We start from the raw sequence: 57,671 nt of genomic DNA, 5'->3' as shown, positions 1-57,671 counted from the left end.
TCCAATTTTATTCCAAGGGATGAACGTATTATCACCATTGAAGATTCGGCAGAGCTTCAGATCAAAAACATAGAGAATCTGGTAAGCCTGGAAACAAGAAATGCAAATACATCAGGCAGAGGAGAAATTTCCATTCGCGATCTGATCCGCTCTGCTCTTCGTATGCGCCCCGAAAGGATCGTAGTGGGAGAGGTACGCGGAGCAGAGGCACTTGATATGCTGCAGGCTATGAATACCGGACATGACGGTTCTCTTTCTACCGGCCATGCCAACTCCACCCGGGATATGTTAAGCCGACTGGAAACAATGGTGCTTCAGGGCAACGACGGACTGCCTCTTCCGGCTATCCGTCAGCAGATTTCCTCTGCGTTGGATATTATCATCCACTTATCCAGGCTGAGAGATAAATCCAGACGCACCATGGAGATCACAGAAGTCCTTGGATATGAAAACGGGGAGATTCAGCTGAATCCTCTGTTTGTTTTTAAAGAAACAGAGGGAAGCACACTGGAAAAAGTAGAGGGGCATCTGGTAAGAACCGGAAATCCTCTGAGAAATGACTATAAACTGAGACTTCAGGGAGTCAGCAGCAGAATATAGGGGAAGCCATGAAAAAAGAAAAGGTAAAAAAAGAGAAAGCAATAAAAGAAAAGCCTGTAAAAATGAAAAAGACAGGACAGGCAAAAGAAAAACATATAAAAGAGGCAAGAGCAAAAAATAAAAAACACAGAAAAAAATATGTGCCGGAAAAGGCGCTTTTCGGACATGCAGATGATTATTACGTGTACCGGATGAACTTTGTGGAAAAAGGTCTGGGGGCCCTGATGGGATTTGGAACAGGATTTTTTGTCTGCATGGTATTTTTCAGGAGTATTCTGTTTTCTGTTATTGCAGGAGGGCTTCTGGCTGTTCCGGGAATCGCAAAATACAGAAATTACCTGAAGGAAAAACGAATGCAGAATCTTCTGTTTCAGTTCCGGGATATGATGGAATCCTTATCCGCCTCCTATTCAGCAGGCAAAAATACACAGGGCGCTTTTCAGGACGCGTGTGCGGATCTGATTTCCATATATGGAGAAAAAGCAGATATTGTACATGAGCTGAAGCTCATGGTCAGCGGTTTGTATAATGGACAGAATATTGACGATATGCTGTCAAATTTTGCCCTGAGAAGTCATCTGGACGATATTGAAAGCTTTGCCACTATTTTTGAGGTGACAAACCGGTACGGAGGAAATCTGAAAAAGGTCGTGGGAGAGACAAGACAGATCATCAATGAAAAAATTGAGACAGAAATGGAAATACGAACCCTTCTCACTGCAAACAAAAACGACCTGAACATTATGATTCTGATGCCGGTTGTTCTGATGCTGATGCTTGGTGGAATGGGCGATATGTCCATTGTGCAGAACACTCCTGTCAATGTGGTGATCAAGCTGACAGCTCTTGCCCTGTTTGGAGGAGCCTATTATATGGGAAGAAAAATTGTTGATATTCGGATATAGGAGAAGAGAACGTGGAATTATTTCAGTTGATACTGCTGGCTGTCACCACACCCTTTGCTTTGATCTGGCTGTTTCTGGCAGCAGCAAAAGGGAAAAAATACAGACAGTATACAAACAGCGCTTTTGCCAGAGAATTTCAGATGAGCGATCTGTTCTGTGTGGGATTTTCTGTTATGGAGATTCTCCACATCAGCACAAAAAGCCGGAGAGCCCAGGCAAAGATCAAGGAGATCTCTGAGATCAAAGGCAAACAGTATGCAGAATATTATTATTTTATTCTGCTGGGAGCAAAAAGCACTTATATATTTACCATTTTGATATTTGTCTGTCTTCTGGCTGTGCTTGCTGCCAGCGTGGAGGCGTTGCTTCTGGGATTATTACTGGGAGGACTGGCAATCGCCTATCTGGATTTGTCTTTACAGGATAAGCTGACAGCCCGCAGACAGGAGCTGGTGCTTGACCTTCCTCAGGTGTTGTCAAAGCTGACGCTTCTGGTAAATTCCGGAATGGTACTTCGGGATGCTTGGAAGCGGGTGTCTGTTACAGGAGACAGAGCTCTCTATCAGGAAATGCAGAACACCAGCATGGAAATCGAAAACGGCATCATGGAAACAGACGCTTACCGGAATTTTGCAGAACGCTGCAATGTAAAGGAGATCAGGAAGTTTGCCTCTCTGGTCATCCAGAACCTGAAAAAAGGAAATGAGGAGCTTGCCTATTTTCTGAAAGACCTTTCCGATGAAATGTGGGAGGTAAAGAAAAATGAAGTAAAACAAAAGGGAGAAAAAGCCAATTCCAGACTTCTTCTTCCTATGATGCTGATTTTTATAGGAATCCTGATCATGATCCTGGTTCCGGTATTTCAGCAGATGGGATAATAAACGGCTAAGACCGGTTTATTATAAATGAGTACACAGACATAAGGAGGAAATAAGAGATGATGAGAAAAATGGATATGCTGTGGATCGGAGCAAAAAACCGTATTCATAATTTCTGGGAGGATTTTAAGACAGAGGAAAAAGGCGCGGCAGAGATCGTGGCGATTATTCTGATTATTGTGGTTGTGATTGCATTGGCAGTTGTTTTTAAGGATAAGATTTCAGAGTTACTGGATAAAGTAATGGGACAGGCAGATAGCTTTGTAGAGAGTGAATCAGGCCTCTGATTTTTAAATAATGAAAAAAAAGGACAATAACACCCAGCGTGGGGCTATTATGGTGGAAGCCGCCATTTATTTTCCTATTACCATTGCCGTTGTGATGGCAGTGATTTATTTTGGACTGTTTAAAATGCAGGAAAGTTATTTTTTCTTTCAGGTAGAGAGAGCAGCCATGGAGCTTGCCAGAGAGACTGCTTATCCGGGGTATGACCAGTTTTCCCCGGATAAGCCTATGGAAAATACAAGAGTGGATTTTGACTGGGAGGATGGCCCCACTGAATCACAGGTAAAAAATTATTACAGCTCCTATAAAGGCTCCGCCTCCAACATTTATCGCTGGGGGCTGGATAGTGAAGCAAAGCAGAGGGCTGCCGCTTATCAGGAAGCGCTGAAAAAGCACAGCGCTTTGTTTTCCATGGGAAAAACAGAAGCCTATGTAGGGATGGAAAATTCATTTCTCAGTAAATCAGTGCGGGCAGAGCTGCGCTATGTGATTCCCACGCCGGGAATCCTGCGGTTTGTGGGAGTCAGAGATGACATTACGATTTACGCGGCAGCCTACCAGCCGGTAATGAATACTACGGATTTTGTCCGGAACATTGATCTTGCCTGGGATATGGGCAGCTTTCTTTTAGAAAAGCTGGGAATGGAAGGGCAGGCTGAGAAGTTCAGTCAGGCCTTTGACGAGGTAAGTAATATTTTATTTTAGGAAACAGAAGGAGGAGGGAAGCAGATGCGGTTATTCTGCGGAAAACAGGGAGGGTCGATCTGTGTGTTTTTAACCCTGATCCTGGTACCGGTATTATTGTTCAGTGGGATTATTGTGGATGCTTCCCGCCTTTTTGCGTCAAAGACAGTTGTTTCAGGAGCCGGTGATCTGGCTATGAATGCAGCTCTTGCACAGTATGATAAAATGCTGAAGGATTCTTATGGACTGACCGCTATGGCAAAGGATCCCGGTTCGCCCCAGGAGCAGGAAGCCCTGAAGAAAATGTTCTGTGAATCAATCAGCGCCAGGTACCTGAAGCATGCAGACAGTGATGATCTCAGCTCTGTGATTCAGGTTTCCCTTGCAGAGAATGGCTTTGAGGCAAAAGGGGTATCGTCCTCTTCCCTTGCAGACGTGAATGTTCTGCGCCAGCAGATCGTGGAATATATGAAATTTCGCGGTCCTGTTTATATTGCTGACGATATTATAGAAAAATTAAAAAAACTGCCTTTTAAAAATGTAACGAAACAGAAAACATATGTGGACACAAAAACAGATTACGGACAGGCGGCGTCTGAACTCAGTGATCCAATGAAAAAGGCAAAAGAGTCCATTGATACACAGGCTGCTTCTATTGGACAGATTCAGAATTCTGACCCTGCGGGGATGGTGGCAGCATATCAGCAGAAGTCTGTGTTCTGGCTGGCGGCAAAATCTCTGCAGATGTATCTGAATGAAGAGATTACTGCAAATTTTCCGCCGGATACGCCCAATGAAATCTCTTATGAAATGATAGGAAATTATCTGGATGATTCTGCTGTTTTGACAGAAGGCGCTTCCGCATTTCCGGAAGATACCTACAGAAAGATGATAACACTTCTGGCTTTGGACAGCTGGATAAAGGCTCTTGAGCTTCAGCCGCAGACAGGAAAGATCATTACGGAGGAGAATGGCTTTTCCTCAGAGCAGATCAATGCCTATAACAACATTTCCAAAAATATAAAAAACAATATTGCTGTGATGAATCGAAGCCATGACCAGGCTGCAAAAGAATATCAGGATGGTATTAAAAGTCTGGAAAAGAATGCAGATACGATTATCAGCGCAGGAAATGAGGCGGTAAAGCAGCTGAAAAAGGTCAGGGATAAATGGAAGGATGTAAAAAAGAAAAGAGCATTATATGACGATGCCCGTACATCGCTTATAAATGCAGGGGAAAGTCCAGGCGAAGATGAGGAAGGAGAAAAGATACAAATCAATGAGGAGCAGCTGGAGAACCAGATTGCTCTGCTTGAAGCAAACACAGAAGCTGCAAAGGCATATAAAGAAAATATAAAAAAGTTAAAAACAATACCTGAGACATTGAAAAAACAGCAGGTCAGTGAGAATGAAGGAACATGGCTGGAGCTGAATCCGGCGTCGGAGGCAATCCAGGGATTCTGGACAAACCATAATATTCTGGGAGATGTGGGAGTTCCTGAGACTTCCGGATTACAGAATCCTCAGGCAGGCTTATTTTATCAGAGTTCACTTGAAAATATGAAGGATGAGTCAGCCGATACATCTGAGGAGGGGAAACAGCGAAAAGAACATCAGAAAGAAGCAAAAGAGAAGGAAAAGGTTGCCAATGAAGCAAAAGATAAAATCCTTAACGCTGTAGAGAACGAAAGAAATCTGAAAAAGGATGCAGAGGGATTTCCTGACAGATTCCCCAGCGGTCTGGCAAAGGTAAACGCCAGCGGGAATACAGATCAGAACCCCAATACAGATACTTCAGACGATAATGCGGCGGTGGATGCGGCAAAAGAAAATATGGGATGGCTGGACAGTCTCGCAGCCTGTCTGGACAGCCTTGCAGGCAACGTGCTGGAGCAGGCGTATCTGATGGAATACATATCAGAAATGTTTAACTGCATGACAACAGTTCCCGAAGATAAATCCCTCAGCGGAAGATCACTTTTGGAGGACCATGTGATCATAAATGGTGAGATTGAATACATTCTTTATGGAAATGCTTCCACTGCAACAAATAAATCCATTGCCTATTCCAGCCTTTATGCAGCCCGGCTTGCCATTGATATGCTGTATGTTTTTATGGATAAAGAGACAAATGCTGCTGCAAATGCCATTGCCGGCGCAGTCAGCAGCGCTTCCGGGCAGGCATGGCTGTACCCGATCATCAAATACGGCTATCTCTGCTGCAGCGCAATTACCCTGGCGGCACAGGACACAGCCAGTCTGACAAGTACGGACAAAAACATCAATGCAGTTCTTGTCTGGCCGGATGAAGATGTCTGCCGTATCAGGTTTACTTATAAGGATTACATGAAGCTGTTTCTTCTGATCTCCATGATGGACGATTCAGGAAAAAACAAGATGGTTGCCCGTGCAGGGGACTGCATTCAGCTGAATATCAGAGAGGAACTGAGCAGTAAATATACCATGGTGACATTAAAGGCAGAGGTGGATGCATCCACTACGTTTTTGCCAAAGGTGCCGGAGTTTCTGGGACAGTCAGCAAGTACGGACAATGGAAAAAGGCGGATCAAATACAGAAGTGTTCTGGCGTATTAACAGGAGAGGAAGATGAAAAAGGAAAGACAAAAAGGTTCCATAACCGTAGAGGCAACGCTTTTTATTCCCATATTTTTGTTTGCATTTATGAGTATTTACAGTCTGGTTTCTTTTGCAAGAGCGCAGCTTCTGATACAGTATGCGGCAGATCAGGCTGCCAGGGAGGTTGCCCAGTACAGCTATATTCTGGAAAAAACAGGTATTCTGAACGCATATCAGGGAACAGGACAGGAGGCGGCCGGTTTTGGCAGCAGCCTGAAAGAAATTCAGGAAAATCTGTCTCTGATCGATGACGCAGCACAGAAGCTTGCATCCGGACAGGGAACTGTGGATGATACGGTTGGCATGGGAAATGCAGGAAAAGACATATATGACAATATAGAGGGCTATGTGTCCAGTCCAAAGGAATTTATTAACGGAGTGCTCAGCTCTGTAAAATCTCAGAGCTGGGATGCACTGTCCTCCTATATGGTTGGGACAGTGGGAAAATCCTGCGTGCTTCAGCAGCTTTCCGTTGCCTCGGGAACCACAGATACGGATGCATATCTGGAAAGCCTTGGAGTTTCAAATCTCAGATATGATAACAGCTCCTGGTGCAGGGAAGGCTCCAGTGAGGTGAAAATTGTGGTGGATTACGATATAAAAAGCAGTTTTCCTTTTTTTGATCTGCCGCCCAGACATTACCGTGTGTGCGCGTCTACCAGAGTCTGGTCAGGAGCGTAAAAGGAGAGTCTTATGAAGTATTTAAAAGAACTGTTAAAAGAGAAAAAATATGTGCCTGTGATCATTGCGGTACTGGTGGTAACAGAGGCGTTTCTGTTTACATTTTACGGATATCACTGGCTGAAAACTGTGAGATATCTGATCCTGTCTGCCTTTCTTGTTGTTCTGGGATTTATAGATTCAAAAAGAACACTGATTCCCAATCAGCTTCTGATTATGATGCTTGTGGCAAGAGCCATGCTTCTGATCGGCGAGATCGGAGCAGAGCCCACATGGTGGAAGGAATGTCTGAAATCTGCATTTGGCGGCCTTGGTCTTGGTCTGGTGATTTTTCTGGCAGCCTGGTTTTTGTCAAGAAAGAGCATTGGAATGGGAGATGTAAAGCTTGCGGCTGTGATCGGCTGGTATCTGGGAGGCTCCCTGATCTGGTTTAATCTGGTGGTGTGTCTCAGCTTGTCTGCAATATTCAGTATCGTGCAGCTTTTGCGAAAAAAACTGACCATGAAGGATTCCATTCCGCTGGCGCCGTTTTTTTCAGTGGGAACCATCTTGATTTTGATAATTGGATTTTAGGGAGAGGTTATGAAAAAATTGATGATTGTTGCAGTGGCAGCTCTTCTGGGACTGTCATGGTGGACTACATTTTCATCTGCAGTACAAAAGCCTGCGGAATATCAGAGCTATCTGGCAGAAGCGCAGAAAAATGAGAAAAAGGGAATTTATTATGACGCGATCCTTAACTATCAGAAGGCTCTGGAATACCATCCGGAAAACATGGATATCTATCTGAAGATCGCAGAGGCTTACAAGAATCTGGGAGATGAAAACGGATTTATACAGGCCTGTACACAGGCTATGAATCTGGAGGGAGACGGTGAGCAGGCGGTTATGATCCTGGCAGATTATTATCTGGAAAAGGGACAGAAGGGAGACGCTATTGCGCTTTTGCAGGCCCAGATCCAGCAGCAGGAATCCAATGGTTCTCTCAGGGCAAAGCTGAACTCGCTTGCAGGAGGATTTGACTATATTGGAGAGGAGTATGATGAGATTTCCAATGCATGCGGCTCCTGTATGCTGGTAAAATCAGGAGAGGATCTCGGTATTACAGATCTTCAGGGGAACGTGGTGATCCGCGCTCAGTATGAACAGATGGGCATGTTTGGAGAAAATGGATTTGCGCCTGTTCAAAAGGACGGAACGTGGTATTACATAGACACAAATAATTATAAAAGGCGGCAGCCGGATGAGGAATATGAATTCCTGGGAGTCTGCAATCAGGGCGCTATCCCGGCAAAAAAAGACGGGAAATGGGGATATCTCAATGAGGATTTTCAGCCTGTAACTAAATTTGAATATGACGGCGCCACCCCGTTTTTAAATGGATTAGCAGCCTTGAAAAAAGGCGAAAAGTGGGCGATTATCAATACGGAACTTAAGGCAGTGACGGATTTTGGCTTTGATGAAATCGTATGTGACGACTGGGGATTCTGTTCCAGAAACGGAGTTGTTTTTGCCCGAATGGGAGAAAAATATTACCTGATCAACAGTGAAGGCGTACAGATCGGCGATGAATATGATGCGGTTTCTCCGTTTTTGTCATCCGGTCCGGCGGCTGTTATGCAGGCAGGCAAATGGGGCTTTGTCTCTTCCGAGGGAGAACAGGTTTTAAAGTGCATGTTTGAAAATGCTTCAGGATTTTCCGAGCTGGGATACGCTCCCGTATGCTCAGGCGGGAAATGGGGATTTATTAAGGAAAACGGAGATTTTGTGGTGGAACCTCAGTTTGAGGGAGCAAAAACTTTTAATAAAGAAGGGGCAGCTCCTGTAAAAGAAAATGGAAAATGGAAGCTGATCCAGCTTGATATTTATTAAAACAGGGGGAAGAACAGGATGGAATTTATCTATGATTTTGCAGACGGGCACACAGTATTCAGCTATGTTTCAAAGAAAAACGAAACGCTTGATACAGACACCTGGACTGTGATCAGCAGCGGGGCAGTCAGTAGAAATCTGCTTCCGGTTTTTATGAGAAAAGAGAATGACGGATACAGTTTTACCTATGACATAGCCGGAATGATCAATATGATGGCATGGAAAGACGGGCAGACAGTAAATGAACAGATGGAAACAGACAGAAGGATAGAAGCTGCTGTAAATGAAGTGATCAGAAAAGGGATTCCTCAGGGGGAAATACTGACAGAAAAGCAGTATATCTATGTGGAGATATCCACAGGAGAGATAAAGCTCATCTGTATTCCTGTGAGGGCGGATATGGGAGAAGATTTTCGCACCGAAACAGGGAAAAACTGTGGCAAGGCCTCCGCATCCCCTCTTCCTCTGATACCGCCGGAGCCAAGGGGAGACATGCCGGGAGATATTTTTATAGAGAAACCAGTAGAACGCAAAAGCCGTTGGTGGAAGAGAAAATCTTCTGAGGGAAAGAAAAAAAGAGAACAGGAAAATATTCTGATCCCTCCCATACCTGAGGAACCGGCTTATGACAGACCGGAAGTGAACCAAAGTAGTACAGAGTGGCAGGAGAGAGGATTTTCGGAACAAACAGGAAAGAATGATCCCAAAAAGGATGTGTGGAAAAAAACAGGGATCCAGGATGATTTTCCGTACAGAGATTTACGGAATGATTCAGAAACCCGGGATGCTGTTCCGGGCAGAACACCCTGGAATCAGCTGGAAAATACACTCTCCCGGAACAGTTTAGAAACTCTGAATCCCTGGGAGAAATCAGAAGCTGCAAACTCCCGGAGTATAGCAGAAGAGAATACCCCATGGAATCAGCCGGAAGCTGCAAATCCCCGGAGGGAACCAGAAGAGCAGAAGCCATGGACCCAGCCGGAAACTGGAAATCCCTGGAACAGTTCAGAAATTCAGAATCCTCTGGAACGTTCAGAAGGGTACGAACCATGGGAACAGAAAAGCAATCCACAAATTCCAGTTCCCGTACAGATACCTGATGAACCCGTACAGGCCCAGGATTTTTCTGATGATGACTCAGAAACTGTGCTTTTACGTGACGATGGAGACAGTGAAACCGTACTTTTAAGACAGCCTCAGAAAATTTCAGCAAAGCTTATCCGCATCAATACCCAGGAAGTTTTTTCCGTGACAACAGAAAACTGTAAAATTGGCAAAAGGGCATTAATGGCTGATATCTGCATCCGCAATAACCCAACCATCAGCAGAGAACATTGCGTGATCCGGTTCCGGGACGGCGACTACTATATTGAAGATATGGATTCCAGCAATTATACGTATCTGAACGGAATCCGCGTGATGCCCGGACATCCCAAAAAGCTTCAGGAAGAGGACCGGATCAGACTTTCTGATGAAGAGTTTATTTTCCGGAAGGGAGAGTGACATACAATGAAAGAGATAAAAAAGAAAAAATCAAAACCAGATCCCCAAATCCTGATTCCTGTGATCGTGGGAGCGGTCTGTGTGCTTATGGTCGCAGCTGTGATCATTTTTATGAATCCCGAAAATACAACGGCAGGACAGCTTCAGAAAAAGCTGGAGCTTGGGGATAAATATCTGGAATCCGGCGACTATGAAAAGGCGGAGCTTGCCTTTCAGGAAGCACTGAAAATTGATGAAAAATCACCGGATGCAACCATTAAACTGGCAGATACTTACAATAAAATGAAAAAGCCTGAAAAGGCTTTAAAGATGCTGGAACAGACAAACAAAAATCTGGAAAATATGTCTGTAGCCCAGTTAAATTCCAATCCGGACGGGTGGAAAAGCAAGATGGATATGTATGAAACGGTTTACAAGCAGACTGAACAGCTTTATCAGAACAGCGGAAACCAGATGCCGGCTGATACAGATACATCCGAAGATGTGATTAATATTTTTAACGATATACATATATACATCAATGATTACGTGACGCCTACCCCGAAGCCTTCTGAAAAGCCAGGCAAAAAAGAGGACAAAAAGGACACGACACCGGTTCCTGAACAGGAGGAAGAACCTACGGTAACACCGGAGGAAACACCTGCTCCTGAGATTACGGAAGCACCGGAAGAGAATCAGGAAGGAGAACCCACAGTGACTCCTGAAGTAAGCCCGGAAGCCACAGTTATGCCAGTTGATCCGGATGCAGAAATTACCCCTGAACCAATGACGGATCCTGCAGAGACTCCCATACCGGGAGGCTGGACAGTGGTTGTTGCACCCAACCAGACGCCAACTCCAAAGCCTGATATGAATGCAGAACCGGAGCCTCAGCCGGAATCGGATCCGGAGCTTCAGCCGGAGCCTGCTCCGGAATCTTCGCAGGATTCTTCAGAGGACACGGGAATCCCGCCGGCAGTCCCGGATTATCCGGAGGACATAGGCATTCCGCCGGCAGTTCCGGATGCCCCGGAAGAACCGGCAGTGCCTCCGACAGATCAGAACAATGCAGAGGCACCTTCAGAAAATCAGGACAGCCAGACAGAACAGGATGCGCTTACGCCGGATCAGATTCTGGATGCCTTTGCGGCTGAGCTTCTTGCAGCAAGTCCGAGGTCATCTCTCAGTACTCCGGCTTCTTATACCTACGGGGACGAATCCGGTATGGCGGTAGCCAGTGGAACACTTGGAGCAGAGAAGCGTGATTTTAACGGTGATGGAATGCAGGAACTTCTTGTAATCTCCATCAGAAACGGCCAGCTTGTTCTGGATACCTATACAGCAGCAGGCGGAGCAGCGTCCATGGTTTCTTCAGTTGCATTTGAGGAATGTTTTGGAAAGGCTGTGGAAGGAGTTACATACGGAGGAACACAGACCTGCTTTATCAGAGAAAACGGAGCAGGATTTGATATTGGAATGGCCGGCTATTATTTTGGAATGAACACAGGGGATGGAAATCCCGGCGCCAAAACAGTGGCAGCGCTTTATACCATGGGAGCAGACGGAAGTCTGAATATGTCAGCTTCTGCTTCACTGATAAACGGAACCATATCTTCTCCGCAGGAAGGCGGAAAGGACGGCTTTATCAGCGCTCTTTCCAGTGCGGGAATGAGCGGCTCCTGGGTTTCCGAAAGCGCAGACATGCTTGCGGGAATGGATCTTGCAAACAATCCGGTTCAGGATATGGCCGGCGTGCCAAATCCGCTTGGAGGCGGACTTGCAGGAAAAGAACCGGGAGTGCAGGACCTTGTTGTGGTAAACGCAGGAATGCAGCCGGGATCAGGAAGCATGAACTTCAGTGTCACAGACAATACTACATGTGGAAAATAAGGGAGAGGACAGAATGCTGAAGCACATATCAGACACCTATGAAATTATAGAAAAAATCGGCGCCGGAAACAGCGGAGAGGTTTATAAGGCTTATCATAAAAATCTGAAAAAATATGTTGTACTGAAAAAGATCCGGGCAGAGCTCAAGGATGTTCTGAACAATCGTGCAGAGGCGGATGTACTGAAAAATCTCCACCATCCCTGTCTGCCCCAGGTATTTGATTTTCTGGAGGCAGACGGAGATGTATATACCGTAATGGACTACATTCCAGGAAATTCCTTTAAGGAATATCTGGATGCAGGCACAGAATTTAAAGAAAAATCAGTGCTTATCTGGGCAAGACAGATCTGCGCCACCTTAAGCTATCTGCACAGTCAGAAGCCGCCCATCATTCACAGTGATCTGAAGCCGGGAAACATTATGCTGAAGCCTGATGGAAATATTTGCCTGATCGATTTTAATATATCGGCAAGCCTGGATGGAGATACTGCCTGGGTGACCGGATATACCAACGGATATGCGCCTCCGGAACAGATAGAGGCGCTGCGTTATAACCAGAATGAGCTGGATCATTCCCTCTGGAAGACTATTGACAGAAGAGCGGATATTTACAGCCTGGGAGCAGTTTTGTATCACCTGATGACAGGGAAAAAGCCTTCCCAGGATGAAAATGGATATGTGGAGGATATCCGCAGCCGGGGAATCCGCATCAACCAGGTGTTTGCCCATATTATTATGAAGTGTCTGGAGCCCAGACCGGAAAAACGTTACCAGTCAGCAGAGGCGCTTCTCAGCGACCTGAAGGACATTGAGAAAAAGGACAGACGGTACCGGGAGCTTTGTAAAAAGCAAAAAGGGATTTATATACTGGTGATTTTCTTTATGGCAGTCAGCGCTGTGCTTACAGTAAACGGATATTTCCGCAGAGATGTGGATCGTAGAAAGCAGTATGAGGAGCTTGTAAGACTGGAATCCCAGTGCGTGACATCAGGAGAATTTGAGAATTTTGAATCCTATTATCAGAAAGCGGCAGGCCTTATGCCGGAAAGACTGGAGGCATATTATCAGAAAGCTCTGGCTCTGAACCAGCAGAGACAGTATGGAGACAATATTAATTTTATTAACGAAAAGATTTTGTCAAACCCGGAGCTTGAAGTGGATTCAGAAGCGTTAAATAATGTGTACTATCTTCTTGGAAATTCCTACGAAAAACAGGAAGATTATGAAAATGCTGCAAAATGCTATGAAAAGGCCATAGAGATCAAGCCGGACAACAGTGATTATTACCGCGACTATGCCATTGCTCTTGCCTATACCGGAGAAATGGATAAGGCTCAGAAGGCTCTTGACACAGCCAGAAGACAGGGACTTGATTCTGTGGAAATTGATTATGTTCAGGGAGAGATCCTGTATAATAATCAGGATTTTCAGGGGGCAAAAGAAATCTTTCTGACCTGTATGGAAAAGGCGCAGAACGACTATGTGAAAATGCGCGCCTGCATTATGACATGTAAATGTATTGACGCGCTTGAGGATGGTGTGGGCGGCTATGATGAGAAGATACAGCTTCTTGAAAAGGCCAGGAAGGAACTGCCTACAGAATATAACATAGGTGTTCTTGAGACTCTGGGACAGGTGTACAGCGACATGGGAAATGATACCGGAGATGCAGCTTATTATACAAAGGCGGCAGAGGTATTTAAACAGATCCAGAAGCAGGGAATGGGAAGCTACGATACAGATTATAATCTGGTTGTCCTTTATCAGAATATGGGAAAATATGACGAGGCCTCTGCTCTTTTGAAAGAGATGCTTGAGGAGTACGGAGAGAATTACCGCACTTATAAGGCGCTGGCCTTTATGGAAGTGTCAAAACAGGAAAAAGTGGACGTAAATCAGAGAAGCTATGGATTGTTCAAAGAATATTATGAGAAAGCGGAAAAGCTTTATCAGCAGCAGCTTGAAAATAATGTAAACGATATGGAAATGAAAAGGCTGAAAGAGCTTTATGATCAGGCGGCTTCCAACGGCTGGTTCAGCAGCTGAAAACAGAAAAGAAGAGAACGGAAGCCGGTTACAAAAAGTTGGGAGGAACAGAAATGGGAGCAGGCGTTGTTATGATGGCCGGTGGAATCGTGGGAATGGTGGTATGTATGATCCTTTTGTGTATTCTGCCCGGAATTTTTGAAAAACAGAGAAAAAAGCTGCTCAGTGAAATTGAAAATGAGATTTAGCAGCAGGGAGAGAACATCTGTATATGAAAAATGACAACAGGAGAGAACAGGTAGAACAGCCAATGAAAAAAGAAAACAGTCATAAATCAGGAAATACATTGTGGATCCTGCTTTTTACAGGCATGGTTTGTATGTTTCTTGTAATGGGGCTTCTGTGTTATTCCTTTGTGGGAATGAAAAAAGAACTGCAAAAGAACAGCCGGACTGCAGAAAAAAAAGACATTGAACTATCAGAAACCATCAGCCAGATGAAACAGGAGATCCAGAAGCTTAATGAAAAGGTTCTGGTTCAGGAACAGGAAATTGCAGACTACAAAAAGAACGCCCCGGTTCAGGGAGAAACTGCACAGAATCCACAGGAAGAGGCAGCAGAAGAAAATGCAATGATCGGTCCTCCGGCCCGCCCGGCGCTTTCGGTTGACCAGCTTCAGCCAGGGCAGATTATTGACAGTTCTCAGATCCAGGGCAGTGAAAATACATTTTTTAAGGCATATGAGATTTCAGAGGGAGACGCTGTGTATAACAGAATCTACGGAAAATCCTATTATGAAAATGAAAACATAGGGCTTCAGGATCTCAGGTACCTGAAAATGCTTCATTATAATTTTAACCATGAGGTGCAGGTAGGAGAAATGATCGTAAATGCTGCTATCAGCAATGACGTGCTCAGTGTTTTTCAGGAATTATTTGCTGCGGAGTATGAGATCCAGTCCATGCGTCTGATCGATGATTACTGGACAGGAGACGGGGATTCCTCTGACAGCAATTCCATTGACAATAACAATACGTCCGCATTCTGTTATCGGCAGATCACAGGCGGGGGAAATCTGTCAAATCATGCCTACGGACGGGCCATTGACATTAATCCACAGCAGAATCCTTATGTATGGAGCTCCCAGGGGCAGCTTCAGTGGAGCCATGAAAATGCGTCTCCCTATGTTGACCGCGCCTGCGGAGATCCTCATGTGATTGTAGAAAATGATGTATGCTATAATATTTTTGCAAAATATGGATTCAGCTGGGGCGGTCTATGGAGTGATCCGGTTGATTATCAGCATTTTGAAAAGGAATCCTGACAAAATTTTGCAGGTATGTGGGTTAAGTAATCTTCAAAAGCAGACAGAAGTCCCGGCTCATGGAGGGACAGGCGAACGGGAGTATTCCGAATGTCATCAAATATCAGATACAGAACATTATTTTCCGCATAAAGGTGAAGACTGCCTGACGCCTCTGCCAGCGCGCCCTTTAAAAACCTGAAATCTGCTGGGATGTACTGTTTCAAAGCTTCTGCCTTCAGAGAATCAAGCCTGCCCAGTGATTCCAGAGCCGGTTTTGTAAAAAAGCAGGGAAAGCTCTTATCGGCGGCAAAGTAGGAAGGAGTACATTCCCACGGAAGCTTATCAAAGCTTTTTTGGCTTCGTCTGAGAACCGGGATGCAGGATTTCTGATAGGTGTCAAAGAGCTTCCACATCATTTTTACGGTAGCGGGGTCCTGATATAAGATCCCTCTGGTACAGTCAGAGGTGGAAACCAGGGCGGAGCCTTCTGTCAGGATCAGTACCGGAAACAGATTCAGATTGGAAAAATGTGTCCGGATATTGTCATAAAAGCAATACGGATGATAGTCAAGCCCGTTTTTAAATGGAAGAAGAAGCTGTTTGAGATAGTTTATGTGACAGTATTCATCAGTTTCCGACAGCTGTTCCGTCTGATCAAGACAAAAAATATGATCGATCCTTACTGTACTGTTAAAAAATTCAGGGCCGCTCAGCAGGTGAAATAAAAATCTGTAGTCCGGTTGTATCAGAAATCCCATTCTGCCTCCTGTGGAATGGGATTCTTTTTTCAGCATTGCATGAAGATAGGCCGGAAAGCTGTCTTTTTCAGAAAAAGCAATGCAGGGACTGTCAGCAGGCAGCTCTTTGGAAAAGTAGGATTTTTTTACAGGCATGTCTGAAAAACCGTCAGAAAAATTTAAAAGAAAATCTTCGGTGCTTTTCCGCCTGCAGTAAGTGAGCTTTCCTGTAAAAGAAATCTCCCAGGCCTGTTCAAACTGGCGGGTTTCGTCAGGCGTCAGATGCATAAAGCAGGCCATTTTATCTCTGACAGAGGCGGACGGAGGACGACGATTTCCCTTTATGATCTTGTAGAGAGTAGAGCGGTCCAGCCCGCAGTATTTGGCCATAGAGTAAATATGAATGTTTTTCTGCTCTATAAATTTATTCAACAGTTCTGGAAATTCAGTCACAATGTGAAGCCTCCTTGATGGATTGTTTTAAATGTTCGATTGTCCGGCGGAAATATTCCAGCGTTTCCTCTTCGCTGTACAATGTTTCGGAATCCAGGCTTCCAAGATAATCATAAAGCGTATGAATGATTTCTGCTTCCTGGATCCACAGATAGGAACGGTGGGACATAATATCAAAAAACATCAGGTACATATTATTTTCGCCTGCGCAAAGATGAAGCCGTTTGGCAATCTGTTCAAAGGGCGGTTTCAAAAAGCGGTAATGAGCCCTGGATTTTTGCTTCAGCAGATTTTCCAGAACAGTGATGCGTTCCTCTACAGGGAGCGTGCAAGTATGGGACAGCTCCTGTGGAAGTTCAGCCAGAATTCCGGTTTCTGCAAATTTGTCAAGCTCATCTCTGCAAAAATAAAAATGAAATTCAGATTTTCGTATTACCTGACCTGCGTTTTTTACGTAGGCCTGCATATAGGCGATAATATTGTCTCTTCCTGGAAAGCCTTCCGGAACAAAATGCGCCATCCAGTCTTTTTCCAGAAATGGGATCAGACAGGGCTCAGGTTCCATGTAGTAAAGTCTGGAGTTACTGAGAGTTGTGGCAGTGACCATGTTTCCCTCTTCTTCAATGGAATGAGGAATCTGAAAAAGCGGCCTGCATTTTTCTTTATAAGATGAAAAAAGCTCCCACAGCATGGATACGGCAGCCGGATCCTGATAGAGAATGCCGTTTTTGTAATCAGAGGTACAGGTGATCGCATATTTACTGGTAAGGATCATAGATGGAAAAACATTCAGACTGCGATAGTGAGAATGTACATCGTTGTAAAAGAAAGATACCTGATAATTGATCCCGTTCATGAAAAGAGGAAGTATGGCAGATAAGTTTCTTATATTGCAGTAAGTGTCTGTTTTTTCTGTATAATCCATACACAGAATATGTTCAATGGAAAGACCGGAGCTGAAAAAATTCAGATTGGTAAGGTAACTGAAAAGAAATTCGCAGTCAGGCTGAAGTAAAAGGCCTATTTTTCCATTTTCAGTCTGCATTTCTGCTTCCAGGATATTCTGTACATAATAATGAAACAGCTCATGGCGTGAAAAAGAAATACATGGGCTGTCCGGAAGAGAAATGGGTTTTTCCGGTGCAGAGCCTGTGCTGAAAGTATTTGCAGAAACCGGGACTTTCAGAGCCGAGGGAAAGTTTAAAATGAACTTTTCAGCCTCTTTTCTTCGAAAATAAGTATCCTTTCCTATCTGGGAGATTTCATATGCACGGTTGAAAAGCCGGTTTTCTTCCGGTGTCAGATGCATGAAGCGGGCCATTTTATCTCTGATCTGTACAGTGGGAGGATGATGCTTTCCTTTGATGATTTTGTACATGGCAGAGCGGTCAATTCCACAGTATTTTACCATGGAAGCTACCTGGATGTTTTTTTCCTGTATATATTTACTTAAAAGATCTGAAAAATCCGACATGTTGTAAAACCTCACTTATATTAATTGCATCACTATTATATAGAAGGCTGTCGGGAGTTTCAAATATTTTGGGAATATTTAATGCCCTATGCTATTAAAAAAAACGACCACAAAAGGTGTCACATATTGTAGGTATAGTTTGTTGTATACAATAATAAGAACAGGAATTTTGCAAAAAATCAGGTGAATTTAATGAATAGAAGACAATATATATCAAAAAAAGAAGATGATGACCTGAAACAGAAAATTTTGATGGGAGGGAGAAAATGTACTGTAAAAAATGTGGGTCAGAAATAGAAGACAATGCTGTATACTGCCCTGAGTGTGGTGTTAAGCTCAGGGATAATGAAGAGCTGCCTGAAGCTCCGTACAGTTATGAACCGGAAGAATCAGGAATAAATGAACCCTTGTGGGAACCGGAAGAAGCGAAAACGGGAAATAAGAAGCTGAGGTGGCTTGCAGCAGGACTTTTTGGAGTGGTCTTTGTAGCTGCAGCAGGAATCCTGTCATGGAAAATCCTGAATTCCTCTGAGCCGGATCCTGCAGAGCCCATTGTGAAAATAGGAGAAGCAGTAGCGGAGATAAAAAATGAAGGCTCAGATAAAAAGAATGCGCAATCAAATGAAGAAACAGGAAAACAAGAAAATATAAAAAATAAAGACGATGTCTCGGTGGCTCTTTCATCGGGCTCAGATACAGACATACCAATAGACGGAGAGAATACGATAACAGACGAAGAAGAGCTGTCGGCATCAGAGACAGGTACTTCAACAAATGGAGAAAATACAGAAGAAAATACATCAGACTCAGACATAAGTGAATTGACAGAAGATGAAGATATAACGGAATCCGGAGTCAGTGTGAAATTAAAAGAAGAGGCACCTGAAAATATTTCTGAACAGAATAGTGGTTCGGGAGGAGCTTTTCTATTAGAAGCAGTGGAACCGGATCTTACTTCTCTGAGGGAGGCGGGGGTGATCACCGCAAACGCAACCTCGACTTTTGCCCGGCCTGACACAGATCACAGTCCCATGCTGCTGTTTGACAAAAAAGACAATACGTTCTGGCAGGAGGGAACAGAAGGCTCCGGAAAGGGAGAAAGTGTAAGCTTTGGACTGGATGATACGTACCAGATCCAGTATCTGGGCTTTAAGCTGGGCAACTGGACGGACGATCAGCATTATGCCGGAAGCTCGAAGCCAAAAACAGTAACCTTTATGGCAGGAGACAGCTCCGGACAGGTAACCTTTGATGGCGATAAAAAAGTAGAGTGGGTAAAAGCTGACCCGCCTGTTACAGCTGACACGGTTCTGTTGGAAATCAATGATGTATATGCGGGAACTGCCGAGGATACCTGTATTACGGAAATTATGGTTTACGGAAAATAAACGGAAGGAGGAAAAGGAAATGGAGGATCATCATTATGGACAGAAAGAAAATATAACCGGACCGGATATTTTTGACAAACCCATTGACCGCACGAAAAGCCGACAGCAGGCAGAACAGCGGTTTCGGGGACCGGAAACAGATATTCGGGAAAAACTGGAACAGCTTCCGCCTTTAAGCAAAAAAACAAAACGGAATATAGGGATTGCAGGTGCTGTGGCCCTTGTTCTGACAGGCGTGATCTGGGCCGGCGGCAGTTTTTTTGGTCCAAAGAAAACTGCAGAAAATTATGTGGAAGCTGTTCTGCAGGGAGACTGGAAGAGTGTCTACGAAAATCTGGAGCTGCCTCAGGGAAAGCTCCTTGGAAAAGAACAGTTTCTGGCTGTTACCCATGAAAGGGAACCAGTGGAGGTGACAAATCTGAAGCTGGAGGAACAGGACGGGTATGGCGGGTCAGATTCCAGATTTCTGAAAGAATATACAGCAGAGTATTCCGTGAAAGGAGACTCCTCTGTAAGAAGTATGGAGCTGACTCTGAGCAGGCAGAAAGAGAAAAAAATGCTTTTCTTTTCCAAATGGTGTGTGATACCTGAAGGACTGATCGTGTCCAATTACACGATAAAGGCGCCCGTTGGCTATAAAGTGGAGATGGATGGCACAGCTCTCACACCGGAGGAACAGCCTGAGCTGGAAGAAAGCGGATATGATGTTTATGCAGAAACAGTTTTTGCGGGAGATCACGTGATCACAGCCTCTGCTGACAGCAGGGAACAGGAAGAATTTCCCTGCTATATTTCAACGGACGAAAGCTATTATGAGGTACCAAAGCTTTCCATCAGCAAAAAAACAGTAGAACAGATGCAGGAAACAGTCAGGAAGTTTATGGGAGATGTTTACGGGGAAGTTCTGAACCAGTCAGGCCCCTCTGAAAAATATCTGGATTACTGGGCTGTAAACAACGGCAATAAGGAGACGGCTGCCATAGCCCGGGAAAATGCAGATGCTCTTTACAGGAAGCTGGAAGAGGACTTTGCATATACCAATGGCTATGAGTCCGTGCAGTTTACAGGTATGAACTTCAGTAATTATTACAGTGAGGTCACAGATGAGTACAGTGATGAGTATGGCGGTTCTTATGTGAATCTGCATGTAAGCTATAATTATGATTATACATACACAGGAACTTCGCTTTCCTATGACCAGCAGACAACTGCAGAAGACAGGTCAGAATCCGGCAGTTCAGATTCTTATATGACCTTTATCATGGAAGACGGGCAGTGGAAAATTTGCTCTGCTGATCTTTACAGTATTTACTAGGAGGAGAAAAATGGCAAAATTTTGTTCACAATGCGGAAGACCTTTAAAGGAAGGAGAGGTGTGCGACTGTAAAAAGGAAGGAGCTGCTTCCGGCGCAGAGCAGAGACAGCCGGAGCAGGAAGACGCCTTTCGACAGTCTCAGTGGGACAACTCATACAGAAGAGAAAAGCAGTCCTCAGAGGGAATTATTTCTTTTTTAAACACAACTTCACGCAGCCTGGGAAATGCTCTGGATAAAATTTATAATTTCATGACCCCTACCGACCGTCCGGGACGAATCAGTAATCTGGTACCCGTGCGCAAGCTGCTTGGATTTTCGAAAGAGGACAGGATTGCCCAGGTAGGGGACTGCTATGAACGGGGAATGAAAATTGTGCCGGATCTCATTCAGCCATGCGGTCAGGAAATTCCCGTAAGACAATATGATCTGTGTACAACGCGTTCTCTTTTAAAGGGAATGTGGCAGGAGGGCAGGCTGCAGGTAACAAATAAACGTGTACTGTTTCGGCTCAGCGGAAGGAACTGGTCAGGACGCGCTCAGAAATCCATAGAATTTACTCTGGATGATGTAGTGGGAATGGAGATCAGAAACGGAAGCCGCCTCAGCTTTGTTGCAATGCTTCTGAACCTTGTGATCGTAGCAATATTTTATTATTTCGGCCTTTTTATTGCAGACAGCTCACCCTCGCTGGAGCTGGTTCTCGGACTTCTGATATCAGGAAGCTTTTTGCTTCTTCTGAGAAAACATTATTATGCAAAAGCCATCGCGCTTGCGTTTACCCTGCCGGGAGCCGCTTATATGGCAAGGGACGGCCTTGGTTCCATAGTCATGGTACTGGTTATGCTCCTGTTTGTCATACATTATATATTAGCCTGTATACGGCCAAACTTCAGCTTTAAGATCATGACAAAAAGCGGATTTGCAAGTCCTATCAAAGAAGACGGAACAGGTACTGCGCTGTCATCAATGTTTCATTATTTTGTTGACAGGGGGCTGGAAGTTCTTCCGGGCAGAGATGCGGAAAAAGCAATGGATGAAGTGGGAACCATGATCATGGATATCCAGAAATTCGGAGATGCCGGAGTTCAGAAGTGGAAGGAGAACTGCTGATTTTTCTAAAAGTCTCGCATTAGTACAGATTAGTACAGGATACACAAATCTATAAACTGCATGAAAAAATACCCGCCGGACAGATGAAAGAGATCATCAGAGTCCTGGCGGGTATTTTGCTGTTTTTAGCTATTAAGCTTTTGGAAGCTTAAAGGAGCTTTTCAGGGATACAATACGGTTAAATACAGGCTGTCCCTCTTTGGAATCGTGAATGTCTGCACAGAAGAAGCCGTTTCTCACAAACTGGAAGCTGTCATAGCCTTTTGCCTTCATGAGCTCAGGTTCCACATAAGCAGTAACAGTAGTCAGAGAATTGGGGTTCAGGTTCAGAGAACCGTCTTCTTTATTATAAACACCCTTTTCTTCATCTACAATGTTCTCGTAGAGGCGGACGGTAGCCTGTCCTGCCTGAGAAGCCTCTACCCAGTGGATGGTACCTTTTACCTTGCGGCCGTCCGGTGCGTTTCCGCCTTTGGTAGCCGGATCATAGGTACAGTGAATCACTCTGACAGTTCCGTCGTCATCAGCTTCAAAGCCTGTACAGGTAACAAAATATGCGTTCATGAGACGTACTTCGGTGCCAAGGAACAGTCTTTTATATTTTTTCGGCGGGTCGATCATAAAGTCATCGCGCTCAATGTAAAGCTCTTTTCCAAAAGGAATTTTACGGGAGCCTAAAGACTCGTTTTCCATATTATTAGGAGCGTCCAGATACTCGATCTCACCTTCCGGATAGTTGTCGATCACCAGCTTGATCGGGTCAAGGACAGCCATCATACGCGGACGTTTCAGCTTCAGATCTTCGCGGATACAGTATTCCAGCATTGCATAGTCTACAGAGCTGTTGGCCTTGGAAACACCGCAGAGGTCCACAAACATTTTGATGGATTCCGGTGTAAAACCGCGGCGTCTCAGAGCTGCAATGGATACCAGGCGCGGATCATCCCAGCCGTCTACAATGCCTTCTTCTACAAGCTTTTTGATGTAACGCTTGCCGGTGACAACATTGGTAAGGTAAAGCTTTGCAAATTCGATCTGCTTGGGAGGATGAGGATATTCCAGCTCCTTTACCACCCAGTCATAAAGCGGTCTGTGGTCCTCAAATTCCAGAGTACAGATAGAATGAGTGATTCCCTCAATAGCATCCTCAATAGGATGAGCAAAGTCATACATGGGGTAAATACACCATTTATCTCCTGTATTGTGATGAGTCATGTGAGCCACACGGTAGATAACCGGATCTCTCATATTCATGTTTGGAGACGCCATGTCGATTTTGGCGCGGAGCACTTTTTCTCCGTCTGCGTATTTTCCTTCTTTCATTTCTTCAAAAAGCTGAAGGTTTTCTTCTACAGAACGGTTACGGTAAGGGCTCTCTTTACCGGGCTCTGTAAGAGTTCCGCGATACTGGCGGATTTCATCAGCAGTGAGATCGCAGACAAAAGCCTTGCCTTTTTTGATCAGCTTTACAGCTGCCTCATACATCTGGTCAAAATAGTCAGATGCAAAGAAAAGACGGTCCTCCCAGTCTGCGCCCAGCCAGTGGATATCTTCTTTAATGGATTCCACAAACTCTGTTTTTTCTTTGGTAGGGTTGGTATCGTCAAAACGCATGTTGAACTTGCCGTTGTATTCCTGGGCAAGTCCGTAATTTAAAAGAATAGATTTGGCATGGCCGATATGAAGATAGCCGTTAGGTTCCGGTGGAAATCGTGTGTGTACGGTATCATATACGCCTTCGGCTAAATCTTTATCAATAATATTTTCGATAAAATTTTTGGAAATGGTTTCGTTCTCCATCTCGTTCCCTCCTGAAATGTTCTTGATTATTTATCATATCATAAAATTCGGGAATTTAAAAGTTTTTATGAGAAAACCTTCGGAAAAACTTAAAAGCATCGGGGGATTAAGAATCAGTGATCAAATGACAAGAGGGGAAGAAGGGGGATTTTTGTAAAAAAAATAACCAGACACATGTCTGATTACCTTTTTGATTCCCATTGATTTTACAAGGACTCAAAAACCCTTTAAAATCAACATATTAGACGAGCTGATGACGGGAATTGAACCCGTGACCCCTTCCTTACCAAGGAAGTGCTCTACCTCTGAGCCACATCAGCATTTTGAAATTGTAACAGCGTTGTACCGCTCACAGTTGATTATATTAACAGAAGAGGAATTGATTGTCAATATTTTATTTTAAATTTTTTAAAAAATTTATGAAGGAAAATGAAAAAGGAATTTCTGGAACCTTACCCGGTTTGCAAAGAAAAGGAAAGTCTGGTGGAAGAGCAGATTTATTTGTTGATTTTTCCGGTTGCGACAATTTTTGCAAAAGGTTATACTGTAATACAGAAAAGAAGAATAAAAAGGAATGAACAGATTATGAGAAAAATAATTCTGGCTTCTGCATCGCCAAGACGCAGGGAGCTTCTGGCTGCAGCAGGAGTGAGTTTTAAAGTCTGTCCCGGAAACGGAGAAGAACATATTACAGGAACAGATCCGGAAGAGGCAGTAAAAGAGCTGTCCTCTCAGAAAGCTTTTTCGGCGGTCTTTCCGGAGGCGGAAAACGGAACCGTGATCCTGGGCGCAGATACAGTGGTGGTTTTTGAAGGAAAAATACTGGGTAAGCCCAAAGATGAAGAGGATGCAGTACAGACACTGAAAATGCTCCAGGGAAATACTCATCAGGTTTATACAGGAGTTACCATTCTGGAAAATATTTGTGGTAAATGGCAGAAAACTTCTTTTACAGAAAAGACAGACGTGACCTTTTATCCGGTATCTGAAAAGGAAATCCGGGACTATGTAAAAACCAAAGAACCTATGGACAAGGCGGGAAGCTACGGAATCCAGGGACTATTCGGTATTTATGTGAAAAGTATTTCAGGAGAGTATTCAAACGTAGTCGGCCTGCCTGTGGGACGACTGTTTTATGAAGCAAAAAAATCAGGTATAGAACTGAGGTGGCAGGAATGATAAAAGCATGTATCTTTGACCTTGACGGAACTCTGGCTGATACCCTGGAATCCATGGCGGCGGTGGCAAATGAGCTGATGGATGAAATCGGACTGGAGAGGCAGCCGGTGGATCATTTCAGATATTATTGCGGCGAGGGAGCCAATATGCTGGTTCGCCGCTGCCTGAAGGATGCCGGCGATCCGCAGCTTATGCATTATGAGGAAGTATGCAGAAAGTACAGAGAAAGGTTTAATGCAGACCCTCTGTATAAAGTCAGGATCTATCAGGGGATTCCGGAGCTTCTTGACCGGCTGAAAAAACAGGGAACTGCCCTTGCAGTCTGCTCTAATAAGCCCCATGACGCTGCGGTGAAGGTTGTTGGGGAGCTGTTTGGCAGTACCTTTGATTTTGTGATCGGGCAGAGTGAAGAAATCCGCAGAAAACCTGCGCCTGACGGACCTTTAAAGGCGGCGGAAGTACTTGGAGCAAAACCAGAGGAATGTCTTTATATCGGAGATACCAAAACGGATATGCAAACAGGAAACGCGGCGGGAATGCACACGGTGGGCGTTCTCTGGGGCTTCCGGGACAGGCAGGAGCTTCAGGAAAACGGAGCAGGGGTTATAATAGAAAATCCGAAGGAACTATTAAAAATTTACGAGGAATACAACAATGATTAAATTAGTAGCAAGTGATCTTGACGGAACTCTTCTCTTAAACGGGGCACAGCAGCTTCCGGAAGAGATTTTCCCATTGATCAGAGAACTGAAAAAGCTTGGAATACTTTTTGTGGCGGCAAGCGGAAGACAGTATCCCAACATGAGAAGGCTGTTTGATCCGGTGGCAGACGAGATGGCTTTTATCTGCGAAAACGGGGCTCTGGCAGTAAGAAATGAAAAGGTTTTTTATCAGGACAATTTTGAGCCGGAGCTGGTGAGAGAAATTCTGGAAGCAATAGAAGAAAAGGACGGCGCAGAGTTTTCCTGCGCAACCAGAGACTTCTATTATATACGTCCGAAAACACAGCATTATCTGGACCTGATGACAAAGGTGGTAAAAACAACAAGTAAAGTGATAGAAAGTCTTGATGAAGTGAAAGAACCCTGCATGAAGCTTGCTGTATATGAAAGAGGACTTCATGAGGATTCGATCCGGTACTGGCAGGAGCGTTTTTCTGATAAATGTACGGTTGTAACCTCGGGGACAGAATGGGTGGACTTTATTCCTTTTGGAACCAATAAGGCAAAGGGATTAAAAGAATATCAGAATCAGCTTGGAATCAGACCGGAGGAATGTGTGGTATTCGGGGATGAATACAATGACATTGAGATGCTGAAAGCAGTTCCCTGGAGCTTTGCCATGAAGCATGCCAAACCGGGAGTAATAGAGGCGGCATCCTATACGGCAGAAAGGGTAGAACTAATCCTGGAACGTTTGATCCGGGCAAATGGAAAAATAGAGGAGGTAATCTGAAGATGTACAAAAAAGAAAGCGTTGAAACATTTCTGAAAGAGCAGAGCAGACTGTATGACGAGCCGGTGGCAGAAAGCTATGAGGAGGCAGAAGAATTTCTGGAGGACTGTATGGCTGTTGAGGTAAAAACCTTAAAAGAGGTCCGCCGCTATCTGGATGAAGCAGGAGCTGACATTGAGGGAATGACAGATGAAGAGCTGAAGGAGGCAAGCGAGGTATTTGCACTGCCTTCAGGTGGCTATCTGATCGTAGAGGGATAAGAGTACAGAAATAAGAATCAGGAGAGTACTGCGCAAAATCTGTCAGGGCTCTCCTGTTTTCTTAAATAAAATCATCCATGTAAGAAAAAATGTGCTATGATATATAACAGTGAAAAATAAGGGCGGATTTTCTGCCTGTATGGAGGAACAGATGATATGTTGGAATTAAAAAACATCAGTTTCCAGGTGCCTGATGAAAAAACAAGAAATACAAAAGAAATCGGAATTTTAAAAGATGTAAGCCTGACCCTGGAGGATAACCAGTTTGTGGTGATCACTGGACCAAACGGTGGCGGAAAGTCTACTCTGGCAAAAATTATTGCCGGGATTGAAAAGCCTACGTCCGGCCAGATCCTTTTTGACGGACAGGATATTACGGATATGAGTATTACAGACAGAGCAAAACTGGGAATCAGCTATGCCTTTCAGCAGCCGGTGCGATTTAAAGGGGTGACAGTATTTGATCTTCTCCGTCTGGCAGCAGGAAAAGAAATTTCTGTAGCCGGAGCCTGTGAATATCTTTCCAAGGTAGGCTTATGCGCAAAAGATTATATCCGCAGAGAAGTGAACGGAAGCCTTTCCGGAGGTGAGATCAAAAGGATTGAGATCGCAACGATCCTGGCGCGAAAAACAAGAGTATCTGTTTTTGACGAACCGGAGGCTGGAATTGATCTCTGGAGCTTTCAGAATCTGATTCAGGTTTTTGAGGAAATGCATGAACAGCTTCACGGCTCCATTCTGATCATTTCGCATCAGGAACGCATTCTGAATATTGCAGATCGGATCATTCTGATCGCAGACGGAAAACTTGTAAAAAAAGGAACAAAGGAAGAGGTTCTGCCGGAGCTTCTGGGAACGGCAAATGCAGCGCCATCCTGTGATAAGGCTGCAAATCGTAAATAAAGGGGAGAGTGAGAAAAATGGACGCAATACAGAGAGAACTGCTGATGCAGGTGGCCGGTCTTCATGAGATCCCTGCAGGAGCTTATAATATCCGTTCCAACGGACAGAGTATTGAAAGAAAAAGTACGGGAAATATAGAAATCATCAATAAACCGGACAAAAGCGGCATTGAAATCCATATTAAGCCGGGAACAAAAAAGGAAAGTGTTCATATCCCGGTGATCATGAGCCAGTCAGGTCTTGAGGAAGTGGTTTACAATGATTTTTATATTGGGGAAAATGCAGACGTTACGATCATTGCCGGCTGCGGAATCCATAACGGAGGGGATGCCGCCAGCCGCCATGACGGAATCCACAGATTTTTTATCGGTAAAAATGCTCATGTAAAATATGTGGAAAAGCATTATGGAAGCGGCGATGGAAGCGGGGAGCGTATTATGAACCCTGTAACAGAGATCAGCCTGGATGAGGACAGCTTTATGGAAATGGAAACAGTCCAGATCAGAGGCGTGGATTCTACAAAGAGGGAAAACAGAGCCCATCTGAAGGCTGGCGCAAAGCTGGTGGTCATGGAGCGTCTGATGACTCATGGAAAACAGAAAGCAGAAAGCTGGTTTGACGTGCAGCTTGACGGAGAGGACTCTTCTGCCAATATTGTGTCCCGATCTGTGGCAAGAGATGAATCCTGGCAGCTGTTCCAGTCCCACATCAGCGGAAATACCAGATGCAGCGGACACACGGAATGCGATGCCATTATTATGGAAAATGCAAAGATCAGCGCTGTTCCTCAGCTTACTGCAAATCATGTGGACGCGGCTCTGATCCATGAAGCTGCCATCGGAAAAATCGCCGGGGAGCAGCTTATCAAGCTGATGACGCTGGGGCTTACGGAAGCTGAAGCAGAAGAGCAGATCATAAGCGGATTTTTAAAATAAAGAAAGCCTTTCATTTAAGAAGAAATAAAAGAACCGGAGAAAAGCACAAACAGACTGCAGCTTCTCCGGTTTTTATTTACCGGATCAGGTAAAACAGAGATTACATGATTGTTTTTATATATGCTATAATAACCATACAGGAAATAGGAGATACTGAACTGTGTCTTTGCTTACAGCAGGATAATTCCTGTAAAAGTCCATGACTCCGGTAAAAATGGGCATAATAGAAAAATAGCAGAAAGCAGAAAAGGAGGATGACTTATGAGAGCAAAAAGAATTGCAGCGATCGTCATGTCTGTTTTTATGGTGCTGTCCCTTCTTCCCTCGGCCGTGTTTGCGGCAGCGGTATCTACTTTGGAAGGGCAGGTTAAGATCAACGGAAATGCAACTCCTGGAACAACTCTCAGTGCTGATCTGAACGGAGTGAAGCCGGAAGGAATATCAGAGGACAGCGTCAGCTATGTATGGTCCAGAAAGGCGGCATCTGATACAGATAACAGGAACATTACAGAACTCAGCAGGGAAAAAACATGTTCTGTGACCCAGGACGATGTAGGGTCAAAGATTCTTCTGACAATTACCGGGCTGGAAGATAAAGGCTATACCGGAAGCCTTAAAGCAGAAACAACAGAGATAACAGCAGTTTCCCAGGAGCCGGCACAGACAGAGGAGAATAACAGTCAGGAAACAGAAGTCCTGCCGGAAGAACCCTCCCAGGAAGACGCTGAACAGCCAGTGCAGGAAACACCCCAGGAGGAAATCCCGGAGGAGGCAGGAAGCGAATCTGTAGACGGCATCCCGCCGGCGCAGGAAGATACAGACGTACCGGAAGAAACATATGATGAAGCGGAAGAGACTTTAAATGAGGATGAGATCCTGACGCCGTTTGATCCGTCAGAAGAGGAGAACGGTGAGGCGGGAAGCGAGTCCGTGGACGGCATTCCGCCGGCACAGGAAGACGGAGAAGAAAGCATTCCGGAAGAGAATGAACAGGAAAATCCTTCCGGTACAGAGGAACAGGTCTTCAGTGTGGAAGTGATCACAGAAGACGGAGCAGGTGTTCTGGATTTTGGAATACTTCCGGTGGGAGAAACAGCAGACGGAACAACAAAGAATGTAACCGTAAGGAATACAGGAACAGAGACACTGCATTTTCTGGAAAATACCCCGGAACATTTTGCAGTGCAGGACATTCATGATCCCCTTGAGCCGGGAGCAGAGGTAACTCTTTGGGTATCACCAAGACAGGGAACTGCGGCGGGAACATATGAAGATACTATTGCATATCAGACGGAAGAAGGAGCGGAAGCTTCCTTTACTGCAAGAATGGTTCTGGAAGACTCAGAGCAGCCGGAGACTCCTGAAGGATCTGCACTGTCTGCTGATCTGGAGTTAATGGAATTCAGCACACAGGATGCTCAGAAGCTGATGATCACGAATGATTCTTCTGAGGATATCACAGTTGAGGCATTCACAGAGACAGGAAAAGTGATCGCAGATCCGGGTACAGCAGTTGTGCCGGCAGGAGGAAGCGTTGAGTTTGCTGTGATTCCGGCCGAGGATCTGGAAACAGATAAAGATTATCAGGACGTGTTATCTTTTACAGATATCAACAACAGTGAAAATACAGTTTCGGTACAGGTGAAACTGAATATTCCTTCAGAGAAGCCGCAGGGCGGCAGTGATGTTGCGCCAGATACCGATATTGTGGATTTTGGGGCTGTGATTGAGGGATATGGGGAAGCTCCTGCAGAAAAATCTGTGACCCTGACCAATCATGGCACAGAGGAAGCTGCTCTCTCTCAGCCGGCAAGTGAAAATGGAGATCCTCAGTTCTTTGATGCAGTTCTTGCTGATCAGAAGATCGGAGCAGGAGAGAGTACAACTCTGATTCTTCGTCCCAGAACAGGGCTGGCAGCAGGAAGCTATCAGGAAAGCTTTATGGTTGCAGATGAAACCTCCGGAAAGAAAATTGAAATTACTGCCAGTCTGACGGTTGAGGCTGTAAATCACAGCCTGAGCGCAGCTCCTTCCGAACTGGATTTTGCGTCAGCAAAAAAAGGATACGGACAGATTGAGGCCCAGCAGGTTACTGTGACCAATAATGGAAATGTTACTGAGACACTGGTACAGCCTGCAGGAAAGAATTTTGAAGTAAGTAAAGTGGAAGCTTCAGCGCTGACTCTGCAGCCGGGAGACTCTGTAAGCTTTACCGTAAGGCCGAAGACAGGTCTTGATGTAAATATTTACCAGGAAACCGTAGAAGTGGCTTCAGAAAGCGCAAAAACAGGCTTTAAGGCAGTTTTCCAGGTAATCAAGGGAAGCGCATCCCTTACAAAGATCCAGACTCCGGCAGATATTACCGGACTGGCAAACGGAACGAAAAAGGATGCAAAATCCTTAAAACTTCCGTCAGTGGTTGTAATTGAAACAACATCAGGAAATATGAATGCGACAGTATCCTGGGATGTGAAGAACTGCAGCTATGATCCGTCCGATACAGATGCGCAGAGCTTCCGTGTTCAGGGAACTGTGAAGCTTCCGGAAGGTGTTGACAATGATAAGAACCTGGAGCTTAAAACAAGTGTTAAGGTCAGTGTAAAAGCGTATACTTCAAAAACTGTATCTGCAGATCAGAATAAGATCACAGGAATCGAGTACAATGGAGTGTACACTACACAATCCAGAATTTCCTTTACTGCGGTAGGTGCAGGAATGGACAATGCATCTCCGAGAAAAGGCGATACCAGATATCTTCCTTTGAACTGGACTGTGATCAATACAAATAACTGGGATGCAGCGCCGTATACAGCTACCTTTGGCCTGGCTCAGAGCGGAGATTACACACTGAAGGTTACTTTCCAGCTTCAGACCTATGACGGAAAAACATGGAAGAGTTCTGAAACCTATGATACAAAGTCAGTACCGTTTACCATTTCCAAGGCAAAGGTTACTGCTCCGGGACAGAACCTTACTCCTGCAGCAAACCGCAAAAATGCAGTAAAAACAGGAGATGATTCACCGATCGCTGTTTTTGTGGTGATTCTTGTAGTAGCTGCGGCAGCCATTGCAGGCGTGATTATTTACCGTAAAAAGAAATAAAAAGTTACAAAACAAAATTACTAGCACTCATTTAATGTGAGTGCTAGTTTTTTCTTGACTTTTATGAGAAAGGGTATTACTATATATCACAGAAATGAAAAAAACAAAGGAGTGTGGAATACATGGCTGTAAAGCATGGTAACTTATCAATTAACAGTGACAACATTTTTCCTATTATAAAAAAGTGGCTTTATTCAGATCATGATATTTTTGTGCGCGAGCTTGTATCAAACGGATGCGATGCAATTACCAAACTGAAAAAGCTGGAGGTAATGGGAGAATATAGTTTCCCGGAAAATTATAAGCCTGCAATCCAGGTAACCGTTGATTCTGAAAAAAAGACTCTGAAATTCACCGATAACGGTATTGGTATGACTGCAGACGAGGTGGAGGAATACATCACTCAGATCGCTTTTTCCGGCGCTACAGAATTTCTGGAGAAATATAAAGATAAAACAACAGATGATCAGATGATCGGGCATTTTGGCCTGGGCTTTTATTCTGCATTTATGGTAGCAGATGAAGTGCATATTGATACGCTTTCCTATAAAGAAGGCTCTGTTCCGGTTCACTGGACCTGTGACGGCGGAACAGAATATGACATTCAGGACGGAAATAAAGATACCGTAGGTACAGAGATCACGTTGTTTCTGAATGAAGAGAGCCTGGAATTCTGTAATGAATACCGTATGCGTGAGGTTCTTGAAAAATACTGCTCCTTTATGCCTGTAAATATTTATCTTGCAAAAGAAAATGCAGAGCAGGAATATGAGACAATTGATGAAGCTGATTTAAGAGATGACGATGTTGTTGTGGAGCATATTCACGAAGAGGCAAAAACAGAGGAAAAAGAAAATGACAAGGGAGAAAAGGAAATCGTAGAAATTTCTCCTGCAAGAGACCGTGTAAAGATCAACAAACGTCCGGTTTCTTTAAGTAATCCTCAGCCGCTCTGGATGAAACATCCAAACGAATGTACAGATGAAGAATATAAAGAATTTTACCGTAAAGTATTTATGGATTATAAAGAGCCGCTGTTCTGGATCCATCTGAACATGGACTATCCATTTAACCTGAAAGGAATCCTGTATTTCCCGAAGATCAATACAGAGTATGATTCCATTGAGGGAACCATTAAACTTTACAACAATCAGGTATTTATTGCAGATAATATCAAAGAAGTGATTCCGGAATTCCTGTTGCTTCTGAAAGGCGTGATCGACTGTCCGGATCTTCCGCTGAACGTATCAAGAAGCGCACTTCAGAACGATGGATTTGTTCAGAAGATTTCTGAATATATTGCGAAAAAAGTAGCTGACAAGCTGACCGGAATGTGTAAGACAGACCGCGAGGCATACGAAAAATACTGGGATGACATCAGTCCGTTTATTAAATTTGGATGTATTAAAGACTCAAAGTTTGCAGACAAGCTTCATGACTATATTCTGTTTAAGGATCTGGACAACAAATACCTTACCCTTAAAGACTGTATAGAGGCAAACAAGAAGGAAGAGGCAGAACACACTGAGGAAGAGACTCAGGAAAATGCAGAAGAAAATAAAGATGAGAAAGAACCGGAAAAGACAACAGTATTTTATGTAACAGATCCGGTACAGCAGAGCCAGTATATTAATATGTTTAAGGAAGCTGGAAAGAATGCGGTGATTCTTTCTCATAATATTGATACTGCCTTTATTTCTCATCTTGAGCAGAGAGATCAGACACTTCAGTTTAAGAGAATTGATGCAGATCTGACAGAAGAGCTGAAGGGCGGAGACGCTGCTGATGACGATACAGCAAAAACGCTGACAGAGCTTTTCCGTAAAAATTTGAATAAAGAAAAGCTTGAAGTGAAAGTAGAAAGTCTGAAGAATGAAGCAGTATCCGCAATGATGATGCTTTCTGAGGAAAGCCGTCGTATGCAGGATATGATGAAAATGTATAATATGTATGGAATGGATCCGGGAATGTTTGGCGGACAGGAAACACTTGTCTTAAACATTAACCATCCTCTGGTGAAGTTCCTTGCAGAGAATCAGGAGTCTGAACATGCAGCAGTTATCTGTGAACAGCTTTATGATCTGGCAATGATCAGTCACAAGCAGCTTTCACCAGATGAAATGACAAAATTTGTTCAGAGAAGCAATGATATTTTGATGCTGCTGACAAAATAAACCAAAATGAATGTGAGTAAAGTCCCGGTGCCTGAAAAGGTAACCGGGATTTTTGTATGTTTTCTAAAAGACAAGAAACTATTCTTTTTTAAAGAAAATAAAGAGACAGACATAAAAAAATAAGTACAAGATGTTCTGATAGAGTAAAAAATATAAATTTTTGTATTATTTTGATATAAAACGCCAAAAATTAATATTGACAAATTACATCGTGATTCTTATGCTAGAAAAGTATGTCCGAGCAAGGTTTTGTTGAAGAATCTCGAAAAAATTATGAAAATTACTTTTTCTTTCGATATTCCACGAGTTATTTAGTAAATAGAAAAATATTGATAAATTGTCGTATAGTATATGGGAGAAAAAGAAAATTAGAAATAAATTTCAGAGGAGAAAGAAATGAGGAAAGTATACCATTTAATCAGACAGATGGGAGTAACATCGAAGTACAAAGGATATTATTTTGTGGCAGATGCTGTAAAACTGTCCATGGAGACAGCCGGATATCCCCTGAGAATTACCAAGGATGTGTATCCTCCGTTGGCGAGAAAATATAAATCTACCCCGAACAATATTGAACATGATATCCGGACTGTAGTCAATGTCTGCTGGTGTGCGAATAAAGATCAAATGGACAGGATTGCCGGATATCCTCTGAGTTACAAGCCTACAAACAGCGAGTTTGTAGACATGCTGGCATTTTATCTCAGTTCAGATGACAGATAGTTGATAAAAAAGATAAAAGAAAACTGTTTTACAGGGATTCACAGTCAATACCGAGACCGCGGAAAAAGTTGTGAACGGAAACGTCCCAGAACTGTTCAGCACGTTTGTCCATGGAAAAGTATATTTGAGAGATTCCTGTAGTACACAGAAGCATATTGTTTTTATACTGTATAATGAAAGAAAAACTGCTGACAGCAGAAAAAAGATCAGACTCTTTTTCTTCAAAAATAGAGAAAAACTGTTCAGGCGAAAGCTGAAATACAATTTTGAATTGCAGTGGAGTTCGCCTTCCGCGTATGATTGAAAAACAAAAAGGTCTTATTTCCTTCCATGCAGAATAAACTGCTCTGTTTTGGGTCAGGATATTTTGTGTGTCGGTATCAAAAAATTCTTTCTTTATCATCCCGTCTATGGAAAAAGTATTAAAGGTTGTGACAGAAACTTCTGCCATGGGAAAATGGTCAAAAGTATTCCCGATCAGAAGATGGTTCATGAATCCTTTGACATCGTTGATTTTCAGTGCAAGCATATTCAGGCTCCCTTGATTTTTTTTTATTATAAAACAGAAATGAAAAAAAGAACAGAGTTTTTAGAAAAAGTCTTTTCAAATGTCAGGTGATATGGTAATATAAACGTGGTATTCGATACTACATATAATGGAAAAGAGGACGATATAATTGAGTTATAAAATTATTATAGACAGTTGCGGAGAATTCCTTGACGAATGGAAAGATGATGAACGTTTTGAATCTGTTCCGCTGACATTGAATGTAGGCGGGGAGACGGTGATAGATGATGAAACTTTTGATCAGGCTGAGTTTTTGAAAAAAGTAGCTGCCTGCCCGGAATGCCCGAAATCGGCATGTCCGTCTCCGGAACGCTATATGAAGGCATATGAATGTGAGGCGGATCATATTTACGCGGTGACTTTATCCTCAGAACTGAGCGGTTCCTATAACAGTGCAGTGATTGGAAAAGATCTGTTTCTGGAGGAGAATCCGGGAAGAAATGTTTATGTATTTAATTCCCGGTCAGCTTCTGTAGGAGAAACGTTGATCGGAATGAAGATCCAGGAATGTGAGGAAGCAGGCTGTTCTTTTCGGGAAACCGTGGAAAGGGTTGAGAAATATATAGCAGAACAGAACACATTTTTTGTTCTGGATGATCTGGAGACCCTTCGCAAGAACGGACGTCTCAGCAGAGTAAAATCTCTTGTTGCAAGCGCCCTGAAGATCAAACCGGTTATGGGATCTACAGATGAGGGAACTATCTGTCAGCTTGATCAGGCAAGAGGAATCAATAAAGCTCTTATAAAAATGGTTCAGCATGTTGCTGAAAAGACAGAAAACAGTGAGACAAAGGTTCTGGCGATTTCCCACTGCAACTGCAGAGAGCGCGCAATGCTTTTAAAGGACGCCCTTCAGGAAAGGCTTACAACCAAAGAGATCATTGTTCTGGATACAGCAGGTGTCAGCAGTATGTATGCCAATAACGGCGGAGTGATCGTGGCTGTTTAAAAGCATTGCATGAATGTAGATGACGTGCTATAATTATCTCTATATTCAGCTGCTGCAGCAATGAACAGCAGCCTATTTACAGTAAAGGAGATTCAGTTATGAGCCAGAAAAAAGTGGATCAGTATAAAGCAAGAAAAAACGGTCACAGCAAAGAACAGAAAAAAGAGAAGTTTTATGACTGGCTGGAAAGAATTGTGGGCGTAGTTGTCTGTGTGGCTCTTGTTGCATGGATCGGATATTCTGTTTACGACAAAATAGAACAGAAACAGGATTCTGTTGTAACACAGACTACTATGGACACATCTGCTCTGGACAGCTATGTAGCCGGACTTTCAGCAGAAACAACAGAATAAGCAAATAAGAAAAATCCCCGGTATATGCCGGGGATTTTTGTGATCAATACGAATGCTATCCGATATGAACAGATAATAACTTATTATAATTTTGTAACATTAGCTGCCTGCATTCCGCGAGCGCCTTCTGTCAGATCATAAGTTACGGCCTGTCCCTCATCAAGAGATTTGAATCCTTCGCCGTTGATTGCAGAAAAGTGTACAAATACATCAGCGCCATCTTCACCTGTGATGAAGCCGTATCCTTTTTCTGCGTTGAACCATTTTACAGTCCCCTTGTTCATGATGTTACCTCCATAAAAATAAAAAGTTAAAAGTCCATCTGACGAAAAAAATCACCAGATTTTACAGACTATATCATGTAATATATAATCTCTAAAAACTAGTGATTTTATATTAATAATGTAGTGGACTTGGTTATGATTATATAGCTCATATTTTAAATTGTCAAGATTATTCTTAAGGATTGTAAAAAAACTGACACAAGGGAGACAGTGAGAAAATAAATGTATTTTATAAATATGAAAAACAGGCAAAAAATACTTTATTAAATCTCTGGTTTCGTGTATGATATGTTTAAGTATGTAAAAATAAATTTCAGGAGGAAATTTTTATGATTAATAAACTGGTTGAAAAAATTAAAAAAACAAATGCTCCTATCGTAGTGGGGCTGGATCCGATGCTGAATTACATCCCAAAGCATATCCAGGATAATGCATTTGCAGAATTTGGCGAGACACTGGAGGGCGCTGCGGAGGCAATCTGGCAGTTTAATAAGGCAATTGTGGATTCCACCTGTGATCTGATCCCGGCAGTAAAACCACAGATCGCCATGTATGAGCAGTTCGGGATCCCGGGACTTCAGGCATACAAAAAAACAGTAGACTATTGTAAAGAAAAAGATCTTGTAGTGATCGGAGACATTAAGAGAGGAGATATCGGATCTACTTCTGCCGCATATGCAGTGGGACATCTGGGCCATGTTCAGGTAGGAACCAAAAGCTATGCGGGCTTTGACGAGGATTTTGCAACCGTGAATCCGTATCTTGGATCTGATGGCGTAAAACCGTTTATCGACGTATGTAAAGAAGAAAACAAAGGTCTTTTTATTCTTGTAAAAACATCAAATCCTTCCAGCGGCGAGTTCCAGGACCGCCTGATCGAGGGACGTCCTCTCTATGAGTGGGTAGGTGAAAAGGTTGCTCAGTGGGGCGAGGAACATATGGGTAACGGATATAGCTATGTTGGAGCTGTTGTGGGCGCAACTTATCCGGAAATGGGAAAAGTTCTCCGTAAACTTATGCCGAAAACCTTTATTCTTGTGCCAGGCTACGGCGCTCAGGGCGGCAAGGGCAAAGATCTGGTTCATTTCTTTAACGAGGATGGTCTGGGAGCTATTGTAAACTCCTCAAGAGGAATTATTGCGGCTTATAAACAGGAAGCTTACGCAGAATTTGGTGAAAAGAACTTTGCAGACGCATCCAGACAGGCGGTAAAAGATATGATCGCTGATATCAGCGGAGCTCTGGAAGGCCGCAAATAATCAGGACGAACTGATTCAGGAGGAAAGAGATGAGCAAAAAGACAAAAGAAAGCTTAAAGATTGTAAGCCAGGAAAGAATCGGGAAAGATATTTACAGCATGTGGCTCCAGGCAGACCATATGGCTGCGGAGGCGAAGCCGGGCCAGTTTCTTTCACTTTATACGCGGGATGGAAGCAAGCTGCTTCCCCGCCCCATCAGTATCTGTGAAATTGACAGAGAAAACGGAAGAATCCGTCTTGTTTATCGGGTAACAGGAAAGAACACAGGAACAGAGGCCTTTTCCAGACTCCATGCAGGCGTTCCGGTAGAGGTTCTGGGACCGCTGGGAAATGGTTTTCCTCTTCATGAAGCAGAGGGAAAACGTGTATTTCTCATGGGCGGAGGAATTGGTATTCCTCCTATGCTTCAGACTGCAAAAGAGCTGAAAGGGACAAAAACAGCGATCCTCGGTTACAGAGATGAGCTGTTTCTGAATGATGAGTTTCAGGCGTATGCAGATGTCTGTGTTGCCACTGAAGACGGAAGCACCGGCACAAAGGGAAATGTTATGGATGCCATCAGAGAGAATGCTCTGGAAGCAGATGTGATTTTTGCCTGCGGACCCACACCTATGCTTCGGGCAATCAAAGCCTATGCGGAGGAAAAAAATATTCCATGCTGGATTTCTATGGAAGAACGTATGGCCTGCGGCGTTGGGGCCTGTCTTGCCTGTGTGTGCAAATCAAAGGAGATCGACAGCCATTCCCATGTACACAATAAACGTATCTGCAAAGACGGTCCTGTATTTTTGAGCACGGAGGTGGAGCTATGATAAAGACAGCCGTTACACTGGCAGGAGTAGAACTGAAGAATCCTGTTATGACAGCCTCCGGGACTTTCGGCTCAGGAGCGGAGTACAGCGAATTTATAGATCTGAATAAACTGGGCGCTGTAGTAACAAAAGGAGTGGCAAACGTACCGTGGCCGGGAAATCCCACGCCTCGTGTGGCAGAAACAGCCTCCGGTATGCTGAATGCCATTGGCCTTCAGAATCCGGGAATTGATGTATTCTGTGAAAGGGATATTCCGTTCCTTAAAAAATATGACACAAAGATCATTGTAAATGTGTGCGGAAAAAGCACAGAAGACTACTGTGAAGTAGTAGAGCGTCTGGGAAATGAACCGGTAGATCTTCTGGAGATCAATGTATCCTGCCCAAACGTAAAAGAAGGCGGAATTGCTTTCGGACAGGATCCAAAGGCTCTGGAAGCCATTACAAAAGAAGTTAAAAAATATGCAAAGCAGCCGATCATCATGAAGCTCAGCCCTAATGTGACAGACATCACGGAAATGGCAAAAGCAGCGGAGGCCGGAGGCGCAGATATTCTTTCTCTTATCAATACTCTGACAGGAATGAAGATCGATATCTATAAAAAAACATTTGCTCTGGCAAATAAAACCGGCGGAATGTCAGGCCCGGCTGTAAAACCTGTGGCTGTCCGCATGGTATACCAGGTAGCTCAGGCAGTGAAGCTTCCCATTATTGGAATGGGCGGAATCTCCACTGCAGAGGATGCGCTGGAATTTATTCTTGCAGGTGCAAGTGCAGTGTCTGTGGGAACTGCAAATTTCTTTAATCCTTATGCTGCGGAAGAAGTAGTCCGGGGAATTGAGGACTATATGAAATCCCAGAAGACAGAGGATATCTGTCAGCTGATCGGCGCGGTAAAATAGTTTTTTGATAAGGGCTGCTGTAAAGCATATCCGGAAATGTTCCGGGTATATATTTACAGCGGACCTTTTTTTAGGGAGAAATTATGAAAAAAGATATGACAAGCGATATGACAGTAGGGAACCCGGTGAAGCTGATCATCTGGTTTATGATACCAATGTTCCTTGGCAATGTGTTTCAGCAGTTTTATAATATTGCAGACTCTATTGTTGCCGGTCAGTTTATCGGCGTAGATGCTCTGGCAGCCATTGGAAGCACCGGTTCTCTGATGTTTTTTGTAACTGGATGGCTCAATGGAATGAGCAGCGGTTTTGCCATTATTGTTTCTCAGATGTTCGGGGCAAAGAAATACGATGATATGCGCCATTATGTGGCAATGTCTGTGTACCTGATGTTTGGGATCACTGCAGTGATGACTGTGGGGCTTCTTGCGTTTAATGAGCCGATCCTTCGCCTGATGAATTCTCCGGAGGAGCTGATGGGAGATGTAAAGGCGTATATGGGGATCATCTATGCGGGACTGATTGTCACCGCAGCCTATAATGCTCTGGCAGCTTTCCTGCGCGCACTGGGAGATTCAAAATCTCCGCTTTATTTCCTGATCATTTCAGCAGCTATCAATGTGGTGCTGGACGTGGTATTTATCAAGTTCCTGGGAATGGGTGTGGAAGGCTGCGCTTATGCTACAGTTATCGCTCAGGCGGTTTCAGCAGTATGCTGCATGGTTTACATTATAAAGAAGTATCCGATCCTTCATCTGGAAAAGAAAAACTTTGCGCTTCGCAGGGGGAGCTTTGCCAAGCTTCTGAATCTGGGTATTCCCATGGCCCTGCAGTTTTCCATTACAGCCATTGGAACTATTATTGTACAGGGAGCAGTGAATGTTTACGGCGCTGTTTATATGGCGGGATTTTCTGCTGCAGGAAAGATTCAGAATATTATTACCATGGTAGCTGTTTCCATAGGAGCAACCATTGCGACCTATGTGGGACAGAACCGGGGTGCAGGCCGCATGGACCGTGTACAGGCAGGTGTGAAATGTTCCTGGATCATGCTTCTTATATGGGCTGCTATTGAGATGGTTGTAATGTATTTTGGCGGCAAATATTTTACCTATCTGTTTATTGATCCTTCAGAGACAGCGGTGGTAGAGGTTTCGGTAACCTATTTCCGCACTGTATTCTGGGCTTACCCGTTCCTCTGTACAATTTTCCTTTTCCGAAATGCTCTTCAGGGAATGGGTTATGGGCTGGTTCCTATGCTTGGCGGAATTTTTGAACTGGTTGCCAGAACTGCTATCGTTCTTCTTGTTGCAGGAAAAACCAGCTTTGCAGGAATCTGTATGGCAGATCCGGCAGCATGGATCGCTGCCCTGATTCCTCTGATCCCATACTATTATTATATAATGAAAAAATATAAAAAACAGACTGTGGCGCCCCTTTCATCCATTGATTGAAAAAAAACAGCAGATATGCTAAAATAAAACAGATATATTATGGAAAAAATGAAAAGGGCTTGCCCGTAAATACGGAGGTTGAAAAATATGGAACAGTATAAACAGGAATTTATTCAGTTCATGGTAGACAGCAAGGTTCTGAAATTCGGTGAATTTACACTGAAAAGCGGAAGAAAATCCCCATTTTTTATGAATGCAGGGGGATATGTAACAGGATCTCAGTTAAAGAAACTGGGCGAATACTATGCAAGAGCTATTCATGACAAATATGGAGACGATTTCGACGTATTATTCGGACCTGCATACAAAGGAATCCCGTTAAGCGTTGTGACAGCGATTGCCTACAGCGAGCTTTATGGAAAAGAAGTACGCTACTGCTCTGACCGAAAAGAAGAAAAAGACCACGGCGCAGATAAAGGAAGCTTTCTTGGAAGTACTCTGAAGGACGGAGACAGAGTTGTTATGATCGAGGACGTAACCACTTCCGGAAAATCCATGGAGGAGACTGTGCCTAAGGTAAAAGGAGCGGCAGACGTGGAGATCGTTGGTCTTATGGTTTCTCTGAACCGTATGGAAGTAGGAAAGGGCGGAGAAAAATGCGCTCTTGATGAAGTGAAGGATCTGTACGGCTTTGACACTGCGGCTATTGTGGACATGGCAGAGGTGACAGAGTATCTTTACAACAAAGAGGTAAATGGACAGGTGATCATCGATGATACTCTGAAGGCAGCCATTGATGACTATTATCGTCAGTACGGAGTGAAATAGGAGGTTCGCCGTGAACGAAAAGATTTATAAAACAATGACAAGAACAGGGGCCTGCAGTCTGGCGGTAGGCATTGTTACCCTGGTGACAGGCGCCGCAGCCGGTATCCTTATGATCATCAGCGGAGCGAGACTTTTAAAGAGAAAGTCAGATATTCTGATCTGACGGTGAGCTGTGAGTAACAGGGCAAAACAAAAAATCCGGCAGATAGGAATGGTTCTTTTTGTGCTGTATGTGCTGCTTCTGATCTACTTTCTGTTTTTTTCTGAGGGATACGGACGGATTGCGGAGGAGGAGCGCATATACAGATACAACCTGAAACCTTTTGTGGAGATCCGGAGATTCTGGATGTACCGGGAACAGGTTGGCTTGTCTGCTTTTTTTATGAATATTTTCGGGAATGTGATCGGATTCATTCCCCTGGGATTTATCCTGCCGGTCATCAGCCGGAGATGGCGCAGCGGATTCCTGATCGTTCTGTCCGGGTTCAGTCTGAGTCTGTGTGTGGAAACGATTCAGCTTGTAACAAGAGTGGGCTGCTTTGATGTGGATGATCTGATTTTAAATACTGCAGGCGCGGCAGCAGGATATGTGCTGTTTGCAGTCTGTAATTACCTGAGGAGAAGGCATTATGGCGAAAAGATATAGATATTCATTTGTAAAAACAAAAGAAGCAGAAAAGGGGAAGCTGTCAGTAGGGTTGGCAGCTGCTTCCCTTATTTTGTTTCTTGCAGCAGTTCTGACTGCTTTTGCACTTGACGGCGCTTATGGATTTATTGTGGGAGGTATCTGCCTTTTTGCAACTATGCTTTCTGCCTACGGGTTCATTTTGGGACTATTGAGTTTTTCAGAGGAAAAGCGTATGCATCGTACCAGTGTTGTTGGTTCTATTCTGAATGGGATCATTATGGTGGGATGGCTGGGCTTTTTTTTAATGGGAGTGTAAAAAATGGAACGTTTAGAGAAACAGATGCAGTTTATTATAGAAGTGGACAAAGTAAAAAATATTTTTCGGCAGACATATCTTGCAGACGGGAATCGTAAAGAAAATGATGCGGAACATTCCTGGCATCTTGCCCTTATGGCGGTTCTTCTGAAGGAATATTCCAATGAAGAGGTAAGCCTGGAAAAGGTGATTCCCATGGTGCTGATCCATGATCTTGTGGAAATTGACGCAGGAGATACCTATGCCTATGACGAGGCCGGTGCGGCAACCAAGGAAATCAGAGAAAGGAAGGCTGCTGAGCGGATCTTTGGGCTTCTTCCGGAGGATCAGAGAAGCTGGTTCCGGCAGCTTTGGGAAGAGTTTGAGGCATACGAGACACCGGAAGCAAAGTTTGCCCACGTACTTGATAACTGTCAGCCGCTTCTTTTAAACGACGCTTCCGGAGGAAGAAGCTGGGCGGAGCACGGCGTGAAAAAAAGCCAGATTTACAAAAGGAATCAGCATACTTCAGAAGGTTCCGGGGAAATCTGGGAGTATATGAAGAAACTGGTAGACAAGCATATCCGTCTGGGAAATGTGATTGATGAATAAAGATGGAGAAGATTTTTTGAAAGGAGATGACAGTTTGGACGAATTACTGATGGAACGGTTTGCCCTTGCTGAAGAACGGATTGCAGAAATCTGTACAGAAAAGGAAATCAAAGAGCCCTTTGGAGAATTTTTTCAGAAAACAGCAGAGTTTCTGGGAAAAACAGGGAAAATCCTGAAAAGAGAACAGGAAGAGCTTTCTCTGGAAGAGCTGAAAGCGGAAAATACGGCTTTGTATGAAGAGCTTTTTCCGGAAAACTATAAGACCTCCTATGGAAATCCTGCTTATGCAGCAGAAAAGCTGGGGGAATACGGACAGAGCTTCTGCTTTTTGTATGCGGAGCTGAGAGGCACTATAGTCTATGCATATGAAAAAAAATGGTGGGATTATCTTGTGTGCGCGGAGCTGTTTCTGGAGATTCATTCTGCTTTCTGCGAAGAGGAACTCCCTGCGCCCAAAACAGTAGAAGATATCCTACGCTCTTATGTAAATGACTACTGCCAGGATATGATGGAACAGAGAATTGCAGAGGGCGTTGATCCGGAGCTGGATTTTGCCACAAAGATCATTATGGAGTCAGATCTTGAGGATCTGAGGTATCTTTACCGCTATGGCGAATACGTATCCGGAAATGAGACCGGTGTGGCTCTTTTCCTGAACAGTCTTTCTCAGGAAAAAATTGATGATATGGCGCGTACCTATACAGAAGGATATCGCATCGGATTTATTAATACAAGAAAAGACCTTACAAAAAAGAAAACCGTAAATATCCGCTATAATCTGGGATTTGAACGGATGGTGCGGGCGGCAGTCCTTCAGTTCCGTGAAATGGGACTGGAGCCTGTGATCTATCGTCATGCGGCTCATGTGATCAATAAAAGAGGGGCATCCCGTGTAGGATATATGGGCGGAAACGCCAACCCTCAGTATGATTATGACCACAGACAGGACTGCGCTCTGTTCCTTGACAGCGACTTTGTAAAAAGGAAACTCCGCTCCATGCAGAACGCTTACGACAAGTACAGAGATCTGGCAGAAGTCCACGGCGGTCCTGCATGTATTGAAACCTTTGGAGAGGAACCTTTTTCGCCGGTGTCCAAGCCGGAAGCCCTGAGCTTAAGCGAAGCTCAGCAGAAGCTTCAGGTGGAGCTTGACAATGAATCCGGTCAGATTGTCAACCGCTATATCAAAGGAGATGAGAGAAGCTTTACCATTATCGCCTATCCGGTGCCGGAGATCGGAGGAAACTTCCCGGAGATTTTTGATGAGATCGTAAAGATCAATACACTGGACTATAAGCTTTATGAAAAAATCCAGCAGACGATCATTGAAACTCTGGATACCTGCGAGTGGGTGGAGATCAAAGGACAGAACGGCAATGAAACAGATATTATCATTCATCTTCATACACTGGCGGATATCAAAAAACAGACAAACTTTGAAAACTGTGTGGCAGATGTGAATATCCCGGTAGGAGAGGTGTTTACTTCTCCGGTTCTGGCAGGCACAGGCGGAGTCCTCCATGTAAAAAAAGTGTATCTGAACGGACTGCAGTTTAAGGATCTGAAGCTTGTATTTGACTGCGGTCAGGTGATCGATTATTCCTGCAGTAACTTTGAGACGGAAGGGGAAAACCGCGCTTATATTGAGGATAATATCCTTCACCATCATGTGAAGCTTCCAATGGGAGAGTTTGCCATCGGAACAAATACCACAGCCTATGTGGCTGCAGAAAAATACGGGATCGCAGACAAGCTGCCCATTCTGATCGCAGAAAAAATGGGACCTCATTTTGCAGTGGGCGATACCTGTTACAGCTGGGCTGAGGATATTGCGGTATATAATCCGGACGGGAGAGAGATCATTGCCAGAGACAATGAAATATCCAGCCTCAGAAAAGAGGATATCAGTCTTGCGTACTATGGATGCCATACAGATATTACCATTCCTTACGAAGAGCTTGGAAGTATCCGCGTGATCGATGATGAGGGAGAAGGACGTTCCATTATTGAAAAAGGACGTTTTGTACTTCCTGGTACAGAGGAACTGAACCGCCCTTTTGAGAAATAAAGAGAATGCGGAAGGAAGAAATTCCGAAATATACAAAAACAGTTTGTTTGCCAAAATATTTCTTTTATGGAATTTTATTGACACAAAAATAGAATCTTAGTAGAATCAACCTGGAACAGATTGAAAATTAAGGAGGCCTACCAATGAAAAAAGTTGGAATTGTAATGGGAAGCGATTCAGACATGCCGGTTATGAGCAAAGCAGCGGCAATTCTTGACAAGCTGGGAGTGGAGTATGAGATGAAGATCATCTCCGCGCACAGAGAACCGGATGTATTTTTTGACTATGCAAAGAGTGCAGAGGAAAGAGGATTTAAGGTGATTATTGCAGGTGCGGGAATGGCAGCTCATCTGCCGGGAATGTGCGCGGCGATTTTCCCCATGCCGGTAATCGGTATTCCGATGCATACTACCTCTCTGGGAGGACGTGACTCTCTTTATTCCATCGTACAGATGCCGTCCGGAATCCCGGTTGCCACGGTTGCCATCAATGGCGGCGCAAATGCAGGACTTCTGGCAGCAAAAATTCTGGCAACCTCAGATCCTGAGCTTCTTGCGAAATTGAAAGAATACAGCCAGGAGCTGAAAGAGCAGGTAGAAGCCAAGGACGCAAGACTGCAGGAAGTAGGCTATCAGAATTATTAATTATTAATAAAAGTAAATACTGGGAGGATATTATGGATTATAAGAACGCAGGTGTTGATATAGAAGCAGGCTATAAGTCAGTGGAGCTGATGAAAAAGCACATTGCAAAAACAATGAGACCCGAGGTTTTAGGCGGAATCGGCGGATTTTCAGGAGCGTTTTCCATGAGTGCATTTAAAGATATGGAGGAGCCTACTCTTGTTTCCGGAACAGACGGATGCGGAACAAAGGTAAAGCTTGCCATGGTTATGGACAAGCATGACACCATTGGAATCGATGCAGTGGCAATGTGCGTCAACGATATTGCCTGCGCAGGGGCAGAGCCTCTGTTTTTCCTGGATTATATTGCATGCGGCAAGAATTATCCGGAAAAGATCGCAGAGATCGTAGGCGGTGTGGCAGAAGGCTGTGCACAGTCCGGAGCAGCTCTGATCGGCGGAGAAACAGCCGAGCATCCGGGACTTATGCAGGAGGATGAGTATGACCTTGCGGGATTCGCAGTAGGCGTGATCGATAAAAAAGATCTTCTTACAGGGGAAGAGCTGGAAGCCGGTGACGTTCTGATCGGTATGGCGTCCACAGGTGTTCACAGCAATGGATTTTCTCTGGTGCGTAAGGTATTCGATATGACAAGAGAGTCTCTGGACACTTATTATGATGAACTGGGAACAACTTTGGGCGAGGCTCTTCTTGCCCCGACCAGAATTTATGTAAAAGCTCTGAAGAGCGTGAAAGAAGCGGGCGTGCGCATCCATGCATGCAGCCATATCACAGGCGGCGGTTTCTACGAAAATGTTCCGCGTATGCTGAAAGAGGGTACAAGAGCAGTGATCGAAAAAGACAGCTATCCGGTTCTTCCTATCTTTAAGCTTCTTGCAGAAAAAGGAAACATTGAAGAAAAAATGATGTACAATACCTACAACATGGGTCTTGGAATGGTTCTTGCAGTAAAACCGGAAGACGTGGACAAAACAATGGAAGCAATCCGCAAAGCAGGAGATACTCCATATGTGGTAGGACGTATTGAAGCCGGCGAAAAGGGTGTGGATTTATGTTAAGACTTGGCATTCTGGTATCCGGAGGGGGCACGAATCTTCAGGCCATTCTGGATGCGCTGGATCAGGGAGTGATCACCAATGCCGCTGTTTCAGTAGTGATTAGCAACAACTCCGGTGCCTATGCTCTGAAAAGAGCAGAGGACCGGGGGATCCCGGCTGTTTGTATTTCTCCGAAATGCTATGACAACAGAGAGGAATTCCATAAAGCTCTTCTGGCGGAGCTTCAGAAAAAACAGGTAGATCTTGTGGTTCTTGCAGGTTATCTGGTTGCGGTTCCTCCAATGATCGTGGAGGCATATCCAAACCGTATCATTAATATCCATCCTTCTCTGATCCCGTCTTTCTGCGGAACAGGGTTTTATGGACTGCGCGTTCATGAGGGAGTTCTGAACAGAGGCGTAAAAATAACCGGAGCCACTGTGCATTTTGTAGATACAGGCACAGATACAGGTCCGATCATCCTTCAGAAGGCCGTTGAGGTACAGCAGGGAGATACTCCGGAAGTACTTCAGCGCCGGGTAATGGAAGAGGCAGAATGGAAGATCCTTCCGGAAGCTATTGACCTGATTGCAAATGGAAAGGTCAGTGTTCAGGACGGAAAGGTTCAGATCAGCAGATAAGGAGGAAATACCTGATGAATATACTGATTGTAGGAAGCGGCGGAAGAGAACATGCAATTGCATGGAGCGTGGCAAAAAGCCCGAAAGCTGACAAAATTTACTGCGCACCCGGCAATGCGGGAATTTCCCAGTATGCAGAGTGCGTAAATATCGGAGCTATGGAATTTGAGAAACTGGCGGATTTTGCCCAGGAACATAGCATAGATCTGACGATCATTGGAATGGATGACCCGCTGGTAGGAGGCGTTGTAGACGTATTTGAAGAGCGCGGTCTGAAGGTGTTTGGCCCACGTAAAAATGCGGCTATTCTGGAAGGCTCCAAGGCGTTTTCCAAGGATCTTATGAAAAAATATAATATTCCCACTGCCGGATATGAGAATTTTGAGGATTCTGAAAAGGCTCTGGAATATCTTCGTACACAGGCGAAATTCCCTGTTGTTCTCAAGGCGGACGGACTTGCTCTTGGAAAGGGCGTTCTGATCTGCAATGATCTCGCTGAGGCGGAAGCCGGAGTAAAGGAGATCATGGAGGACAAAAAGTTCGGAAGCGCCGGAAATACTATGGTCATTGAAGAATTTATGACAGGAAGAGAAGTCTCTGTGCTTTCTTTTGTTGATGGAAAGACCATCCGTACCATGACTTCCGCTCAGGATCACAAACGCGCCATGGACGGAGACCAGGGACTGAATACAGGCGGAATGGGGACCTTTTCTCCAAGTCCGTTTTATACGGAAGAGGTAGATGAATTCTGCCGGAAATATATTTATCAGCCGACAGTAGATGCTATGGCGGCTGAGGGACGTCCTTTTGTGGGAATTATTTTCTTTGGCCTGATGCTGACTCCGGACGGACCCAAGGTTCTGGAATATAATGCCCGTTTCGGTGATCCGGAAGCACAGGTAGTGCTGCCTAGAATGAAAACAGATATCCTTGAGGTAATGGAGGCCTGTGTAAACGGGACTCTGGATCAGACAGAACTTGAATTTGAGGATAATGCGGCAGTCTGCGTGGTTCTTGCCAGCGAAGGCTATCCGGTAAAATACGAAAAAGGCATTCCTATGTCCGGATTTGAGAAGTTTGAGGACAAAGAAGGATATTATTGCTTCCATGCGGGAACAAAGCTGGAAAACGGTCAGATCGTCACAAACGGAGGACGTGTTGTGGGAATTACTGCCAAGGGTAAAGACCTGAAGGAAGCAAGAAAGAACGCATATGAGGCGACCGAATGGATTCAGTTTGCCAACAAATATATGCGCCATGATATTGGAAAAGCCATTGATGAGGCGTAAGGAGGAAACAACGTGTATTGTGTAAAAAAGATAACAGAGGATATGTACTGGATCGGCGCCAGCGACAGAAGACTGGAGCTGTTTGAGAACGTATATCCGATCCCAAAAGGAGTTTCCTATAATTCCTATGTGATCCTGGATGAAAAAACCGTTCTTCTTGATACAGTAGATCATTCTGTGTGCTCACAGTTCCTTGAGAATTTGGAGCATGTACTGGACGGCCGTACTCTGGATTATATTATTGTGAATCACATGGAGCCGGATCACTGCGCTTCTCTTGCAGAAGTTGTGATTCGTTATCCGGAAGTGAAATTTGTGGGAAATGCAAAGACATTTACCATGATGAAACAGTTTTTTGATTTTGACGTAGATAACCGTGCAGTTGTGATCAAAGAGGGAGATACCATTTCCACAGGAAAACACACCCTTGCATTTGCCATGATCCCAATGGTTCACTGGCCGGAGGCTATGGTAACTTATGATGCTTATGATAAAGTTCTTTACAGTGCAGACGCCTTTGGAACCTTTGGCGCGCTGAACGGAAATATTTTTGCAGACGAGCTGAACTTTGAGGCAGAGTGGCTGGAAGAAGCCAGAAGATATCTTACTAACATTGTAGGTAAATACGGAGCTCAGGTTCAGTCTGCCCTGAAAAAAGCAGCAGCTCTTGATATTGAAATGATCTGCCCACTTCACGGCCCGGTATGGAGAGAAAATCTGGGCTGGTTTATTGATAAATATCAGAAATGGAGCACCTACACACCGGAGGATCATGCGGTTCTTATTGTGTATGCTTCTATTTACGGAAATACAGAGAGCGCAGTGAATGTTCTGGCCGGGAAGATTTCTGATGCAGGAGAAAAGAACATTGCAATGTATGATGTGTCCAAAACAGATCCGTCCTATATTCTGGCAGAAGCATTCCGTTGTGACAGGATCGTATTTGCCTGCCCTACTTACAATGCAGGACTTTTCCCGAAAATGGAAACCCTTCTTTCAGAATTGAAAGCGCATAATTTCCAGAACCGTAAAGTGGCTGTGATCGAAAACGGTACCTGGGCAATTTCTGCAGGAAAACAGATGAAAGAGATTCTTTCTTCCATGAAAAACATGGAGATTTATGACAATACTCTTACTGTGAAATCTTCTCTGAAGAGGGATCAGATGGAGGAACTTGACGGAATCGTAGAATTCCTGATGAAATAAAAAGGAGTATCTGTTCCTCTGTGCCCCCGGGGCCGGAGACAGACAATGGAAAGGACAACAAGAATGGGAATGAGTGTAGTAGACGCAGTGAAGGAAATTCAGGCCAGAGACAGCATCTTTGTGGCATATTCTCAGGTGACAAAGCTTCCTTATGTGACCTGCGCAGAAGAGACTTATAATGATCAGGCATGGTTTTTTGCCGAGGAAGAGACACTGAAGGAGTTTGGCAAAAAGAAGCTGGATGATAAAATACTGCTTATGGGAATGAAATATGAGAAAAAGGATTTCCCGAGAATGTACGGCCTTCTTTACGCTGTTGGTGTAAATTCCCTGGTGTGGAATAACGGAAGTGAAGAGATTGAAGTGGATCTTGACAAAATTGTGCGTCAGCCGGATCTCAGCAAGGTCGAGCCGGAAAAAAGACCTCTGATCAACGCAACGCTTCAGCTTTCCGGTATTTATTTTATGCAGGAGCTGCGCCGTCCGGTAAAACCGGAGGAACACAAAAATATCCGGGAACTGGAAGAAGAGCTGATCGCAAATCTGAGAAAATCAGAATTCCTTGTTGCCATGGACCGCAGTGAGGAGGATCCGGCAAAGGTAAATATTCCGTATCTGAAAAATAAAGAAGGAAAAATTCTTCAGCCTGTTTTTTCAGATGTGCTGGAATACGAAAAATTTGCCAGAGGCAAAAAGCTGAGGATTGCAAAAATACCTTTTGTGAAGCTTGCTGATATTATGATCCAGCAGGCGGAGGCGCTTGTTATCAATCCAATGGGATTTAATCTGATTTTAAACAGAGAACAGTTAAAAAAGATCATCGGTTAAATGTAATACAGAAAGAGGCGGCTGTGAGGCTGCCTCTTTTCAACTGTGGAAAAGACACGGAAAATAACTGTTTTCAAAATATGCGAGATGTGCTAGTATATGTGTAACACGATACGAGGAGGCTTGAATATGGTCATAGAAATAGATTTTAACAGTGACGAGGCCATCTATGTTCAGCTGATGAACCAGATCATCCTTGGGATCGCTACATCAAGACTTCAGGAGGGAGATACTCTGCCTTCTGTGAGACAGATGGCAGATACCATAGGCATTAATATGCATACAGTCAATAAAGCCTATACACTTCTGAAACAGGAGGGGTTTGTGTCCATTGACAGAAGAAGAGGTGCTGTGGTGGCCATTGATGTAGATAAGATAAAAGCTCTGGAGGAAATGAAACAGAATCTTGTGGTAGCGCTGGCAAAGGGCTGCTGCAAGGAGGTTTCCAGACAGGAAGTACATCAGCTGATTGATGAGATTTTTGACGATTACGATCTGTAAAGGATCAGAAACGAGGAGGAATTTATGCAGGAAAAGTTTACCAGACAGGCTGTAAATGCTCTAAAGCTTGCCAGAAGCACGGTACAGTCCTGTAAGCATACGTATATAGGCACAGAACATATTCTGGTGGGACTTTTAAAGGAAAAGGAGGGGACTGCGGGAAGAATTCTGGAAGAATTCGGTGTGGAGCAGGAAAGGCTTCAGGAGCTGATCGGGAATCTGATCGCTCCTTCGGAAGTTCTGACCATGGAAAGAGTGCCGGAGTACAGTCCAAGGGCTCAGAGGCTTCTTGACAATGCCGGAAAAGAGGCTCAGATGCGGAGGGCGGATCAGGCAGGCACTGAACATATACTTCTTGCCATGCTGAAGGAAACAGAGTCCGTTGCCACAAGACTTCTGTATACAATGGGAGTCAATATCCAGAAACTGTATGCGGCAGTTCTGGCTGCTATGGGCTGCGACCAGGAAGCTATTGCGGAGGAGATGCAGGCATCCAGGAATCTGAAAGATAAAAAAGGAACAGGAACTCCTTTTCTTGATCAGTACAGCCGGGATCTTACAGCAATGGCTGCTGATGGAAAGCTGGACCCTGTTGTGGGAAGAGACAGGGAGATCGGACGGCTGATCCAGATTCTGAGCCGCAGAACAAAAAATAATCCATGTCTGGTTGGAGAACCGGGAGTGGGAAAAACTGCTATTGTAGAAGGTCTGGCCCAGAAAATTGTGTCCGGAATGGTTCCGGATACTGTAAAAGAGAAACGCGTGGTAGTGCTGGATCTTTCCGGAATGGTAGCAGGCAGTAAATACAGAGGAGAATTTGAAGAGCGCATCAAAAATGTAGTAAATGAAGTGCGGGAAGACAGAGGAATCCTTCTTTTTATTGATGAACTTCATACGATTATCGGCGCAGGAGGCGCGGAGGGCGCCCTGGATGCATCTAATATCCTGAAGCCGTCTCTGTCCAGAGGAGAGATTCAGCTGATCGGAGCTACCACTCTGGAGGAATACAGGAAATATATTGAAAAGGATGCGGCTCTGGAACGGCGTTTCCAGCCGGTAACTGTAGAGGAACCTTCAGAGGCGGAAGCTTTGGAGATTCTGAAGGGGCTTCGTCCTTACTATGAAAAGCACCACAGAGTTAGTATTGAGGACAGCGCTCTGGAGGCGGCAGTGCAGATGTCTGTCCGTTACATCAATGACCGTTTTCTTCCGGATAAGGCCATTGATATTATCGACGAGGCAGCAGCAAAAGTGCGCCTGAAAAGCTACCGGACAGCAACAAAGACAGATGGCCTTGAAAATATGCTGAAAGAGCTGCTGGAAGAGAAAGAGGAAGCCATCCGCCAGGCAGACCTTGAAAAAGCCAGAGAGATTCAGAGCCGCCAGAGGGAAGTGGAACAGGAAATTAAAAAATACCGCGCCAGAGAAGAACGGAAAAGTCAGAAGAAGAGTCTTACAGTAACAGAAGCTTCCGTGGCGGATATTGTTTCCGATTGGACCAAGGTACCTGTACAGAAGCTGACAGAAAGTGAATCAAAGAGGCTGGCTCATCTGGAGGGGATTCTCCATAAACGGGTGATCGGCCAGGAGGAGGCTGTAAAAGCAGTTGCCCAGGCGGTGAAACGCGGACGGGTAGGTCTGAAGGACCCCGGACGTCCCATTGGGTCTTTCCTGTTTCTGGGACCTACAGGCGTAGGAAAAACAGAGCTTTCCAAGGCGCTTGCAGAGGCTGTATTCGGAAGCGAGCAGGCTATGATCCGCATAGACATGTCGGAGTACATGGAAAAGCACAGCGTCTCAAAAATGATCGGTTCTCCGCCGGGATATGTGGGATATGACGAGGGAGGACAGCTCAGCGAAAAGGTGCGCAGAAATCCTTACAGTGTAATCCTTTTTGACGAAATCGAAAAAGCCCATCCGGATGTATTTAATATTTTACTTCAGGTACTGGATGACGGACATATTACAGACGCTCATGGACGGAAAGTGGATTTTAAGCAGACCATCATCATCATGACCTCCAATGCGGGAGCTCAGGCTATTATTGAGCCAAAAAAACTTGGATTTATGTCAGGTGATAATGAGAAACAGGATTATGAGCGGATGAAATCAAATGTAATGGAAGAAGTGCGCCGCCTGTTTAAACCGGAGTTTTTGAACCGTATTGACGAGATCATGGTATTCCATACCCTCAATAAAGAGCACATCCGTAAAATTGTGGGGCTTCTTCTTAAAAATCTGGAAAAACGGTGTGAGGAGCAGATGGATATACGGCTGAAGATCAGCGATTCTGCCAGGGCTTATCTGGCAGAGGCGGGATTTGACAGTAAGTATGGAGCAAGACCTCTCCGCCGGGCAATACAGACAAAGCTGGAGGACAGTCTTGCAAATGAAATTCTGGAGGGAAGAATCCGAAAAGGCGATACGGTAAAGGTTCAGCTTCATCAGAAACAGCTTCGGTTTATTCCTGTTCCTGCAGAAAAAGCAGACAAAAAGTAAATATAAAAAAGATATTAAATCTTGGTTAGGATACTGTTCAAAAAATTGTGAAAATGTTATAATAAGAATAATCAGCAGGAAAGGAACGAAGCATCCTTTTGCCTGATTATTCAGTATCAGGATACATGATTCTGAAGGGTTATTCTATATCCAAAGATAATACAACAGAGAATCTCAGGGAGGACATAAGATCATGGCAGTAGTAAAAGAACTGATTCGTACAGAGGAAAACGGAAGCATCAGCTTTGGTAATTATGAGCTGGCTCAGAAATCCAAAGTATCAGATTTTCAGCATCAGGGGGATGTTTATAAAGTAAAAACGTTTCATGAGATCACCAAGCTGGAAAGAAACGGTATGTTTGTTTACGAATCTGTACCGGGAACTGCAGTTTATAATCTTTTGCAGGACGGTTCAACCATGAGCTTTCAGGTAGAAGGTGCAGAGGATGCACAGATTACCGTAGAAATGGAGGCTGACACAGAGTACGATATTACCATTAACGGCGCAGATGCAGGTACAATGAAAACAAATCTTGGAGGCAAGCTTTCTTTCAGCGCTGAGCTGGGTGATGCTGTGGCAGAAGTGAAGATCAAAAAATGCTAAAAAATAAAAAAGTTGTTTATTTTTGTCAGGAATGCGGATATGAGTCTTCTAAATGGATGGGCCAGTGCCCGGGCTGCAAAGCCTGGAACACCTTTGTAGAAGAGGCTGTTTCCACAAAAAAAACGTCGTCTTCCGGCAGCCGGACTATGGCGCAGGGGCAGAGACCGGAGCCTGTAAAACTAAAAGATATACGGATTTCAGAGGATGAAAGACGGCTGACAAAGATTGGAGAGCTTGACAGAGTACTCGGGGGCGGTATCGTTCCCGGGTCTCTTGTTCTGGTGGGTGGAGATCCGGGAATCGGAAAGTCCACCCTTCTTTTGCAGGTATGCAGAAATCTGTCTCTGTCAGGAAGCTCAGTGCTTTATATTTCCGGGGAGGAGTCTTTGCGTCAGATCCGTCTCAGAGCAAACCGGATCGGAGAATTTAATGAAAATCTGCAGATATTCTGTGAGACGAATCTGGAAACTATCCGGGAAGTAATTGAGAGAAAGAAGCCGGACATGGTGGTTATTGACTCTATTCAGACTATGTTTCACGAGGATATCAGTTCTGCGCCGGGCAGTGTTTCTCAGGTCAGGGAATCCACGAATATACTGATGCAGATCGCCAAAGGACTTGGGATTTCTATTTTTATTGTAGGTCATGTGACAAAAGAAGGAAACGTAGCAGGTCCAAGAGTTCTGGAACATATGGTAGATACAGTGCTTTATTTTGAAGGTGACCGTCATGCGTCTTATCGGATCCTCCGGGCTGTAAAAAACCGTTTCGGTTCTACCAATGAGATCGGTGTATTTGAAATGCGGGGAACCGGTCTTGAGGAGGTTAAAAATCCTTCGGAATTTATGCTGAACGGAAAGCCTAACGGCACTTCCGGTTCTATTGTAGCCTGCTCCATGGAAGGAACAAGGCCTATTCTTGTGGAAATCCAAGCCCTTGTGTGTCAGAGCAATTTTGGTATTCCAAGAAGAACGGCAGTGGGAACGGATTTTAACAGAGTGAATCTTCTTATGGCTGTTCTTGAGAAAAAAGTGGGGATTCATCTGGCTTCCTGTGATGCCTATGTAAATATCGCAGGAGGAATGAAGATGACAGAGCCTGCTATTGATCTGGGGATTTCCCTTGCAGTGGTATCAAGCTGCAAAGATATTGTGATTCCGGATTCAGTTCTTGCTTTTGGGGAAGTGGGCCTAAGCGGAGAAGTCCGGGCAGTCAGTATGGCTGCCCAGCGTGTGTCGGAAGCGAAAAAACTGGGATTTACCACAGTGATCCTTCCCAAGGTATGCCAGTCCTCTATGGAAAAAACAGAAGGTATGAATCTGGTTTATGTAGAATGGATACAGGATGCCATCAGGTACATCATGAAAGGCTGAGGGGAAGGAAAATGATAAAACTGGAAGCAGTGATTTTTGACATGGACGGTGTGATCTTCGATTCGGAAACCCTTGTGATCCGTACATGGAAGCAGGTTGCGGATAAATATGGAATACCGGATGTGGAAAAGGTATGCATGCAGTGCTTGGGCACCAACCATGAAGCAACCGTAAAAATATTTCAGAAACATTATGGGCAGGATTTTCCTTATGAAATTTATAAAAAGGAAATGGCTGCTCTCTTTCATGAGCAGGCAGCAGATGGCAGGCTTCCGAAAAAACAGGGAGTCTGTGAGCTACTGGAGTTTTTAAAGACTTCCGGTATTAAAACGGGCCTTGCTACGTCTACCAGGGAAGAAGTAGTAAAGCGGGAGCTTTCGGAAGGCGGTCTTTTACAGTACTTTGACGTGATTGTTTGCGGAGATATGGTAAAGAGAAGCAAACCGGAGCCGGACATTTATCTGGAAGCCTGCGCAAGACTTTGTGTAAAGCCGGAAAACTGTTATGGAATAGAAGATTCTTATAATGGGATCCGTGCGGTAAAGGCAGCAGGGATGCATCCGATTATGGTGCCTGATCTTGCGAAGCCTACAGAAGAAATGGAAAGACTTTCGGAATGTATTCTGCCGTCACTGCATGAAGTGAAGAAATACTTGGAAAATAAGTAAATATACAAGTCTTTGTAAAAGTATTTGGAAATTATTTGGAGCCTGTTATGGCAGCCAAAATAATATCTGAATACTTTTTACTTTAAGATGTAAACTGTAATAGAGAATAGCCTTGTAATTGTTTCTGATTGTATTTGCCCGTTCTTGAGTCTGCTTATTGGATTTACAAATAAATAGAGAAGAATTTTGCGAACATTTTTAAATTGGCTCATTTACAGGAATTATAATATTTTTGGCAGAGAGGAACAAAATTGTGAAAGAGAATAAGTATGATGAACAAAAATTTTTTATGAAATACAGTGAAATGGAACGCTCAAAAAAAGGGCTGCAGGGAGCCGGAGAGTGGACGGAATTACAGAAAATTCTACCAGATTTTAAAGATAAAAAAGTTCTGGATTTAGGCTGTGGATATGGGTGGCATTGTAAGTATGCGGCAGATCAGGGAGCAAGTTCTGTTTTGGGAACAGACATCTCTCATAAAATGCTGGAAACAGCGAAGCGGAAAAACAGTGATGACCGGATTACATATCAATGCAGCGCAATGGAAGATTTGGAATTTCCGGCAGAAACATTTGACATTGTGATCAGTTCTTTGGCATTTCATTATGTGAAAGAGTACGAACAATTAATGAAACGTATAGTCATGTGGCTGAAACAGGGAGGAGAACTTGTTTTTTCTGTGGAGCATCCTGTGTTCACCTCCTATGGAACACAGGACTGGTATTATAATGCTGATGGAAATATTCTTCATTTTCCTGTGGACAATTATTATTATGAGGGGGAAAGGAATGCAGTATTTCTGGGGGAGAAGGTTACAAAATATCATAGAACTATGACTACGTATATAAACAGCTTACTGGAAAATGGATTCATGCTGGAACATTTTGTGGAACCGAAGCCTCCAAAGGAGATGATGAATCTGAAAGGAATGAAAGATGAAATGAGGCGGCCGATAATGTTTCTTATATCAGCAAGGAAAAAGTAGAAAACCGTCATTTGCTTAGAAATTGTTTGGAAACTATAAAGAAGCAGATTGAAAAGGTTGCAAAGGTTCTGTTTCCCTTAATGGTAATACAGTGAAACACATCTTTTTATTTTTTGTATTATTTGAAAAAAACAGTTGACAGAGGCGAAAAAAAGTGGTAAATTAATCTGGCTGTCACAAAGAAATGATTCTTTTGAAGAAACAACTTGAAAAACTTTGAAAAAAGTC

Annotated in this window: 56 protein-coding genes and 1 tRNA gene (1 of these 57 running past the window's edge); 51 read left to right on the top strand and 6 right to left on the bottom strand. The window is 44.1% G+C overall.

Annotated features, from left to right (window positions below; translation table 11 throughout):
• The 14 genes in view from NSA57_RS10650 to NSA57_RS10585 are tightly spaced (at most 59 nt apart) and all read left to right on the top strand, a layout consistent with a single transcriptional unit that may run on beyond the window.
• Window positions 1-600 carry the 3' portion of a TadA family conjugal transfer-associated ATPase gene (locus NSA57_RS10650; RefSeq protein WP_138270538.1) on the top strand. The gene continues 630 nt to the left of window position 1, outside the view, so the window shows 600 of its 1,230 coding nt (coding positions 631-1,230); its start codon lies beyond the left edge, outside the window; the stop codon is at window positions 598-600.
• Window positions 601-608: 8 nt separating this feature from the next.
• Complete coding sequence (locus NSA57_RS10645; protein ID WP_257464820.1) at window positions 609-1,505, top strand: type II secretion system F family protein; 897 nt, start codon at window positions 609-611, stop codon at window positions 1,503-1,505.
• A gap of 11 nt (window positions 1,506-1,516) precedes the next feature.
• Window positions 1,517-2,383: a type II secretion system F family protein gene (locus NSA57_RS10640; protein WP_257464819.1), complete on the top strand. Its 867-nt coding sequence runs from the start codon at window positions 1,517-1,519 to the stop codon at window positions 2,381-2,383.
• A gap of 59 nt (window positions 2,384-2,442) precedes the next feature.
• Window positions 2,443-2,670, top strand: a complete 228-nt coding sequence (locus tag NSA57_RS10635; protein WP_257464818.1) for a Flp1 family type IVb pilin — start codon at window positions 2,443-2,445, stop codon at window positions 2,668-2,670.
• 10 nt (window positions 2,671-2,680) lie between these two features.
• Window positions 2,681-3,373, top strand: coding sequence for a hypothetical protein (locus NSA57_RS10630; RefSeq protein ID WP_257464817.1), 693 nt, complete (start codon window positions 2,681-2,683; stop codon window positions 3,371-3,373).
• A gap of 24 nt (window positions 3,374-3,397) precedes the next feature.
• Window positions 3,398-5,947, top strand: a complete 2,550-nt coding sequence (locus NSA57_RS10625) for a DUF5702 domain-containing protein (RefSeq protein WP_257464816.1) — start codon at window positions 3,398-3,400, stop codon at window positions 5,945-5,947.
• Window positions 5,948-5,959: 12 nt separating this feature from the next.
• On the top strand, window positions 5,960-6,670 hold the full coding sequence (locus tag NSA57_RS10620; protein ID WP_257464815.1) for a TadE/TadG family type IV pilus assembly protein: 711 nt from the start codon (window positions 5,960-5,962) through the stop codon (window positions 6,668-6,670).
• Between the two features lie 12 nt (window positions 6,671-6,682).
• Entirely contained in the window at window positions 6,683-7,243 is a 561-nt protein-coding gene (locus NSA57_RS10615; RefSeq protein WP_257464814.1) for a prepilin peptidase, read from the top strand.
• A 9-nt stretch (window positions 7,244-7,252) separates the two neighbouring features.
• Complete coding sequence (locus tag NSA57_RS10610) at window positions 7,253-8,542, top strand: WG repeat-containing protein (protein ID WP_257464813.1); 1,290 nt, start codon at window positions 7,253-7,255, stop codon at window positions 8,540-8,542.
• Window positions 8,543-8,560: 18 nt separating this feature from the next.
• Window positions 8,561-10,045 (top strand): DUF6382 and FHA domain-containing protein, encoded by a 1,485-nt coding sequence (locus tag NSA57_RS10605; RefSeq protein WP_257464812.1) that lies wholly within the window; start codon window positions 8,561-8,563, stop codon window positions 10,043-10,045.
• A gap of 6 nt (window positions 10,046-10,051) precedes the next feature.
• A complete protein-coding gene (locus tag NSA57_RS10600; protein ID WP_257464811.1) occupies window positions 10,052-11,914 on the top strand; it encodes a tetratricopeptide repeat protein in 1,863 nt (620 codons plus the stop codon).
• Window positions 11,915-11,927: 13 nt separating this feature from the next.
• Entirely contained in the window at window positions 11,928-13,961 is a 2,034-nt protein-coding gene (locus NSA57_RS10595; RefSeq protein ID WP_257464810.1) for a protein kinase domain-containing protein, read from the top strand.
• A 53-nt stretch (window positions 13,962-14,014) separates the two neighbouring features.
• Window positions 14,015-14,149: a hypothetical protein gene (locus NSA57_RS10590; RefSeq protein ID WP_257464809.1), complete on the top strand. Its 135-nt coding sequence runs from the start codon at window positions 14,015-14,017 to the stop codon at window positions 14,147-14,149.
• 23 nt (window positions 14,150-14,172) lie between these two features.
• Window positions 14,173-15,225 carry a M15 family metallopeptidase gene (locus NSA57_RS10585; protein ID WP_257464808.1) on the top strand — a complete coding sequence of 351 codons (1,053 nt, stop codon included), beginning with the start codon at window positions 14,173-14,175 and terminating at the stop codon, window positions 15,223-15,225.
• On the opposite strand, the gene NSA57_RS10580 is transcribed toward NSA57_RS10585, so the two are convergent.
• Complete coding sequence (locus NSA57_RS10580; RefSeq protein WP_257464807.1) at window positions 15,201-16,397, bottom strand: helix-turn-helix domain-containing protein; 1,197 nt, start codon at window positions 16,395-16,397, stop codon at window positions 15,201-15,203. The genes NSA57_RS10585 and NSA57_RS10580 overlap by 25 nt on opposite strands.
• Complete coding sequence (locus NSA57_RS10575) at window positions 16,390-17,871, bottom strand: helix-turn-helix domain-containing protein (RefSeq protein ID WP_257464806.1); 1,482 nt, start codon at window positions 17,869-17,871, stop codon at window positions 16,390-16,392. Before NSA57_RS10575 ends, NSA57_RS10580 begins: the two co-directional genes overlap by 8 nt.
• 266 nt (window positions 17,872-18,137) lie before the next feature.
• Here NSA57_RS10575 and NSA57_RS10570 point away from each other — a divergent pair, with 266 nt between their 5' ends.
• From NSA57_RS10570 to NSA57_RS10560, 3 genes are read left to right on the top strand one after another with little or no spacing between them, the layout of a single operon-like run.
• Window positions 18,138-19,259, top strand: a complete 1,122-nt coding sequence (locus NSA57_RS10570) for an NADase-type glycan-binding domain-containing protein (protein WP_257464805.1) — start codon at window positions 18,138-18,140, stop codon at window positions 19,257-19,259.
• Between the two features lie 19 nt (window positions 19,260-19,278).
• Window positions 19,279-20,574: a hypothetical protein gene (locus tag NSA57_RS10565; RefSeq protein ID WP_257464804.1), complete on the top strand. Its 1,296-nt coding sequence runs from the start codon at window positions 19,279-19,281 to the stop codon at window positions 20,572-20,574.
• A gap of 10 nt (window positions 20,575-20,584) precedes the next feature.
• Complete coding sequence (locus tag NSA57_RS10560; RefSeq protein ID WP_147599905.1) at window positions 20,585-21,685, top strand: hypothetical protein; 1,101 nt, start codon at window positions 20,585-20,587, stop codon at window positions 21,683-21,685.
• A gap of 132 nt (window positions 21,686-21,817) precedes the next feature.
• Here the strand turns inward: NSA57_RS10560 and NSA57_RS10555 are convergent, their stop codons facing one another.
• A complete protein-coding gene (locus tag NSA57_RS10555) occupies window positions 21,818-23,485 on the bottom strand; it encodes a glutamine--tRNA ligase/YqeY domain fusion protein (RefSeq protein ID WP_257464803.1) in 1,668 nt (555 codons plus the stop codon).
• Window positions 23,486-23,733: 248 nt separating this feature from the next.
• A tRNA-Thr gene (locus tag NSA57_RS10550) sits at window positions 23,734-23,805 on the bottom strand.
• 63 nt (window positions 23,806-23,868) lie between these two features.
• Here NSA57_RS10550 and NSA57_RS10545 point away from each other — a divergent pair.
• The 10 genes from NSA57_RS10545 (at window position 23,869) to NSA57_RS10500 (ending at window position 34,216) form a co-directional block, all read left to right on the top strand.
• On the top strand, window positions 23,869-24,063 hold the full coding sequence (locus tag NSA57_RS10545) for a hypothetical protein (RefSeq protein WP_147599903.1): 195 nt from the start codon (window positions 23,869-23,871) through the stop codon (window positions 24,061-24,063).
• Window positions 24,064-24,070: 7 nt separating this feature from the next.
• A complete protein-coding gene (locus tag NSA57_RS10540; protein WP_257464802.1) occupies window positions 24,071-24,664 on the top strand; it encodes a Maf family protein in 594 nt (197 codons plus the stop codon).
• Window positions 24,661-25,326 carry an HAD family hydrolase gene (locus NSA57_RS10535; RefSeq protein ID WP_257464801.1) on the top strand — a complete coding sequence of 222 codons (666 nt, stop codon included), beginning with the start codon at window positions 24,661-24,663 and terminating at the stop codon, window positions 25,324-25,326. Before NSA57_RS10540 ends, NSA57_RS10535 begins: the two co-directional genes overlap by 4 nt.
• The gene (locus NSA57_RS10530) at window positions 25,319-26,119 is read left to right on the top strand and encodes an HAD family hydrolase (RefSeq protein ID WP_147599900.1); all 801 of its coding nucleotides are present in this window, start codon (window positions 25,319-25,321) and stop codon (window positions 26,117-26,119) included. The genes NSA57_RS10535 and NSA57_RS10530 overlap by 8 nt, the downstream gene beginning before the upstream one ends.
• Window positions 26,120-26,121: 2 nt before the next feature.
• Window positions 26,122-26,379, top strand: a complete 258-nt coding sequence (locus tag NSA57_RS10525) for a hypothetical protein (protein WP_022068515.1) — start codon at window positions 26,122-26,124, stop codon at window positions 26,377-26,379.
• A gap of 156 nt (window positions 26,380-26,535) precedes the next feature.
• The gene (locus NSA57_RS10520; protein ID WP_257464800.1) at window positions 26,536-27,282 is read left to right on the top strand and encodes an ABC transporter ATP-binding protein; all 747 of its coding nucleotides are present in this window, start codon (window positions 26,536-26,538) and stop codon (window positions 27,280-27,282) included.
• Window positions 27,283-27,299: 17 nt separating this feature from the next.
• Window positions 27,300-28,217, top strand: coding sequence for a SufB/SufD family protein (locus tag NSA57_RS10515; protein ID WP_147599898.1), 918 nt, complete (start codon window positions 27,300-27,302; stop codon window positions 28,215-28,217).
• Between the two features lie 261 nt (window positions 28,218-28,478).
• Window positions 28,479-31,319, top strand: coding sequence for a midas domain-containing protein (locus tag NSA57_RS10510; protein ID WP_257464799.1), 2,841 nt, complete (start codon window positions 28,479-28,481; stop codon window positions 31,317-31,319).
• 122 nt (window positions 31,320-31,441) lie between these two features.
• A complete protein-coding gene (gene htpG, locus NSA57_RS10505; RefSeq protein WP_173752690.1) occupies window positions 31,442-33,493 on the top strand; it encodes a molecular chaperone HtpG in 2,052 nt (683 codons plus the stop codon).
• 396 nt (window positions 33,494-33,889) lie between these two features.
• On the top strand, window positions 33,890-34,216 hold the full coding sequence (locus tag NSA57_RS10500) for a sporulation initiation factor Spo0A C-terminal domain-containing protein (protein ID WP_022068520.1): 327 nt from the start codon (window positions 33,890-33,892) through the stop codon (window positions 34,214-34,216).
• 28 nt (window positions 34,217-34,244) lie between these two features.
• Here the strand turns inward: NSA57_RS10500 and NSA57_RS10495 are convergent, their stop codons facing one another.
• The gene (locus tag NSA57_RS10495; protein ID WP_257464798.1) at window positions 34,245-34,745 is read right to left on the bottom strand and encodes a DUF5721 family protein; all 501 of its coding nucleotides are present in this window, start codon (window positions 34,743-34,745) and stop codon (window positions 34,245-34,247) included.
• Between the two features lie 148 nt (window positions 34,746-34,893).
• On the opposite strand from NSA57_RS10495, the gene NSA57_RS10490 reads away from it, so the two are divergent.
• Both NSA57_RS10490 and NSA57_RS10485 read left to right on the top strand, forming a co-directional pair.
• The gene (locus NSA57_RS10490; RefSeq protein WP_257464797.1) at window positions 34,894-35,733 is read left to right on the top strand and encodes a DegV family protein; all 840 of its coding nucleotides are present in this window, start codon (window positions 34,894-34,896) and stop codon (window positions 35,731-35,733) included.
• Window positions 35,734-35,831: 98 nt separating this feature from the next.
• The gene (locus NSA57_RS10485) at window positions 35,832-36,086 is read left to right on the top strand and encodes a hypothetical protein (protein WP_147599894.1); all 255 of its coding nucleotides are present in this window, start codon (window positions 35,832-35,834) and stop codon (window positions 36,084-36,086) included.
• An 83-nt stretch (window positions 36,087-36,169) separates the two neighbouring features.
• On the opposite strand, the gene NSA57_RS10480 is transcribed toward NSA57_RS10485, so the two are convergent.
• A complete protein-coding gene (locus tag NSA57_RS10480) occupies window positions 36,170-36,370 on the bottom strand; it encodes a cold-shock protein (RefSeq protein ID WP_005425201.1) in 201 nt (66 codons plus the stop codon).
• A 329-nt stretch (window positions 36,371-36,699) separates the two neighbouring features.
• Here NSA57_RS10480 and pyrF point away from each other — a divergent pair, with 329 nt between their 5' ends.
• The 22 genes from pyrF (at window position 36,700) to NSA57_RS10370 (ending at window position 57,443) form a co-directional block, all read left to right on the top strand.
• On the top strand, window positions 36,700-37,629 hold the full coding sequence (gene pyrF / locus NSA57_RS10475) for an orotidine-5'-phosphate decarboxylase (protein WP_257464796.1): 930 nt from the start codon (window positions 36,700-36,702) through the stop codon (window positions 37,627-37,629).
• A 29-nt stretch (window positions 37,630-37,658) separates the two neighbouring features.
• Window positions 37,659-38,441, top strand: coding sequence for a dihydroorotate dehydrogenase electron transfer subunit (locus NSA57_RS10470; protein WP_257464795.1), 783 nt, complete (start codon window positions 37,659-37,661; stop codon window positions 38,439-38,441).
• Window positions 38,438-39,343: a dihydroorotate dehydrogenase gene (locus tag NSA57_RS10465; protein ID WP_257464794.1), complete on the top strand. Its 906-nt coding sequence runs from the start codon at window positions 38,438-38,440 to the stop codon at window positions 39,341-39,343. Before NSA57_RS10470 ends, NSA57_RS10465 begins: the two co-directional genes overlap by 4 nt.
• 83 nt (window positions 39,344-39,426) lie before the next feature.
• Window positions 39,427-40,797 carry an MATE family efflux transporter gene (locus tag NSA57_RS10460; protein ID WP_257464793.1) on the top strand — a complete coding sequence of 457 codons (1,371 nt, stop codon included), beginning with the start codon at window positions 39,427-39,429 and terminating at the stop codon, window positions 40,795-40,797.
• Between the two features lie 87 nt (window positions 40,798-40,884).
• Window positions 40,885-41,565: an orotate phosphoribosyltransferase gene (gene pyrE / locus NSA57_RS10455; protein ID WP_022066478.1), complete on the top strand. Its 681-nt coding sequence runs from the start codon at window positions 40,885-40,887 to the stop codon at window positions 41,563-41,565.
• A 10-nt stretch (window positions 41,566-41,575) separates the two neighbouring features.
• Complete coding sequence (locus NSA57_RS10450) at window positions 41,576-41,728, top strand: hypothetical protein (RefSeq protein WP_022066477.1); 153 nt, start codon at window positions 41,576-41,578, stop codon at window positions 41,726-41,728.
• Window positions 41,729-41,776: 48 nt separating this feature from the next.
• The gene (locus NSA57_RS10445) at window positions 41,777-42,211 is read left to right on the top strand and encodes a VanZ family protein (protein ID WP_022066476.1); all 435 of its coding nucleotides are present in this window, start codon (window positions 41,777-41,779) and stop codon (window positions 42,209-42,211) included.
• On the top strand, window positions 42,195-42,509 hold the full coding sequence (locus NSA57_RS10440) for a hypothetical protein (RefSeq protein ID WP_173752704.1): 315 nt from the start codon (window positions 42,195-42,197) through the stop codon (window positions 42,507-42,509). Before NSA57_RS10445 ends, NSA57_RS10440 begins: the two co-directional genes overlap by 17 nt.
• A 3-nt stretch (window positions 42,510-42,512) precedes the next feature.
• Window positions 42,513-43,100 (top strand): HD domain-containing protein, encoded by a 588-nt coding sequence (locus tag NSA57_RS10435; RefSeq protein WP_257464792.1) that lies wholly within the window; start codon window positions 42,513-42,515, stop codon window positions 43,098-43,100.
• Between the two features lie 49 nt (window positions 43,101-43,149).
• Complete coding sequence (locus tag NSA57_RS10430; RefSeq protein ID WP_257464842.1) at window positions 43,150-45,168, top strand: aminopeptidase; 2,019 nt, start codon at window positions 43,150-43,152, stop codon at window positions 45,166-45,168.
• Between the two features lie 143 nt (window positions 45,169-45,311).
• The gene (gene purE, locus NSA57_RS10425) at window positions 45,312-45,812 is read left to right on the top strand and encodes a 5-(carboxyamino)imidazole ribonucleotide mutase (protein WP_022066472.1); all 501 of its coding nucleotides are present in this window, start codon (window positions 45,312-45,314) and stop codon (window positions 45,810-45,812) included.
• A 32-nt stretch (window positions 45,813-45,844) separates the two neighbouring features.
• The gene (gene purM, locus NSA57_RS10420) at window positions 45,845-46,870 is read left to right on the top strand and encodes a phosphoribosylformylglycinamidine cyclo-ligase (protein ID WP_022066471.1); all 1,026 of its coding nucleotides are present in this window, start codon (window positions 45,845-45,847) and stop codon (window positions 46,868-46,870) included.
• Complete coding sequence (gene purN, locus NSA57_RS10415) at window positions 46,864-47,490, top strand: phosphoribosylglycinamide formyltransferase (protein WP_257464791.1); 627 nt, start codon at window positions 46,864-46,866, stop codon at window positions 47,488-47,490. Before purM ends, purN begins: the two co-directional genes overlap by 7 nt.
• Before the next feature lie 14 nt (window positions 47,491-47,504).
• Complete coding sequence (gene purD / locus NSA57_RS10410; protein WP_022066469.1) at window positions 47,505-48,779, top strand: phosphoribosylamine--glycine ligase; 1,275 nt, start codon at window positions 47,505-47,507, stop codon at window positions 48,777-48,779.
• A 12-nt stretch (window positions 48,780-48,791) separates the two neighbouring features.
• Complete coding sequence (locus NSA57_RS10405) at window positions 48,792-49,985, top strand: FprA family A-type flavoprotein (RefSeq protein ID WP_022066468.1); 1,194 nt, start codon at window positions 48,792-48,794, stop codon at window positions 49,983-49,985.
• A gap of 45 nt (window positions 49,986-50,030) precedes the next feature.
• The gene (locus tag NSA57_RS10400; protein WP_243873705.1) at window positions 50,031-50,813 is read left to right on the top strand and encodes an SseB family protein; all 783 of its coding nucleotides are present in this window, start codon (window positions 50,031-50,033) and stop codon (window positions 50,811-50,813) included.
• Window positions 50,814-50,942: 129 nt separating this feature from the next.
• Entirely contained in the window at window positions 50,943-51,314 is a 372-nt protein-coding gene (locus tag NSA57_RS10395) for a GntR family transcriptional regulator (protein ID WP_022066466.1), read from the top strand.
• Window positions 51,315-51,338: 24 nt separating this feature from the next.
• Complete coding sequence (locus NSA57_RS10390; protein WP_257464790.1) at window positions 51,339-53,813, top strand: ATP-dependent Clp protease ATP-binding subunit; 2,475 nt, start codon at window positions 51,339-51,341, stop codon at window positions 53,811-53,813.
• 193 nt (window positions 53,814-54,006) lie between these two features.
• Window positions 54,007-54,417 carry a hypothetical protein gene (locus NSA57_RS10385; RefSeq protein ID WP_022066464.1) on the top strand — a complete coding sequence of 137 codons (411 nt, stop codon included), beginning with the start codon at window positions 54,007-54,009 and terminating at the stop codon, window positions 54,415-54,417.
• Window positions 54,411-55,790: a DNA repair protein RadA gene (gene radA / locus NSA57_RS10380; protein WP_022066463.1), complete on the top strand. Its 1,380-nt coding sequence runs from the start codon at window positions 54,411-54,413 to the stop codon at window positions 55,788-55,790. The genes NSA57_RS10385 and radA overlap by 7 nt, the downstream gene beginning before the upstream one ends.
• Before the next feature lie 11 nt (window positions 55,791-55,801).
• Window positions 55,802-56,458, top strand: a complete 657-nt coding sequence (locus NSA57_RS10375) for an HAD family hydrolase (RefSeq protein WP_147599885.1) — start codon at window positions 55,802-55,804, stop codon at window positions 56,456-56,458.
• 253 nt (window positions 56,459-56,711) lie between these two features.
• Entirely contained in the window at window positions 56,712-57,443 is a 732-nt protein-coding gene (locus NSA57_RS10370; protein WP_173752707.1) for a class I SAM-dependent methyltransferase, read from the top strand.
• Window positions 57,444-57,671: the final 228 nt, after the last annotated feature.

This window comes from Blautia caecimuris (genome assembly GCF_024622975.1).
GTDB lineage: Bacteria > Bacillota > Clostridia > Lachnospirales > Lachnospiraceae > Blautia_A > Blautia_A caecimuris.
The sequence above is the reverse complement of the archived record's forward strand: the minus strand, read 5'-3'. Positions and strand labels throughout refer to the sequence as shown.

What these genes read in the sequence shown, in the direction of transcription:
- NSA57_RS10645 (WP_257464820.1), top strand. Translation starts at nt 609, where the DNA reads ATGAAAAAAGAAAAGGTAAAAAAAGAGAAAGCAATAAAAGAAAAGCCT.
- NSA57_RS10635 (WP_257464818.1), top strand. Translation starts at nt 2,443, where the DNA reads ATGATGAGAAAAATGGATATGCTGTGGATCGGAGCAAAAAACCGTATT.
- NSA57_RS10630 (WP_257464817.1), top strand. Translation starts at nt 2,681, where the DNA reads ATGAAAAAAAAGGACAATAACACCCAGCGTGGGGCTATTATGGTGGAA.
- NSA57_RS10625 (WP_257464816.1), top strand. Translation starts at nt 3,398, where the DNA reads ATGCGGTTATTCTGCGGAAAACAGGGAGGGTCGATCTGTGTGTTTTTA.
- NSA57_RS10620 (WP_257464815.1), top strand. Translation starts at nt 5,960, where the DNA reads ATGAAAAAGGAAAGACAAAAAGGTTCCATAACCGTAGAGGCAACGCTT.
- NSA57_RS10615 (WP_257464814.1), top strand. Translation starts at nt 6,683, where the DNA reads ATGAAGTATTTAAAAGAACTGTTAAAAGAGAAAAAATATGTGCCTGTG.
- NSA57_RS10610 (WP_257464813.1), top strand. Translation starts at nt 7,253, where the DNA reads ATGAAAAAATTGATGATTGTTGCAGTGGCAGCTCTTCTGGGACTGTCA.
- NSA57_RS10605 (WP_257464812.1), top strand. Translation starts at nt 8,561, where the DNA reads ATGGAATTTATCTATGATTTTGCAGACGGGCACACAGTATTCAGCTAT.
- NSA57_RS10600 (WP_257464811.1), top strand. Translation starts at nt 10,052, where the DNA reads ATGAAAGAGATAAAAAAGAAAAAATCAAAACCAGATCCCCAAATCCTG.
- NSA57_RS10595 (WP_257464810.1), top strand. Translation starts at nt 11,928, where the DNA reads ATGCTGAAGCACATATCAGACACCTATGAAATTATAGAAAAAATCGGC.
- NSA57_RS10590 (WP_257464809.1), top strand. Translation starts at nt 14,015, where the DNA reads ATGGGAGCAGGCGTTGTTATGATGGCCGGTGGAATCGTGGGAATGGTG.
- NSA57_RS10585 (WP_257464808.1), top strand. Translation starts at nt 14,173, where the DNA reads ATGAAAAATGACAACAGGAGAGAACAGGTAGAACAGCCAATGAAAAAA.
- NSA57_RS10575 (WP_257464806.1), bottom strand. Translation starts at nt 17,871, where the DNA reads ATGTCGGATTTTTCAGATCTTTTAAGTAAATATATACAGGAAAAAAAC.
- NSA57_RS10570 (WP_257464805.1), top strand. Translation starts at nt 18,138, where the DNA reads ATGTACTGTAAAAAATGTGGGTCAGAAATAGAAGACAATGCTGTATAC.
- NSA57_RS10565 (WP_257464804.1), top strand. Translation starts at nt 19,279, where the DNA reads ATGGAGGATCATCATTATGGACAGAAAGAAAATATAACCGGACCGGAT.
- NSA57_RS10560 (WP_147599905.1), top strand. Translation starts at nt 20,585, where the DNA reads ATGGCAAAATTTTGTTCACAATGCGGAAGACCTTTAAAGGAAGGAGAG.
- NSA57_RS10555 (WP_257464803.1), bottom strand. Translation starts at nt 23,485, where the DNA reads ATGGAGAACGAAACCATTTCCAAAAATTTTATCGAAAATATTATTGAT.
- NSA57_RS10540 (WP_257464802.1), top strand. Translation starts at nt 24,071, where the DNA reads ATGAGAAAAATAATTCTGGCTTCTGCATCGCCAAGACGCAGGGAGCTT.
- NSA57_RS10535 (WP_257464801.1), top strand. Translation starts at nt 24,661, where the DNA reads ATGATAAAAGCATGTATCTTTGACCTTGACGGAACTCTGGCTGATACC.
- NSA57_RS10530 (WP_147599900.1), top strand. Translation starts at nt 25,319, where the DNA reads ATGATTAAATTAGTAGCAAGTGATCTTGACGGAACTCTTCTCTTAAAC.
- NSA57_RS10525 (WP_022068515.1), top strand. Translation starts at nt 26,122, where the DNA reads ATGTACAAAAAAGAAAGCGTTGAAACATTTCTGAAAGAGCAGAGCAGA.
- NSA57_RS10520 (WP_257464800.1), top strand. Translation starts at nt 26,536, where the DNA reads ATGTTGGAATTAAAAAACATCAGTTTCCAGGTGCCTGATGAAAAAACA.
- NSA57_RS10515 (WP_147599898.1), top strand. Translation starts at nt 27,300, where the DNA reads ATGGACGCAATACAGAGAGAACTGCTGATGCAGGTGGCCGGTCTTCAT.
- NSA57_RS10510 (WP_257464799.1), top strand. Translation starts at nt 28,479, where the DNA reads ATGAGAGCAAAAAGAATTGCAGCGATCGTCATGTCTGTTTTTATGGTG.
- htpG (WP_173752690.1), top strand. Translation starts at nt 31,442, where the DNA reads ATGGCTGTAAAGCATGGTAACTTATCAATTAACAGTGACAACATTTTT.
- NSA57_RS10500 (WP_022068520.1), top strand. Translation starts at nt 33,890, where the DNA reads ATGAGGAAAGTATACCATTTAATCAGACAGATGGGAGTAACATCGAAG.
- NSA57_RS10495 (WP_257464798.1), bottom strand. Translation starts at nt 34,745, where the DNA reads ATGCTTGCACTGAAAATCAACGATGTCAAAGGATTCATGAACCATCTT.
- NSA57_RS10485 (WP_147599894.1), top strand. Translation starts at nt 35,832, where the DNA reads ATGAGCCAGAAAAAAGTGGATCAGTATAAAGCAAGAAAAAACGGTCAC.
- NSA57_RS10480 (WP_005425201.1), bottom strand. Translation starts at nt 36,370, where the DNA reads ATGAACAAGGGGACTGTAAAATGGTTCAACGCAGAAAAAGGATACGGC.
- pyrF (WP_257464796.1), top strand. Translation starts at nt 36,700, where the DNA reads ATGATTAATAAACTGGTTGAAAAAATTAAAAAAACAAATGCTCCTATC.
- NSA57_RS10470 (WP_257464795.1), top strand. Translation starts at nt 37,659, where the DNA reads ATGAGCAAAAAGACAAAAGAAAGCTTAAAGATTGTAAGCCAGGAAAGA.
- NSA57_RS10465 (WP_257464794.1), top strand. Translation starts at nt 38,438, where the DNA reads ATGATAAAGACAGCCGTTACACTGGCAGGAGTAGAACTGAAGAATCCT.
- NSA57_RS10460 (WP_257464793.1), top strand. Translation starts at nt 39,427, where the DNA reads ATGAAAAAAGATATGACAAGCGATATGACAGTAGGGAACCCGGTGAAG.
- pyrE (WP_022066478.1), top strand. Translation starts at nt 40,885, where the DNA reads ATGGAACAGTATAAACAGGAATTTATTCAGTTCATGGTAGACAGCAAG.
- NSA57_RS10445 (WP_022066476.1), top strand. Translation starts at nt 41,777, where the DNA reads ATGGTTCTTTTTGTGCTGTATGTGCTGCTTCTGATCTACTTTCTGTTT.
- NSA57_RS10440 (WP_173752704.1), top strand. Translation starts at nt 42,195, where the DNA reads ATGGCGAAAAGATATAGATATTCATTTGTAAAAACAAAAGAAGCAGAA.
- NSA57_RS10435 (WP_257464792.1), top strand. Translation starts at nt 42,513, where the DNA reads ATGGAACGTTTAGAGAAACAGATGCAGTTTATTATAGAAGTGGACAAA.
- NSA57_RS10430 (WP_257464842.1), top strand. Translation starts at nt 43,150, where the DNA reads ATGGAACGGTTTGCCCTTGCTGAAGAACGGATTGCAGAAATCTGTACA.
- purE (WP_022066472.1), top strand. Translation starts at nt 45,312, where the DNA reads ATGAAAAAAGTTGGAATTGTAATGGGAAGCGATTCAGACATGCCGGTT.
- purM (WP_022066471.1), top strand. Translation starts at nt 45,845, where the DNA reads ATGGATTATAAGAACGCAGGTGTTGATATAGAAGCAGGCTATAAGTCA.
- purN (WP_257464791.1), top strand. Translation starts at nt 46,864, where the DNA reads ATGTTAAGACTTGGCATTCTGGTATCCGGAGGGGGCACGAATCTTCAG.
- purD (WP_022066469.1), top strand. Translation starts at nt 47,505, where the DNA reads ATGAATATACTGATTGTAGGAAGCGGCGGAAGAGAACATGCAATTGCA.
- NSA57_RS10400 (WP_243873705.1), top strand. Translation starts at nt 50,031, where the DNA reads ATGGAAAGGACAACAAGAATGGGAATGAGTGTAGTAGACGCAGTGAAG.
- NSA57_RS10395 (WP_022066466.1), top strand. Translation starts at nt 50,943, where the DNA reads ATGGTCATAGAAATAGATTTTAACAGTGACGAGGCCATCTATGTTCAG.
- NSA57_RS10390 (WP_257464790.1), top strand. Translation starts at nt 51,339, where the DNA reads ATGCAGGAAAAGTTTACCAGACAGGCTGTAAATGCTCTAAAGCTTGCC.
- NSA57_RS10385 (WP_022066464.1), top strand. Translation starts at nt 54,007, where the DNA reads ATGGCAGTAGTAAAAGAACTGATTCGTACAGAGGAAAACGGAAGCATC.
- radA (WP_022066463.1), top strand. Translation starts at nt 54,411, where the DNA reads ATGCTAAAAAATAAAAAAGTTGTTTATTTTTGTCAGGAATGCGGATAT.
- NSA57_RS10375 (WP_147599885.1), top strand. Translation starts at nt 55,802, where the DNA reads ATGATAAAACTGGAAGCAGTGATTTTTGACATGGACGGTGTGATCTTC.